The 57,671-nt window shown below is 44.7% G+C and carries 51 protein-coding genes and 1 pseudogene (2 of these 52 running past the window's edge); 12 read left to right on the plus strand and 40 right to left on the minus strand.

The features are described from left to right. From BLS49_RS03065 to BLS49_RS03085, 5 genes are all read right to left on the minus strand, one after another. Positions 1–1,846, minus strand: partial view of an AAA family ATPase gene (locus BLS49_RS03065; protein ID WP_091226641.1) — the 5' portion only. 1,607 nt of this gene lie to the left of the window's left edge; only the first 1,846 of its 3,453 coding nucleotides appear in the window; it begins with the start codon at positions 1,844–1,846; its stop codon lies off the left edge, out of view. Beyond that, positions 1,847–3,025, minus strand: a complete 1,179-nt coding sequence (locus BLS49_RS03070) for an exonuclease SbcCD subunit D (RefSeq protein ID WP_091226643.1) — start codon at positions 3,023–3,025, stop codon at positions 1,847–1,849. 87 nt (positions 3,026–3,112) lie between these two features. Further along, the gene (gene addA / locus BLS49_RS03075) at positions 3,113–7,105 is read right to left on the minus strand and encodes a helicase-exonuclease AddAB subunit AddA (protein WP_245742246.1); all 3,993 of its coding nucleotides are present in this window, start codon (positions 7,103–7,105) and stop codon (positions 3,113–3,115) included. Then, positions 7,106–10,630, minus strand: a complete 3,525-nt coding sequence (gene addB / locus BLS49_RS03080; RefSeq protein WP_091226644.1) for a helicase-exonuclease AddAB subunit AddB — start codon at positions 10,628–10,630, stop codon at positions 7,106–7,108. It abuts the gene before it with no gap. A gap of 459 nt (positions 10,631–11,089) precedes the next feature. Then, positions 11,090–12,463 (minus strand): class I SAM-dependent rRNA methyltransferase, encoded by a 1,374-nt coding sequence (locus BLS49_RS03085; protein ID WP_091226646.1) that lies wholly within the window; start codon positions 12,461–12,463, stop codon positions 11,090–11,092. A 134-nt stretch (positions 12,464–12,597) separates the two neighbouring features. On the opposite strand from BLS49_RS03085, the gene BLS49_RS03090 reads away from it, so the two are divergent. Continuing rightward, complete coding sequence (locus tag BLS49_RS03090) at positions 12,598–13,584, plus strand: Na/Pi cotransporter family protein (protein ID WP_091226647.1); 987 nt, start codon at positions 12,598–12,600, stop codon at positions 13,582–13,584. A 172-nt stretch (positions 13,585–13,756) separates the two neighbouring features. On the opposite strand, the gene BLS49_RS03095 is transcribed toward BLS49_RS03090, so the two are convergent. The 7 genes from BLS49_RS03095 to BLS49_RS03125 form a co-directional block, all read right to left on the minus strand. Continuing rightward, on the minus strand, positions 13,757–14,191 hold the full coding sequence (locus BLS49_RS03095; RefSeq protein WP_091226649.1) for an NUDIX hydrolase: 435 nt from the start codon (positions 14,189–14,191) through the stop codon (positions 13,757–13,759). A 129-nt stretch (positions 14,192–14,320) separates the two neighbouring features. Then, the gene (gene mtaB, locus BLS49_RS03100; protein WP_091226650.1) at positions 14,321–15,670 is read right to left on the minus strand and encodes a tRNA (N(6)-L-threonylcarbamoyladenosine(37)-C(2))-methylthiotransferase MtaB; all 1,350 of its coding nucleotides are present in this window, start codon (positions 15,668–15,670) and stop codon (positions 14,321–14,323) included. 3 nt (positions 15,671–15,673) lie between these two features. Beyond that, the gene (locus tag BLS49_RS03105) at positions 15,674–16,438 is read right to left on the minus strand and encodes an RsmE family RNA methyltransferase (protein WP_091226652.1); all 765 of its coding nucleotides are present in this window, start codon (positions 16,436–16,438) and stop codon (positions 15,674–15,676) included. A gap of 49 nt (positions 16,439–16,487) precedes the next feature. After that, positions 16,488–17,174, minus strand: a complete 687-nt coding sequence (locus BLS49_RS03110) for a site-2 protease family protein (protein ID WP_091226654.1) — start codon at positions 17,172–17,174, stop codon at positions 16,488–16,490. 6 nt (positions 17,175–17,180) lie between these two features. After that, entirely contained in the window at positions 17,181–18,149 is a 969-nt protein-coding gene (gene prmA / locus BLS49_RS03115) for a 50S ribosomal protein L11 methyltransferase (RefSeq protein WP_091226655.1), read from the minus strand. Positions 18,150–18,251: 102 nt separating this feature from the next. Continuing rightward, positions 18,252–18,419, minus strand: a complete 168-nt coding sequence (locus tag BLS49_RS03120; RefSeq protein WP_091226657.1) for a YfhD family protein — start codon at positions 18,417–18,419, stop codon at positions 18,252–18,254. A 23-nt stretch (positions 18,420–18,442) separates the two neighbouring features. After that, a complete protein-coding gene (locus BLS49_RS03125; protein WP_091226659.1) occupies positions 18,443–18,754 on the minus strand; it encodes a hypothetical protein in 312 nt (103 codons plus the stop codon). 160 nt (positions 18,755–18,914) lie between these two features. On the opposite strand from BLS49_RS03125, the gene BLS49_RS03130 reads away from it, so the two are divergent. Both BLS49_RS03130 and BLS49_RS03135 read left to right on the plus strand, forming a co-directional pair. Further along, positions 18,915–19,379, plus strand: coding sequence for a hypothetical protein (locus BLS49_RS03130; RefSeq protein ID WP_425432103.1), 465 nt, complete (start codon positions 18,915–18,917; stop codon positions 19,377–19,379). Between the two features lie 3 nt (positions 19,380–19,382). Further along, the gene (locus tag BLS49_RS03135; RefSeq protein WP_091226661.1) at positions 19,383–19,661 is read left to right on the plus strand and encodes a YxcD family protein; all 279 of its coding nucleotides are present in this window, start codon (positions 19,383–19,385) and stop codon (positions 19,659–19,661) included. A gap of 90 nt (positions 19,662–19,751) precedes the next feature. Here BLS49_RS03135 and BLS49_RS03140 read toward each other — a convergent pair whose 3' ends face one another. The 7 genes from BLS49_RS03140 to hemW form a co-directional block, all read right to left on the minus strand. Beyond that, positions 19,752–20,228, minus strand: a complete 477-nt coding sequence (locus tag BLS49_RS03140) for a hypothetical protein (protein ID WP_091226662.1) — start codon at positions 20,226–20,228, stop codon at positions 19,752–19,754. A 166-nt stretch (positions 20,229–20,394) separates the two neighbouring features. Then, positions 20,395–21,516, minus strand: a complete 1,122-nt coding sequence (dnaJ, locus tag BLS49_RS03145) for a molecular chaperone DnaJ (protein ID WP_091226664.1) — start codon at positions 21,514–21,516, stop codon at positions 20,395–20,397. Positions 21,517–21,668: 152 nt separating this feature from the next. After that, positions 21,669–23,516: a molecular chaperone DnaK gene (gene dnaK / locus BLS49_RS03150; RefSeq protein WP_091226665.1), complete on the minus strand. Its 1,848-nt coding sequence runs from the start codon at positions 23,514–23,516 to the stop codon at positions 21,669–21,671. 247 nt (positions 23,517–23,763) lie between these two features. Beyond that, a complete protein-coding gene (grpE, locus tag BLS49_RS03160; protein ID WP_091226905.1) occupies positions 23,764–24,348 on the minus strand; it encodes a nucleotide exchange factor GrpE in 585 nt (194 codons plus the stop codon). A gap of 75 nt (positions 24,349–24,423) precedes the next feature. Then, positions 24,424–25,461 (minus strand): heat-inducible transcriptional repressor HrcA, encoded by a 1,038-nt coding sequence (gene hrcA / locus BLS49_RS03165; RefSeq protein WP_091226669.1) that lies wholly within the window; start codon positions 25,459–25,461, stop codon positions 24,424–24,426. Between the two features lie 101 nt (positions 25,462–25,562). Beyond that, the gene (locus BLS49_RS03170; protein WP_091226671.1) at positions 25,563–26,030 is read right to left on the minus strand and encodes an N-acetyltransferase; all 468 of its coding nucleotides are present in this window, start codon (positions 26,028–26,030) and stop codon (positions 25,563–25,565) included. Positions 26,031–26,128: 98 nt separating this feature from the next. After that, positions 26,129–27,319 carry a radical SAM family heme chaperone HemW gene (gene hemW, locus BLS49_RS03175; protein ID WP_091226906.1) on the minus strand — a complete coding sequence of 397 codons (1,191 nt, stop codon included), beginning with the start codon at positions 27,317–27,319 and terminating at the stop codon, positions 26,129–26,131. A 670-nt stretch (positions 27,320–27,989) separates the two neighbouring features. Between hemW and BLS49_RS03180 the strand changes: the two are divergent. Beyond that, positions 27,990–29,144, plus strand: a pseudogene (locus tag BLS49_RS03180) (IS4 family transposase). 316 nt (positions 29,145–29,460) lie between these two features. Here BLS49_RS03180 and lepA read toward each other — a convergent pair. The 9 genes from lepA to BLS49_RS03230 all read right to left on the minus strand — a co-directional run bounded on the left by lepA (position 29,461) and on the right by BLS49_RS03230 (position 37,398). After that, a complete protein-coding gene (lepA, locus tag BLS49_RS03190) occupies positions 29,461–31,278 on the minus strand; it encodes a translation elongation factor 4 (protein WP_091226675.1) in 1,818 nt (605 codons plus the stop codon). Between the two features lie 360 nt (positions 31,279–31,638). Beyond that, the gene (locus BLS49_RS03195) at positions 31,639–32,223 is read right to left on the minus strand and encodes a TetR/AcrR family transcriptional regulator (protein ID WP_091226677.1); all 585 of its coding nucleotides are present in this window, start codon (positions 32,221–32,223) and stop codon (positions 31,639–31,641) included. A gap of 40 nt (positions 32,224–32,263) precedes the next feature. Then, positions 32,264–32,578 carry a DMT family transporter gene (locus BLS49_RS03200; RefSeq protein ID WP_091226679.1) on the minus strand — a complete coding sequence of 105 codons (315 nt, stop codon included), beginning with the start codon at positions 32,576–32,578 and terminating at the stop codon, positions 32,264–32,266. A 2-nt stretch (positions 32,579–32,580) separates the two neighbouring features. Further along, entirely contained in the window at positions 32,581–32,922 is a 342-nt protein-coding gene (locus BLS49_RS03205) for a DMT family transporter (RefSeq protein WP_091226681.1), read from the minus strand. A gap of 305 nt (positions 32,923–33,227) precedes the next feature. Next, a complete protein-coding gene (locus tag BLS49_RS25700) occupies positions 33,228–33,485 on the minus strand; it encodes a Beta-galactosidase C-terminal domain (RefSeq protein WP_091226682.1) in 258 nt (85 codons plus the stop codon). 46 nt (positions 33,486–33,531) lie between these two features. After that, complete coding sequence (locus tag BLS49_RS03215; RefSeq protein WP_091226684.1) at positions 33,532–33,840, minus strand: PTS sugar transporter subunit IIB; 309 nt, start codon at positions 33,838–33,840, stop codon at positions 33,532–33,534. A 24-nt stretch (positions 33,841–33,864) separates the two neighbouring features. Beyond that, positions 33,865–34,176, minus strand: a complete 312-nt coding sequence (locus BLS49_RS03220; protein ID WP_175471283.1) for a PTS sugar transporter subunit IIA — start codon at positions 34,174–34,176, stop codon at positions 33,865–33,867. Between the two features lie 112 nt (positions 34,177–34,288). Beyond that, positions 34,289–36,211 carry a BglG family transcription antiterminator gene (locus tag BLS49_RS03225; RefSeq protein ID WP_091226685.1) on the minus strand — a complete coding sequence of 641 codons (1,923 nt, stop codon included), beginning with the start codon at positions 36,209–36,211 and terminating at the stop codon, positions 34,289–34,291. 32 nt (positions 36,212–36,243) lie between these two features. Beyond that, positions 36,244–37,398, minus strand: coding sequence for a GntR family transcriptional regulator (locus BLS49_RS03230; RefSeq protein ID WP_091226687.1), 1,155 nt, complete (start codon positions 37,396–37,398; stop codon positions 36,244–36,246). A 193-nt stretch (positions 37,399–37,591) separates the two neighbouring features. Here BLS49_RS03230 and BLS49_RS03235 point away from each other — a divergent pair, with 193 nt between their 5' ends. The 3 genes from BLS49_RS03235 to BLS49_RS03245 are packed head-to-tail and all read left to right on the plus strand — an operon-like array spanning position 37,592 to position 41,057. Next, positions 37,592–38,827: a glycoside hydrolase family 125 protein gene (locus BLS49_RS03235; protein ID WP_245742247.1), complete on the plus strand. Its 1,236-nt coding sequence runs from the start codon at positions 37,592–37,594 to the stop codon at positions 38,825–38,827. Positions 38,828–38,844: 17 nt separating this feature from the next. Next, the gene (gene celB, locus BLS49_RS03240; RefSeq protein WP_091226688.1) at positions 38,845–40,134 is read left to right on the plus strand and encodes a PTS cellobiose transporter subunit IIC; all 1,290 of its coding nucleotides are present in this window, start codon (positions 38,845–38,847) and stop codon (positions 40,132–40,134) included. Then, positions 40,131–41,057 (plus strand): DUF7916 family protein, encoded by a 927-nt coding sequence (locus BLS49_RS03245; protein WP_091226690.1) that lies wholly within the window; start codon positions 40,131–40,133, stop codon positions 41,055–41,057. The genes celB and BLS49_RS03245 overlap by 4 nt, the downstream gene beginning before the upstream one ends. A gap of 162 nt (positions 41,058–41,219) precedes the next feature. On the opposite strand, the gene BLS49_RS03250 is transcribed toward BLS49_RS03245, so the two are convergent. The 5 genes from BLS49_RS03250 to BLS49_RS25155 all read right to left on the minus strand — a co-directional run bounded on the left by BLS49_RS03250 (position 41,220) and on the right by BLS49_RS25155 (position 45,393). Next, on the minus strand, positions 41,220–42,629 hold the full coding sequence (locus tag BLS49_RS03250) for a methyl-accepting chemotaxis protein (protein ID WP_217640023.1): 1,410 nt from the start codon (positions 42,627–42,629) through the stop codon (positions 41,220–41,222). After that, on the minus strand, positions 42,589–43,161 hold the full coding sequence (locus tag BLS49_RS03255; RefSeq protein ID WP_091226691.1) for a TetR/AcrR family transcriptional regulator: 573 nt from the start codon (positions 43,159–43,161) through the stop codon (positions 42,589–42,591). The genes BLS49_RS03250 and BLS49_RS03255 overlap by 41 nt, the downstream gene beginning before the upstream one ends. Positions 43,162–43,757: 596 nt before the next feature. Continuing rightward, positions 43,758–44,684, minus strand: a complete 927-nt coding sequence (locus tag BLS49_RS03260) for a glycoside hydrolase family 5 protein (RefSeq protein ID WP_091226693.1) — start codon at positions 44,682–44,684, stop codon at positions 43,758–43,760. A gap of 3 nt (positions 44,685–44,687) precedes the next feature. Next, the gene (locus BLS49_RS25150) at positions 44,688–44,939 is read right to left on the minus strand and encodes a hypothetical protein (protein ID WP_245742248.1); all 252 of its coding nucleotides are present in this window, start codon (positions 44,937–44,939) and stop codon (positions 44,688–44,690) included. 103 nt (positions 44,940–45,042) lie between these two features. After that, positions 45,043–45,393 carry a HipA domain-containing protein gene (locus BLS49_RS25155; RefSeq protein WP_245742249.1) on the minus strand — a complete coding sequence of 117 codons (351 nt, stop codon included), beginning with the start codon at positions 45,391–45,393 and terminating at the stop codon, positions 45,043–45,045. Positions 45,394–45,578: 185 nt separating this feature from the next. Here BLS49_RS25155 and BLS49_RS03270 point away from each other — a divergent pair, with 185 nt between their 5' ends. From BLS49_RS03270 to BLS49_RS03290, 5 genes are read left to right on the plus strand one after another with little or no spacing between them, the layout of a single operon-like run. Further along, positions 45,579–47,186, plus strand: a complete 1,608-nt coding sequence (locus BLS49_RS03270) for a spore germination protein (RefSeq protein WP_091226694.1) — start codon at positions 45,579–45,581, stop codon at positions 47,184–47,186. Beyond that, positions 47,183–48,286 carry a GerAB/ArcD/ProY family transporter gene (locus BLS49_RS03275; protein ID WP_091226696.1) on the plus strand — a complete coding sequence of 368 codons (1,104 nt, stop codon included), beginning with the start codon at positions 47,183–47,185 and terminating at the stop codon, positions 48,284–48,286. Before BLS49_RS03270 ends, BLS49_RS03275 begins: the two co-directional genes overlap by 4 nt. Further along, positions 48,283–49,530: a Ger(x)C family spore germination protein gene (locus BLS49_RS03280; RefSeq protein WP_091226697.1), complete on the plus strand. Its 1,248-nt coding sequence runs from the start codon at positions 48,283–48,285 to the stop codon at positions 49,528–49,530. The genes BLS49_RS03275 and BLS49_RS03280 overlap by 4 nt, the downstream gene beginning before the upstream one ends. A 10-nt stretch (positions 49,531–49,540) precedes the next feature. Beyond that, on the plus strand, positions 49,541–49,771 hold the full coding sequence (locus tag BLS49_RS03285; RefSeq protein ID WP_091226699.1) for a hypothetical protein: 231 nt from the start codon (positions 49,541–49,543) through the stop codon (positions 49,769–49,771). 4 nt (positions 49,772–49,775) lie between these two features. Then, entirely contained in the window at positions 49,776–50,885 is a 1,110-nt protein-coding gene (locus BLS49_RS03290) for a GerAB/ArcD/ProY family transporter (protein WP_245742250.1), read from the plus strand. A 57-nt stretch (positions 50,886–50,942) separates the two neighbouring features. On the opposite strand, the gene BLS49_RS03295 is transcribed toward BLS49_RS03290, so the two are convergent. The 7 genes in view from BLS49_RS03295 to mdcA are tightly spaced (at most 37 nt apart) and all read right to left on the minus strand, a layout consistent with a single transcriptional unit that may run on beyond the window. After that, positions 50,943–51,659 (minus strand): GDSL-type esterase/lipase family protein, encoded by a 717-nt coding sequence (locus BLS49_RS03295; RefSeq protein WP_217640024.1) that lies wholly within the window; start codon positions 51,657–51,659, stop codon positions 50,943–50,945. A gap of 32 nt (positions 51,660–51,691) precedes the next feature. Continuing rightward, on the minus strand, positions 51,692–52,576 hold the full coding sequence (gene citG / locus BLS49_RS03300) for a triphosphoribosyl-dephospho-CoA synthase CitG (RefSeq protein WP_091226701.1): 885 nt from the start codon (positions 52,574–52,576) through the stop codon (positions 51,692–51,694). Positions 52,577–52,599: 23 nt separating this feature from the next. Then, the gene (gene mdcH / locus BLS49_RS03305; RefSeq protein WP_091226703.1) at positions 52,600–53,541 is read right to left on the minus strand and encodes a malonate decarboxylase subunit epsilon; all 942 of its coding nucleotides are present in this window, start codon (positions 53,539–53,541) and stop codon (positions 52,600–52,602) included. Between the two features lie 21 nt (positions 53,542–53,562). Next, positions 53,563–54,183 (minus strand): malonate decarboxylase holo-ACP synthase, encoded by a 621-nt coding sequence (locus BLS49_RS03310; protein WP_091226704.1) that lies wholly within the window; start codon positions 54,181–54,183, stop codon positions 53,563–53,565. Then, positions 54,174–55,814: a biotin-independent malonate decarboxylase subunit beta gene (gene mdcD / locus BLS49_RS03315; RefSeq protein ID WP_425432109.1), complete on the minus strand. Its 1,641-nt coding sequence runs from the start codon at positions 55,812–55,814 to the stop codon at positions 54,174–54,176. The genes BLS49_RS03310 and mdcD overlap by 10 nt, the downstream gene beginning before the upstream one ends. Positions 55,815–55,851: 37 nt before the next feature. Further along, positions 55,852–56,160: a malonate decarboxylase subunit delta gene (locus BLS49_RS03320; RefSeq protein WP_091226707.1), complete on the minus strand. Its 309-nt coding sequence runs from the start codon at positions 56,158–56,160 to the stop codon at positions 55,852–55,854. A gap of 29 nt (positions 56,161–56,189) precedes the next feature. After that, positions 56,190–57,671, minus strand: the 3' portion of a protein-coding gene (gene mdcA, locus BLS49_RS03325; RefSeq protein WP_091226709.1) for a malonate decarboxylase subunit alpha. Its footprint extends 180 nt past the window's final position; only the last 1,482 of its 1,662 coding nucleotides appear in the window; its start codon lies beyond the right edge, outside the window; its stop codon occupies positions 56,190–56,192.

The raw sequence follows: 57,671 nt of genomic DNA on the forward strand, positions 1-57,671 counted from the left end.
TTTTATCCAAGCTATCGTTCTTACAATTCAAAGCATTCGAATCATTAAGCTGTTCTATAACAGAGCGTGAAATTTCCATATCACGAGATACTGAAAAGTTCAGTTCTTTAACTGTCGCAAGTAATGCAGATAATTGCTCTAATTGCTTGAAACGATCACCGACATTAAGTATCTCCTGTCCTTGACCATGTGCTTCATGTATTGGATGATGCTCCGAGCCGCACACAGGACAAGGCTGCCCTTTCTGCAATTGCTCTGCCAAACGCGAGAGCCAGACACTTTGTTCACTCTCTTTCACCCATGTGCGCAGCTGAGACTCTGCATTAGCAATCGTATTCATATGATTGGCGAGGATAAAATCAAGTTCGTTCAATTGCAGTGCATTATCAAGTGCGAGCTTAGCTAAATCAACACATCTATCCTTGACGGTATTCTCTTCCAACGCGATCCCATGCAAAAGCTTCACGGAGCTCTCCATTTTTCCGCGCAGTTCTATTTCCTCTGCTTCAGCTTTAGCCAGTTGCTCTTGTGCTCTGATCAATTCTTTTCCAAGCCCGGCAGCGGCTTGAATACTTTGGCGTTCAGAAGCTTTAACCTCACAATCTTTCAACAGCTTTTCAAGCTCCCGCTGGCGCCCCTGAGCTTTGGCTAGCAGTTGCTCTTCCTTCTGTATTTCATCAGCAACCGATTGCCGTTTCACCCCAGAGGATTCCTGTGATGCCCGAAGCTGATTCAGTTCCTCCAACAGGCTATTGCATTCCGATTGAAGCAGAACCGCCTGCTCTAATTGATTGATCCTTATGAGTAAGCCCGGTTCTTCCAAGCTCAGTGCAGAAGTAGCAGCAGCCAATGCCTCTGTAGCACTTACCGCTTCCTCTGTGGCAGCTTCTGACGCTTTACGGGCATACACAGCCGCCTCTTGTCGCTGCATCGAAAGTTGACGCGCTTCCTTCCAAGAGGTCAAGGCAGGCCGGATAGCCTCCGCTGCGGCTGAATGAACCAGTTTTGCTTCAAGCTGTGCGATCGTTCCGTCCTGTTCTTTAAGTTCAGTCAGTTGTACTGAGCGCTGTCCACGCTCCATCGCAAGCTCACGTACCTTTGCAAGCCCCTCGACCTTCTTCTCAGCTTCACCCAGCTCATCTCGACGTGAATTAGCTAGTACAGCCGCCGTCTTCATTGCATGTTCAGCAGCTTGCAATGCCTCTTCAGAGGCATTTCCCAAACCCTGCTGCTCAGCCGCCAATTCCTTCAGCTTCTGATCCGATTCTTTCACTCTGCGAGATAGTTTCTGAGCTAGTAAATCACCGTATTTTTCAAGGTGGAATAAGCGCTGAAGCATCTGTCTCCGTTCCGCCCCCTTAAGAGAAAGGAACTCTGCGAATTTTCCTTGCGGGAGCACAACTGCCCGTGTGAAATCATCCATCTTAAGCCCAATTTTCTCTTCAACGCATCGCGTTACATCCGCCAGCTTATCCGCTAATACGATTTCTCGCTCCGAAGTAATCTCTATAAACCTGCTGATTGTATTGCTCACGGATAGCTCATTTTGCCTCTTGAAACGCCGTTCGACCCGATACCGCTCAGACCCATTTGCCGACGATAATTCAAATGTGAAAGAGACGAATAACGCATCTTCCGAATGATTCATTATACCTTGTGTACCGCCAAAAGCGCGTCCTACTTTCCCGTACATAGCTAATGTTATAGCATCCAGGATAGTGGATTTTCCGCTTCCCGTCGGTCCAAAAATCCCGAATAGTCCTGTATCGCACAATGCCGTAAAATCAATTTCCTGCATCTCCCGATAACTCTGCAGACCTGATAATTTCAAGGATATCGGCTTCAACTATTCCACCTCCTCTCCGTGTCCTTCTTCCTCGGCAACAAGTGACATAAACAGCTCAACCAATTCCCCTTCCGGTTCAGCCCCACCGCTCTGCTGCTGATAAAACCTGCGAAACAACTCATGTACCGGCATTTGCGCACGTGAAGCTGCTACTTCTTCTCGGGATTCACGACCCGGATATATCGGTCTGATGTGAACGATTCCTTCATGCGCTTTGCGCAGACTCTGGATATCTCCAAGAGACATAGCCTCATTCAGGCTAAGCTCCAAATCAATAAATGCATTCCGATCTCTACCTTCGTCCAGCCACCGTCTCGCTTCCTCAAGTCCGCCCCGACAGCTCCAACGAACCAATGGCCTGCCGCTCGACAAATAGAGCTCCTGCGTAAAGGGCTCTTTCCCAGGGGCTATGTCCAGAAGCATAACGGATTTGGTCTGTCCTGCTTCTGAGAAGCTGTAGGCAAGCGGAGAACCGCTATAGCGCATTAACCCCTTTCCTTTGACTGCTTGGGGACGATGCAAATGTCCCAGCGCCGTGTATTGCGCTCCGATGTCAAGAGCTGATGGATCAACAGTATATGCGCCGCCCACTTGGATAGGGCGCTCGGAATCGCTTTCTACTCCGCCCAGCACATAGATATGGCTCATTGCCAAATTAATAGAATCGGGCCCGAACGCACTTCCAAGCTGTCTCATCAGCTTACCAACTTTAGCACTGTACGCGAGGCGAAGCTCACTTTCATCACCGTCTCCTGCCAGCAGTTCCGCAAGCCGCGCTTCTGACGGATACGGCAAAGCGGCGATGACTGCCCTCTCATTGGTCCGGGGAGCATGAAGCTGGACTGCCTCAGGCAAAGGCAATCCTACAAGCGTTATCCCGCGTCTAGCAACCAACGGCGATACTGCTGCGATTCGTTCCGGCTGATCATGATTGCCGGAAATAACGACAAGCTGGCGTCCGTTTTCAGCAAGTCTCGCTGCCGCCTCATAGAACATCGATTCTGCCGCAGCCGGAGGATTGACGCTGTCATATACGTCCCCAGCCATCATAATAACGTCAACCTTCTCAGCATCCGCCATGACAACCAGCTCGTCCAAAAACTGTTCCTGCTCCGCCAGTCGGCTTCTCCCTTCAAGCGTACGCCCTAAATGCCAGTCGCCCGTATGCAAAATACGCATTGACCTACTCCCCCTATATCGTTCACCTAGCCGTTAGCCGTTATTTTTATTAACCTTTTTTTGTTACGAGTCCATTTCCAAGTGTTTTTACAGCTTCACAGCATCCCCGCTATCAATGAAATACAGCCATTTCTCTTCAACAGGCACACCTGTTATATCTTCCACTGCTGTAGCGTATAATTCCAACTGAAAACGGTATGTTTCCGTCAGTGCAGAAATACCGCCCATATGCGGATGAACCCGGTCGCTCTTATAATCCAGCAAATATTGCTTACCGTCCACAAAGAACAGACAATCCACGATCCCCTGAATAAGTACGGTTTCCTGATCAAGCTGCTCTGATTGCACGAGTTGCGGGTATGCATTCGTAGCAGGCAAACCGTAAGAGAACGGCATTTCTCTTTTGATCCAATCCGCTCGTCGCAACAAATCCCCAATAGGTCCACGCAAAAAATCGGCGATTCGATTAGCATTAATAGCTGCGGTCTGCTCCTCAGTCATAATATGAAGTTCTCTTAAACGCTGAAGCGTAATGTGAACTATATCTTCATCCGTACTTTCATTCAGCGGCAAATGCTGCATCAAGGTGTGATAAGCTGTCCCCCGCTCAGTAGGCGTCAATTTGGACTGCTCCATAAACCGTGGACGGCGCAAATGCAGCTTGAATTCGATCTCATCATCCGCTATCTCTTTTTCATATCTCAGCTCCTGCACTTCGAACAAATCGGCAGCTTGCTCATCCATTTGAGCCAACACTGACTTCATCTCCGTAACAGACGTTTTTGCCGAAATGCTGGTTGCTTCAGAATGTGGATATGACCAGCCCAGCTTGTCGTTAACCTGCTTTTCCAGTTCAAGAGCTGCTCCATTTGCTCCTGAATCCGTTACAATAGCTCCCCCTGAGATCATCGCTTTCAGCTTGGCAGCATCCACCATAGAGGACTCATTCGTCGCAGCCGCTTCCGCGGCCCCTGTCCCAGCCTGCACAATATCTCTAGCACTCACATAACGGATGCCCCAATCAGATGCTCGATCTGAAAGGACAGGTGAGGAAGTATCCGGTAGTCCACCAAAACGTCGAAGCTCACTAGCAGCAGGATGTCGAATCAAGGAAGGACCAATCCAGTCCAGATAACACCGACCTCTAGCTAAAATATAATCCGGCAGCTGCTCTTCTTTGATTTCAAGCGCTCCGCTCCAAGCTTCAACCGATTTGGCCAAATCTTTTACCGATGATATTAATATCAGCTTGTCTTTGGGTCGTGTTAATGCCACATAGAGCACACGCATTTCCTCGGCCAGCAGCTCCATTTGCGCACGGCGTCGAATAGCCAAATTCGGCAGTGTAGGATAACTGACACGGAGATCACCGTCCACAAATTTTGGCCCAAATCCCATCTCCTTGTGCATCAGGAAAGCTGCATTGAGGTCCTGACGATTGAACATTTTAGAGAGGCCTGCCACAAATACTACAGGGAACTCCAGCCCTTTACTCTTATGAATCGTCATAATTTTGACGGCATCCCCTTGTTCTCCAGCAGCTGGAGCCGCACCCAAGTCACCGCCGTTTTCCCGCAATCTTCCGATATATCTTAAAAAGCGAAACAGTCCCCTGGATGAAGTCGTCATTTCATATTGTCTCGCCCGATCATGCAGTGCTCTTAGATTTCCTTGACGCTGAGGCCCGCCAGGCAATCCGCCAACCCAATCCAGATATCCGGTTTCACGGTAAATGCTCCAAATCAAACTGCTTAGCTCTCCATCCCTGGCCATATTACGCCACGTATTCAATTGGGCCAGGAAGTGCTCTAATTTGAGCTTCAGATTCTCAGCAAGGTTAACAGCGTTAGCTGCAGCTTCAGCACTTGGAGCATCGGATTTATTGGCTTCAATAGCAAGCGCAGCTAATAACGCCTCATAGTAGCTTCCTCCACCAATGGACAGTCTGATCTCCGCGAGTTCCTCTTCAGTGAGACCGTAGAGCGGAGAGCGCAAAACTGCTGCCAGTGGGATATCCTGAAGCGGATTATCGATAATTTGCAGAAGGGATAACATGGTCTCTACTTCAGAAGCCTGAAAATAGCCCTGACTTAGTTCACCGAATGCCGGAACACCCTCAAGACGAAGCTCTTCAATAAAAATGGGAGCCCATGACAACGTGGAACGCAGCAAAATGACCATATCCTTGTACTCAACAGCTCGCATCACCTTCTCATGCTTGTCATAGATCATCAACGGCGGCTGATCGCCTCCGCCAGTCAATTCATTGATTCGAGCGGCGATCGCTCTCGCCTCTAACCGAACTGCTTCAAGCTCTACAACCTCTTCATCCGAGTCGCCCTCTTCGCCATTCACTTCGGAAGCAGTTGTATTCGTAATGTCACCATCTTCTGCAAAGGATAAGTTATCACCATTACGATCAATAAGCAGCAGTTCAGGACGATAATCCTGATGGGTCGTATTTTCCGGAAAGCCTTCTCCGTACACTAGCTCAGCACGAAGATCATAAGAAATTTCAGCTACGCCTTCATTCATAATTTGACGAAACAGCAAATTCACAGCATCCACAACTTCTCTTCTGCTGCGGAAATTGCGAGCCAGATCAATTCGAAGACCTATTCCGTCAAAATCCTCTCCGTAACTCCGATATTTGTCCAGGAACAATCCCGGCTCAGCCAATCGAAATCGATATATACTTTGCTTCACATCCCCTACCATAAAGCGGTTGCCTATGCTATTGCTATTGCCTGACATAGGAGCTCCGCGTGAGATCAAGCGGACAATATCCTCTTGTACTGTGTTGGTATCCTGATATTCATCCAGCAGAACCTCATCATACTGAGCCTGATACTCCATCGCCGCATCCGAAGGAATAATATGATCAGGACTAGAATCAGGATGACGCAATATTTGCAAACAATAATGCTCTAGATCGGAAAAATCCAACCAGCCTTTATTCATCTTTTCCTGCTGATAACGCTGACTGAACGCAGTAATAAGCTTAGACAATTCCTCCATGACAGGAGCCGCTTTATGAAGCTCCTCAAGAAATTCTTCGGCTTTACGTCCATATAACTGTGTGCGAAGCTCTGTCACCATTTTTTTGGCTTCATCCCGCAGTCCTTTTACCCGTTCCTGCAGCGCAGGATCAGTTTGATCCTTTTTGCATGGCTTCAATTTACCGAATGACACATTTTGGAAAATATCATACAGACCCGACCATGCCCCTGACCCTACTGCTGACCGCAGCGTATCAACAAGGCTCAAATCTTCCTCCAGCGTTACGACATATGGTCCCGGGCCACCCGGTGATCCAGCAATATCAATTCCTTGGCGCAGTAAATCTGCAACACCGTCCAGCGCTATCTTCGTATCTTTCAAGATGCTGATAACCCACTGACTTTTCTCTAGAGCATCAATATCTGGTGACAAAAATGCGGAGGCAGCCTGACTCAGCCAATGCTCTGGCCATGAATGACTTCGCGAAAAATCATACAGCTTCTGTACCAGCACAAAAACCGCATCATCGTTCCTCTCACCACCAAACCAATCAACTAATGCAACAAATCTTTTGCCATCTTCTTTACCTTCGGATTCGTCAGCATATTTCTCCTCGAACAATTGCTCCAGCACTTCCTGACGCAGCAGAGCCGTTTCACTCTCTGAAGCGATCCGAAATCCAGGATCTAACGGAATCAGAGTGTAATACCGCTGTATCACTTCCATGCAAAAAGAGTGCAGCGTCGTAATCGAAGCACGGCCAAGCATAGCGAGCTGACGTGCGAGGTGTTCACTGCTGGGATCACGCTCCAGTTCCTTCTCCAGTGCTTCGCGAATACGCTGTCTCATTTCAGAAGCTGCAGCTTTCGTGAAGGTTGCAACAAGCAGTCTATCTACACTAAGCGGAGTATCAGCAGATGACAGCTTACGAATAATGCGTTCTACCAGAACCGCTGTTTTGCCTGAACCTGCGGCGGCCGCTACAAGAATATCTCCTCCGGTAAGACTGATCGCTTTCCATTGGTCATCGCTCCAATAACTCCCCGGAGGTTTGGGTATCGTCGCTATTTTGGCTGTCACTTATGCTTCACTCCTTTCTTCCATGCCTTGCAGCAGCTCCCATACCTTGTCCTTACCCGGCTTACTGAGCACATGATAGCTGCTTCCATCCAACGTCTCATCAAAACGACAGACCGGTCTATAAACGCAATGAGTACATGCGGTTTCTGTTCCGAGACGGTATGGCGCTATATCTACATCCCCATCAGTAATTCGTGTTCCAATCTCCGTTATGACATGACGAACCGAGGATAGCAGTGTATCCCATTGCTCTGATGTCGCCACTGATGCGCTGCTATAAAACCCGCCATCTGCCTTTACGGCTACCGGTAAAATGTCAGAGTATCCCCGTTCGAGCTGCCCATCCATTTTTGCAATCACATCACGATCCGCCAAGAGCAAACCTTTCATTTTGAAGCGTTTCAGCATCTCCAGCTGAGCTTGCTCCAAAGTCATTCCGTTACTGCTCTGAAGCAGTGGGTAATGCACATGAAAATATAGAGTACCCGCTGGTAGTGCAGGCTGACCCAGCCACTTCTCGGCAGACGAAATCAGCACATCCAGGTAAGTCAGCATTTGCAGCGATAATCCATAATACACTTCATGCAGCTTCAGATCGGTCTGGCTGGATTTGTAATCAATCACACGCAGCAATAGACCATCTTCACCCTGTGCCATATCCACTCTATCAATCCGTCCGACAATTTCCATGACGCAGCCGTTAGGCAGCTCAAAGGTAAGAGATGGCAGCAGACGACCGGGACCAAAATCCAGCTCTAATCCTACTGGTTCAAAGCTCCCCCGCCGTGACTGTTCCCCCAGAATTACGGAAGCTCGTCCAACGATATTTTTTAATTTACGAGAAATATATCCATAACGATGTGAACTAAGTAAAATTTCCCCCTGAAGCTTAGGAGCGAGCTTGTCTACCGCTTCGCTAGCTTCCAGAAGACATTCCTCTGTGGTCAGGCTGCCCCAGCTTCGATTCTGCTCTTTGAAGGTCATTGCCATCTGACTGAGTGCAGCATGGAATAGCTGTCCAATATCAGGTGCTTTCAGACGGTACATTTGACGCTCCTTCAACTTGAGACCATGTGAAGCAAAATGGGAGAACGGACATGCTGAGAATCGTTCCATTCTAGAGACGCTTGTCCGAAGTCTGGAGCCATATAGTTTCCGACTCGTTATCGGACTCAGTCCATGAACCCGATTGCGATAGTCCAGCGATCCGAGAAGCGATGATAGAATACCAGACCATTCCGGCTGATTTCTGTACCAATTCAACGCACTCCACCAGATCGGTGATATTTCTTGACCCGTTTTCCAGAGGCGAAGCTGAGAAATCAGACGGGACAGAGTCGGTACAGGACTGTTCACATAATCAAGCTGAACCTCAGTCCCTTCATCAATCCTGGGTTCATCGTTAATGCGAACCTCAGGCAAATGTCCGGTAAAAATAGTTCTCATATGTCGAATAACTTCTGAAGGGAGCAGAGTCTTCCCCTCATCATCAGCTACGGGATAACTTAGCCATAAGGAGTCGCTAGCAGCGGATAGCGCTCGGTATATTAAAAATCTCTCGTCAAGCAGCCTTCTAGTCATTCCCGGAGCCAGCTCCAGGCCAATTTCACTAAGACGCATGCGCTCCTGATCACTAAGCACACCTTCTTCCTGCAGGTTAGCCGGCATGATGCCTTCGTTAATTCCTAGCAGGAATAGATGTTTTACATCACGAATGCGTGTCCGATCAATACTTCCGACAAGCACCTGATCTATCGCGGGAGGAACAAGAGCTAGTTTTAAATCCTTGAGTCCGGTTTCCAATATACCTGTAAACACTTCTTTTGATAACATCTCTTCGCCCATCATTTCGACGATTTGATCCAGCAGACTTAGAATGGCGTTCCATAGCTGGCGATGCTCCATCGCTTGCTCCGGATCGCCTTGCTGTACTGCACGATGAGCCAACAGATCCAATTGCTGCGGCGCCTCAATATCTACAAGCAAATAATATACCGCTTCACACATCTCGCGTGCAGTCTTTGATTTTTTCAGACGATCCTCAAATGCACCAAGTGGCCCTGTCACAACGTCACGACACTTTTCTAAGGATTGGAGCACCTCGAGCCTTTTAGCCGGACGTTTGTCATCATCTACTTCAAGGGATAGGCTCGGAATATGGCTCCAAGCCCGTTCATCCCGCCAACGATAACCCTGTATCCCACACGCCAGCACATAATTTTCAAGCATGTCCATATCATCACGTGTCAAATTACCGTTCACCGGAAGCAAAAATCCACTCTTCACACAGCGAAATACATCGTCATATCTCCAAAACTTCGCAACGACATCCAATGCGCCACGAATCAGTTCAATCAATGGATGATGTAGAACATCCCTTTTTTGGTCCATGAAAAAAGGAATGCCGTAGTCTTGAAAAATCGGAGTAATTACATGTTCATAGTCATCTAAATTTCTTACAAACAAAGCCAAATCGCGCCATCGCGAACCATTATCGCGTACAAGCTTGACCATCTCGCGAGCGACACCTTCTACCTCAGTCCTCCTGCTTCCTGCAGCATGTAAGGATAATGACTGACTGATATCCGCCGGGGGTGTGCTTTGCTTCCACGGTGTACGGCGCTCATATGCAGACTCCAAATAGGACAGGGTCTCACTTCTTTGAAATCTGGGAAATGGGCGTTCATTAAGCCATTTGGATGGCTCCACTTCAATGCTAAGGGACTCTGCGAGTTCTTTAAGCTTGAGATAGGTCATTGCAGTAGGGTGGAACAGATTCAGCTCATGTGGAGCAATCCCGTCATCATAAGGACGATCCAGTGTAAGGGACACAGTTATTTTAGATACAGTCTGAAGAAGTGCACCGAGAGCGGAATACTCCTGAGGTGTAAAGGAATGAAATCCATCGATCCACATTTCGGCTCCCTGCAAATAATTACAATGAGGCGCTCCTTCAGCAAGCTTAATGACATGATCCTCAGCATCTATGTACAGCCTAGAAAGCTCATCATCAAATTCACGGTAAATTACATTCAAATCGTGCAGCTTGTCCTTCAGAAGAGGGGATTCACCAGAGGAGCTTTCCAGCAAACGAAGATGGCCGTCCAGCTCATTGAAATCAGCATTATATTTTTTCATTTCCGTATACAATGTGTTAATCCGGTCTATGAGTCCAAGTTGTTCACTGGCAGTCCCATACAGCTTCAATTCACCCTTGCGGCGTCTAATAATTTTGTACAGCAGCATTTTCTTGCCTTCTTCACTTATAGGCACAAGAGCTGAGCCTCCAGTCTCCTGCATAACCCGAAGCGCTAAACGCCGAAAACCCAGCACCTGAGCTCGAACAGTTCCACGAATCCCGGACGTCTGGACGATGCCCCTCTCAAGCTGGAAAGTTCCCTGTTCAGGCGCAAGTAAAATAAGCGGGGAGCCTGTAGGGTCCTCTTTTAATTTTGCCTTGATTTCTTCTAATATTAAGCTGCTCTTGCCGCTGCCAGAACGGCCAATGATGAACTGAAGTGACATTACAGCTGCCTCCTAACGCATATACGATGTGTCCTCTTGAACAAATTCATTATTACCCAGTATATCATATGCAATAAGAATACACGTTCCCAATATTTATTAGGTTGCTATAATCTACATAATAGAAAAAGTCTGCCCACAACACCCTCAGGTGACTATTAGGACAGACCTTCGAACCATGACCAAGTAAAACTGCAAAAGTGCAGTTTTTAACAGAAAAATTTGCTAATCTTAATGAAATCCTGCAAAAATACAGTTTTTCTGAGCTGATCGGTCCAACAGTGGAGCGAGGACAAGAAAAAGATGTACTTTTGCAGGTAATTTATTCAACGAACACACAAAAGCATAAAAAGATGTATTTTTGCAGCTATTTCCTACAAGAGATTAGTAATGTGCAAATACACTCATCACTACCACAGTCTTTTCAAACAAACAGAGTCATGTGTGTGCTTAGTGAATTTAGAAGTTTTTGCTTCGAACTTCAAACACTGCAAACTTCAAATAATGCCCCTCATCGACGCCAAGGATTTGCGGGTGATCCTTGCCCGCTGCTCTCCATTCCACCAGACGAAGCACTTTGCCTGCATCAGCGGCAGCATCTTGAATCGTCTCAAGAAACAGATCAGGACGCATATGGTAAGAGCAGCTCGCCGTAACTAGATATCCACCCTCATTAACGAGCTTCATCCCGTGTAAATTGATATCCTTATATCCGCGAACAGCGCCTTTTACAGCACCTTTCGTTTTCGCAAATGCTGGCGGATCAAGAATCACGACATCCCAGGTACGCCCTCCTCCCGCCGTCATCGGTACTGAAGTGTCCACAGGCTTCGCATCCTTTGCTCCTCTTGCATCGCGCTCCGACAGACCTTTAACTTGATTGCGAAGATACTCGAAAGCATCGGCAACGACAAACTCTACTCGCTCCTCAAATCTATTTAGGCCAACATTGATCTTAGCACTCTCAATCGCATGTTCAGAAATGTCGAGACAGGTTACCTTCTTTGCTCCATATTTACATGCATGCAAAGTAAAGCTGCCCGTATGAGAGAAGCATTCCAGCACGGTTGCTCCATTCCAATAAGGGAATGTCACTTCCTTACCTTTGCGATTTACCGGAACGATTCTACTGTTACCCTCGTCATCAGCAAGCTCCTGGAGTATGATCCCGCTTCGCTCTCCCCATCCGGTCATCAGCGGCTCAATCGAGGCACGATTCTCGCGCTGATCAAAGAAATAACCTGTTTTTTGACCCTGCTCGATATCAACCTGAATCTTCAAGCCATTTTCGGTAACAGTGACAAAGCGCGAAGGATTACCATAGAGTATCCCCTTCACCTGCTCCAAGCCTTCCATTTCACGTATCGACACATCACTGCGCTCATATATTCCCGTTGGCTGGAGAACTTCTACAAGTGCCTCAACGATAGACTTTCTGCACCGATCCATTCCAAGGGTGAGCAGTTGAACAACTATAACGTCATCAAACCGATCCACGATAAGACCTGGCAAAAAATCAGCTTCGCCATATACAAGGCGGTACGCATTCTCATGAACAAATCGTGCTCTATGCTTCAAACATTCACGGAATCTCTGAACAAAGAAAGGCGTGTCCATTTCCTCAAGAGGTAGAAAGGATACAAGACGTACAGTAATTTGAGATGCCGGATTATAATAACCAGTCCCTAAAAACCGACGGCGATGATCCATAATTTGGACTAAACTTCCTGCGGCCGGATCTCCTTCCACACCCTCGATTTCATTCTTAAACACCCAAGGATGACTTTGCTCCAGACGCTTTTTTCTACTACGTTGTAAAATAACGGATGCCACTACTTCTCACTCCTCATTTTTTTTATCGAATATGATCTTGGCTCAAGTTTCCGGTCATGTCTGCATGGACCTGGTTGATACAGCATATATGTAAATTAACTTGTACACTTCCCGATCAAGGAGGGGTTTGCTTCATGTTACGAGACATTATAATTCCTGTAATCTTCGGATTCGCCCTCTTTTTGTTTGGCATGAAAGTGATGGAAGCTGCTCTTCATGCCTGGGCCGGACCACGTTTGATCAAAATATTAGAGGCATCCACCCGCACCCCTTGGACTGGACTATTATCAAGTGCATTTGTAACAGCCATTCTGCAAAGCAGCACTGCTATCACGGTAATGTCCATTGGACTTGTTAACGCGGGACTGCTAAGCTATTCCCGCACGTTGGGCATTATTCTCGGAGGAAATATTGGTACCACGCTCACAACCGAGCTGATTGCACTAAATATTTTAAAGTACGGTGCACCTTTATTAACTGTCTCGCTGACTCTCTGGGCAGCTTCCATAATGACTGGAGAAATATCTCCTCGTCGCTACTCCATGCGATGGGTCACCATGCTAAAAACGATACAATACAGCAGCCTTGCCGTTGCCGGATTCAGCATGATTATGATTGCAATAACGTGGATGCAGTCGATCGGGCCTTCCTTAGAATCTCACGGAATGATTAAGTGGCTGTTAGATCATGCAGGGTACAGCCTTTTTTGGGGAGCAATTGCCGGGGCCATCTTGACTGCCCTTATTCATAGCAGCGCCGCTGTTATAGCCATGACTATGGGACTCGTCGGAACAGGCCTATTGCCGATTGAATTAGGGATTGCCATGGTCATCGGTTCTAATGTTGGAACCTGTGTTACTGCTCTCATTGCCTCCGTAGGCGGATCAAAATCGGGCAAGTTTGTCGCATTGTCTCACATTACACTTAATCTAGGTGGAGCTTTGTTGTTTCTGCCCATGATCTCCCAGCTTGCAGCAGTCGTTTCGTGGATAAGCTCTGATCCGGCAGCTCAAATCGCCCATTCTCAGACTCTGTTTAACGTTATATGCTCACTAATTGCACTACCAATATGTTATTTACCGTTATGGACACGAATCGAACCTAAAGATTCCAAACTTTAGAGGAAGTTCAAAAAATCATCTTCCCATGACGAAGCAAATCATGAAGCAGACTCGACATCGAATCTTGAATTCAGCCGGGCCTTCCGGTGCTCACGTACTCAAACGTACGCTCCTCACGCCCTAGCTTCATCCAACCTTCTCGGTCCTGATAACCTGACTTTTTGAACTTGCACTATAATTCAAAACCAAGCTTGATCAAAGCCTTCTCCAAAATAAAATCATTATTATCATAACCGGATTTCTGCTGCTTTTCCCATGCTTCAAGCGGTTCATACCAAGCAACACTGCGAATCTCCTCGACCTGCGGACTTAAACTGCCGCCTACACTTTCCACAAGATAATAATGGACCTCTTTATCTACTTTCCCGCGTTCGGGATGATAATATGTGTAAGCAATAATATCGATAAGACAATCCACTTTGCCGATGATTCCTGTTTCCTCTAATATTTCACGCAGAGCGGTTTGGTCTATCGTCTCATTTCCTTCTCTTTTGCCTTTTGCAAATGATATTTTACCGTAACGATCGGTAATAAGCTGTACTTGAATCCGACCATTTTCTTGCTTACGGTATACGACTCCCCCTGCGGATATTTCCTTCATCGACATGTACTCAGCCTCCTCAAAACTGCATCTTCATTAGCAACAATATCTATTTCCGGATGAATAATTCCCTATATTCAACAACAAGGACTTCATCCCCAAACGGGGTGAAATCCTTGTCACAATAAGCTATAGTTATGCCAATGCCTGGCTCGTCTCTTCAAGCTCCTCAAGAACTCGTACCAATTGACCTTCGTTTGTATTGACACCGGCTTTAGTCAATTTAACACGGCACATTTTACCTGTTAAATCCTTAGCACCCTCAAAGCAAATTTGCAGATAATTATCGCTAAAACCTGCAACTCGGCCATCACCTAACAAGCCTTTTTCATCACGTTCAGGAATGACATCCAGCACCTGCCCTTCAAACATCTCGGCATATTGCAACTGCATGGCCTCGGACAATTCGATCAATTCATGAACACGAGCGTGCTTTACCTCTTCATCGACTTGGTCCTCCATCCGGGCAGCAGGTGTGCCCGTACGCTTGGAGTAAGGGAAGACATGCATTTCTGAAAATCCAATTCGCTTAATAGCTTCATATCCTTCACGATACAGTTCTTCTGTCTCGCCCGGGAACCCAACAATTAAGTCCGTAGTAATCCCCACGTCTGGCATAAAGTCGCGAATTTTCTTAATCTTTTCTTCGAACTCTTCAATCGTATATTTCCGTCTCATCCGTTTCAGCACTTCATTGCTGCCTGCCTGGAGAGGAATATGGAAGTGTCTGCACATCTTAGATGATGCTTTGAGCACTTCGAGCACACGATCATCAATTTGACTTGCTTCAATTGAACTAATACGGATTCTTCCCAATCCTTCAATCTTATCCAGATCCCATAGCAAATCAGCCAGATGATAATTATCGAGATCATCGCCATAGCCGCCGGTATGAATACCTGTTAGTACGATTTCCTTGTAACCAGCTGCAACGAGCTGTCTAGCCTGATTCACTACATTTTTAGGATCACGGCTGCGTGACAGTCCACGAGACCATGGAATAATACAGAAGGTACAGAAGTTGTTGCAGCCCTCTTGAATTTTTAGAAAAGCTCTTGTATGATCCGCAAAATCGGGAACGTCCAATTCCTCAAATTCGCGGGTTTTCATAATATTCCGAACCGCATTGATCGGCTCACGCTCACTTTGGAGTTGTTTCACGTAAGGAATAATTTTCTCACGATCCTGTGTACCAACAACAAGATCGACACCAGGAATATCCAAAATCTCCGCAGGAGATGTCTGGGCATAGCAGCCGGTAACCGCAATAATTGCATTTGGATTGCGGCGCACTGCCCGGCGAATAATTTGACGACTCTTCTTGTCTCCTGTATTCGTAACTGTACAAGTATTAATCAAATAAACGTCGGCTGTTTGTTCAAAATCAACCTGCTCATAGCCGTCGTTTTTAAACAGCTGCCAAATCGCTTCTGTGTCATAAAAATTCACTTTACAACCAACAGTATAAAATGCAACGGATGGCATACTCTAAATCCTCCCCATTTCTCCTGATTCATACATGATGCAAGTCAGGGCGGCCATCGCGGCCGTCTCCGTCCGTAAAATACGCCGTCCCAATCCAATAGAGACAGCTCTGGCAGCCTCAGCCTCAGTAACCTCCGCTTCGGCAAAACCGCCTTCCGGACCTACAACGACGAGTACCTTGTATTTTTGCCCGGAATTTAGCCCCGTGACAAAAGGCTGCAACACGTCCCGCAATTGCTGGCCGTGCTCCTTCTCATAACATAAGCAAACAAGATCATATTCTGGCAATGAACGAAGAAGCTGCTTCCATGATAATGGAAGCTCAACCGTTGGAACCCTGCTGCGGTGCGCCTGTTCAGCAGCTTCCTTGGCGATTTTGCGCCAACGTGCCGCTCGCTTCTCTTCTTTTTTGGGATCATACTGTACCACTGTTCGCTCAGATAAAAAGGGTACAAATCGAATGGCTCCAATCTCCGTACACTTCTGAATGACCGTTTCCATCTTATCGCCCTTGGGCAAGCTTTGAGCCACTATAACATCAAGCCAAGGCTCACCTTCCGGCTGTAGCATTTCAATGATCACTGCAGTCACTTCCTGCGGCTCAATTGTACGAATCTCTACAAGCGCCTCACGGGAAACACCGTCACTAACAATCAGCTTGTCACCCGTTTTGGATCTCATAACTCTGCCAATATGTCTAGCGTCTTCACCGCTAATAGTCACTATTGTTTCGCCGAACTGTTCAGGTTCAATAAAATAACGCTGCATCGCTTACCATCCTCGACCTAAAAAATCATCAAAATACATCATACAACTTTTAAGCTCCGAACAGCAAATGGAAAAAATACAAAAAATGAAGCATCATTGAATTTGCCATACTGTATAGTGGAGCTATCGTATAATTTCGAAGCACAGGCAGCATCAGAATCAACAGAAAAATCAACAATGACCACTGCTCGAATTTTTGCAACGTCCCCAGCATGGAGCGAGGAGCAAGATCCTCTACAATCCGGTATCCGTCAAGCGGAGGAAGCGGAATTAGATTAAATAAAAACAAGAAAAAGTTCATTAGAATAAACATAGTGAAGAAAATTCGGAGCGCCTCAGACAATTTATCCTCTGTAATGAGCGGAGTAGTCACTCCCATATGAATCAGCACTACAAAAATGATTGCCCCAAGTACCCCCAGCAGTAAGTTGCTTAGAGGTCCGGCGGCAGATACGATGATTCCCATTAAGCGCGGTTTGCTGAAATTGTCCCGATTCACAGGTACTGGACGCGCCCAGCCGAAGCCGGCGATGAGCAGCAGAATGATTCCAAGGAAATCAAAATGCACCGTAGGATTCAAGGTGACCCTACCAAGCAGCTTGGCGGTAGGATCTCCGAATTTATTAGCAAAATAAGCATGCGAAAACTCATGTACTGTAAACGCAATAATCAGTGTAATCAAATAGAAAGGAAGCTCCCTTAAAGGAACTCGCAATATTTGTTCCAAAAAATCCATCCAACGTTACCTCTTTCTGGCCACGAAAGCTACCCAATCTTCCTCACGGGCCGTATTCACAATCTCAAATCCCGCAGCAAGCAGCGCTTCTTTAACGGCTTGTTCTTTATTCTTATAAATACCAGAGGCAATGTAGTAGCCTCCTGCTTGTAATGCTTGGTACACATCCTCAATGAAGAGCAAAATAATTTCAGCTAGAATGTTAGCAACCACAACTCGAACCGGCAAAGTAACACTTACGCTTGAATCCCCGTTATTTTTCAGTACAGACAGCAGATCGCTTTCTACAACTTCAATCCGGTCTTCCAATCGATTCAGTTTTGTATTCTCTTTTGCACTGGATACTGCTACTGGATCAAGATCCAGGGCAAGTACGCGCGAAGCGCCAAGCTGACAGGCTCCAATCGCAAGAATACCCGAACCTGTCCCTACATCAATTACTTCGTCTCCCTCTTGAATAACGCCTTCAAGCGTTCGAAGGCATAAAGAAGTCGTTGGGTGTGTTCCTGTTCCAAACGCCATGCCTGGGTCCAATTCTATAATTTTTTCCTCTGCTGTTTCAGGAGTATACTCTTCCCAAGTTGGTTTGATGGTCAGACGCTTGGACACACGCAAAGGTTTAAAATATTGCTTCCAGTTATTTGCCCAGTCATCTTCATGTACATCTCTTACTGAAATAGTGGCATCCCCTGGATTAATATTAAATTCTTTTAGCTCCTCTGTACGTTCCTTTATTTCAGCGATGACAGCTTCTATATCTGTACCCTCAGGGAAATATCCACTAATCTTGGCTTCGCCCTCAGGAATATCATTTGGCGGGATTTCAAACCATTGCCCAAGTGAAGTATCTCTTGGCTTGCTATTGTCTACATGCTCTTCAATTGTAACTCCTCCGGCTCCTGCTTCGTGTAAAAAGTTCGAGATCATCTCCACGGCTTCTTCAGTCGTATGTATAGTAATTTCTTTCCATATCATAGTAAGTTTTCCTCCTTGGCCTTCATGAATAAGCTATATTGTACTATAGATTGTTTAGAGAGACAAAAAAAGCCGCATTACGCGACTTTTTATAATTTCAGTTTACAATTTGTATTGTCCTTGCTGGCGAGCATCTGCACGTTCGCTGCGCTCAAGTGCCTCCCAATCCTCCTGATCTGCTAGGTCCTCAGAAAACTCCACATCCTCAGCATGTCCTACCTGATATCGATCTGACTTCAACTGCTTCTTGTTTTTATTATCTTTGCTCATTCTAATTCTCCTTTAATAAAAAATTATATCTTTCCACCCGTTTCTTCCACTATACGCAATGCCTGATGATGGATACTCTCGTCAACAACAGCCGTAAGCAATATATCATGTCCCGTGGGTCCCCCTTGACCACCATGACTCATACCGCTGGCGGTTGGATCACTGGCAGCCAAAATGCCGATCGAGTTAGAAAAATCAAGTAGGCTGCTATTATCAATGCTGCCACTAAATCGTTCAATCGACACATCTATTGCTCGCAACGAATTCAATTTCCTCGCTACACCTTCCGCCTCTTCCGGGGTTTTAAAGTATGCGAGTATATTTTTCTCACCCATAATAGACCTGCCTTTCGCTTGAGTGTACAGTTCTAGGTTGCAATTTTAGATAGCACATTATTCAAATAAAAAAATTTGAAACTTTTTTTGATTTGTCCCGTATTACAAACAAGTCACAAAATAAAACGATATATAATCAAACAGGAGGGCTCCAGCTTAGATGAAGATGCTCAAAAAAATGACAATGATTGTGATGGCGTTTACACTGATTTTTGCCTTCACTTCTCCGGATTTGGCAGATGCCAAACGTAGCGGTGGATTCAAATCCGGTACTCGTTCGTATACGACAACGCCGAAAAAGTCGACAACGACCGATAGCAATGTTCAAAAATCAACAACGACTTCAAATAATAAATCCTCAGCTACTTCAACAGGATCAAATACAAAACGCGGCTTTTTTAGCGGTGGCGGCTTCATGAAGGGACTTATGATCGGTGGTCTTGCAGGCATGTTGTTCGGCGGATTGTTTAGTGGTATGGGTGCTTTCGGCAATTTACTCGGCCTTGCTGTAAACCTGCTCGCAATCTATATTGTTATCGTAGCAGTTATGGCACTGTACCGTCGCTTTAAAAATAAACCCGGTCAGCCGCGGAATGATAATTATGGGCGCGGAGGAAGATACTAAGCTATGGTTCTAAGCATGGATGAAATCATCAATGCTATCTGTCTCCATACAGCCGACCGCACAGGATTCCGTCCTACTGATGTTCAAGTTGAGCTTAGCTGGGATGAGGAAACTGGCTACACTGGGGAAGTCTGGGTTAACGGCAGAAGCAGGTATATTGTTGAATCGAACATTTTAGAAGCTATTATGCAGTATCTTTACAAGGAATATAACATTCGCGCTTTTCGTGACGATATTACACTCGATCTGGAGGATGAGATCATCGCAATCGTCTCAACCTAAACACATCTAGCGAAAACGATAGTTTTAAACAAATAAACAGGGTATCCCAAAAGTGATGTGCACTAACGGGATACCCTGTTTTTATCATTATCATTCTTTATACTTAATTCCTCCACCGCTGAATACAGTAGTATTGTCAGAATTATTATTAAGGTCACTGAACCTGTTCGTTTGAGCATCGAGACTAATTGCATTTAATTTACCAACTAGCATAGCTACACCAATCAAGAAAGGTAGTAGCAGAAGGAGTGAAAATTCTTCTATATTAAAAATTTTAAAAACAATAAACACAAGCAATGGATATCCAAGCAATAGGGAAGCTAAGACAATAAAATATTTTGAAGCAAACAACGATTCGTTGCTTTTCTTTATTAATTTGTTAATCTTCTTTTTACCGCCTAGTTTATCAAGGGTTATGGCAATAGCGTCTGAATATGATATTCCTTGTTTTGAGAGCTGCTTAATCGAAGACTGGAAATGATTCTCCAAATTCTTTTTGAGTCTAAGTGTTTTGCTATTTATATTTTCTGGAAAAAACTCCTGTAGTAATCTCTCGAGTTCATTCATTATGATGCCCTCCATTTCTTACAGATCAAAGTATCGGTCCGTTATGTTAAACGTTTTACCTAATTATAAACTACAGTTCCTTCATTTGGAAGTTGATCAAACAAAAAAACAGGCCGTTATATACGCCCTGTTTTCTCCTCATGCCTTTAATCTATTTAATGACTTATCAGTCCCCGCGAAATGCCCGCTTCATTCGATCAAAGAAGGATTGCTCATTCTCATGAGTCTGTTCACCATCAAGTGCAGCAAATTGCCGCAGCAAATCCTTCTGTTCGTCACTAAGCTTACTTGGAGTTACAACTACTACTTTGATATGTTGATCCCCTTGACCAATACCGCGAAGTTTAGGCACCCCTTTGCCCTTCAGACGGAAATAGGTTCCTGTCTGTGTGCCGGCTGGTATTTTCAGCTTCACTTTTTCTGTGAGCGTAGGAATCTCAATTTCATCACCAAGAGCTACTTGTGCAAATGTGAGCGGTATTTCACAGTAAATATCGTCACCTTCACGTTCAAAGAAATCATGCGGCTTCACACGAATCACAATGTATAAATCACCGGATGGTCCTCCGCGTAATCCACCTTCACCTTCACCAGTCATGCGCAGTTGTGCACCATCATCAACACCTGCAGGAATTTTCACATGAATTTTACGCTGCTTCTTTACTTTACCGCTACCGCTACAAGTTGAACATTTTTCCTTGATAATTTGTCCTTTACCACCGCATTGACTACATGCACGGCGGTTCACCATACGACCGAACGGCGTATTCTGAACAACTTCCTGCTGACCTGAACCATGGCACACGGAACAAGTTTCAGGCTTGGTTCCTGGCTTAGCACCTGATCCAAAGCAGGTATCGCAGTTTTCTGTTCTTGGAATTGTAATATCAGCCTCTTTACCAAAAACGGCTTCCTTGAATTCTACGGTCATTGTGTATTGTAAATCGTTCCCTCGTTGCGGTGCATTCGGGTCGCGACGTCCGCCGCCACCGCCGAAAAACATATCAAAAATGTCACCAAACCCGCCGAAATCACCGCCAGAAAATCCGCCGCCCATTCCTTGGTTCGGATCCACATGTCCATACTGATCATAACGGGCTCTCTGGCCCGAATCACTTAGAACATCGTATGCTTCCTTGACTTCCTTGAACTTAGCTTCCGCATCATCTGCTTTATTGACATCAGGGTGATATTGACGAGCCAGCTTGCGGTATGCCTTTTTGATTTCATCATCGGAAGCGTTCTTACCGAGGCCTAGCACCTCATAATAATCTCGTTTCTCAGCCATTCTCCCACCTCCGTAATCGATTATAGCATGCCGCTAAGGTGTTATTTCCTTATTATTCGGCAAAAGGAAAGTCAAAGGGCGGAAATAGCCCGCACTTTGACCTTCCCCGTTAATCAAATCTATTCACCTTATCCTAATCTGAAATCAGGTGATTAGTTCTGTTTCTTGTCTTCGTCTACAACTTCATAATCAGCGTCAACCACATTGTCCTTACCAGCAGTGCCAGCCGCTCCATCAGTAGCACCTTCAGCAGCTTGCTGAGCCTGTGCAGCCTGTTCATACAGCTTCACGGACAATTGTTGTACGATTTCAGTCAATTTTTCAGAAGCGGCGTTGATTTCTTCAAGATTTTCGCCTTCAAGCACTTTCTTCAGTTCTTCCTTAGCAGCATTTGCTTTTTCTGTTTCGGAAGCATCGACCTTATCGCCAAGTTCTTTAATCGTTTTATCAACGCTATAGATCAATTGGTCGCCGTTGTTCTTGGCTTCAACAAGTTCTTTACGCTTCTTGTCTTCTTCCGCATGAAGCTCGGCGTCCTTCATCATACGTTCTACTTCGTCATCGCTCAAGCCGCTTGAGGAAGTGATCGTAATTTTTTGGCTCTTGCCGGTTCCTTTATCGGTAGCCGATACGTTAACAATACCATTAGCATCGATATCAAAGGAAACTTCGATTTGTGGCACACCACGCGGAGCCAAAGGAATGTCACCAAGCATAAAGCGGCCAAGTGTCTTGTTACCTGCTGCCATTTCACGTTCACCTTGCAGAACATGAATTTCTACACTTGGTTGATTATCCGCATAGGTAGAGAATACTTGTGATTTACTTGTAGGAATCGTTGTGTTACGTTCAATCATCTTCGTGAATACGCCGCCCGCAGTTTCAATACCTAAGGAAAGAGGTGTTACGTCAAGCAATACTACGTCTTTAACGTCACCAGTCAATACACCAGCTTGAACTGCTGCACCCAGTGCAACAACTTCATCCGGGTTAACGCCTTTATGAGGCTCTTTACCAGTCAATTTCTTAATAGCTTCTTGTACTGCTGGAATACGAGTTGAACCACCAACAAGTACAATTTTATGAATATCGGCTGGAGTCATACCAGCATCGCTAAGCGCACGACGAGTTGGTCCCAAAGTACGTTCAACGAGATCGGCAGACAATTCTTCGAACTTCGCACGAGTCAGGTTAAGCTCCAAGTGCTGCGGTACTCCGTCAACTACTGTAATAAACGGCAGTGAGATTGTAGTTGTGAGAACACCGGATAGTTCTTTTTTCGCTTTTTCAGCAGCATCTTTCAAACGTTGTACAGCAGCTTTATCCTTACTGAGATCAATCCCTTGATCCTTCTTGAATTCTGCTACTAGATAATCGATGATTACTTGGTCAAAGTCGTCACCACCAAGACGATTGTCACCACTAGTAGCTTTAACTTCGAAGAAGCCATCGCCGAGTTCAAGAATGGATACGTCAAATGTACCACCACCAAGGTCATACACTAGGATCGTTTGATCCTCAGCTTTTTCCATACCATATGCAAGGGCTGCAGCCGTTGGTTCGTTAACGATACGCAAAACTTCAAGACCAGCAATTTTACCGGCATCTTTAGTAGCTTGACGTTGGCTGTCATTGAAATAAGCTGGAACAGTAATAACCGCTTGTGTTACAGTCTGACCCAGGTATGCTTCTGCGTCGGATTTCAGTTTTTGCAAAATGATTGCGGAAATTTCTTGAGCTGTGTATTCCTTGCCATCAATGTTTTCTTTATGGTTAGTACCCATATGTCTCTTGATCGACATAATCGTACGATCTGGATTCGTGATGGCTTGACGTTTTGCAGTTTCACCTACAATACGCTCGCCGTCTTTCTTAAAGCCTACAACAGAAGGGGTTGTACGAGCGCCTTCAGGGTTAGGAATAACGACTGCTTCGCCGCCCTCCATAACTGCAACGCAGGAGTTTGTTGTACCAAGGTCAATACCAATTACTTTACTCATGTGAATATATCCTCCTCAAAAATTAAGTATGTTTGAATTGCTTTCAAAATTAGAAGCCGAATATGCTTCTTTGAAAATACTACGTGATCAAAAGTCAGCTTTTCAGCACCGAGAAGTTTGGATGAAGCAGAGACTGAGGAGCAGAGCGTAGTGATAGCTACGTGAGCACCGGAAGTCGCTGCTGAATTCAAAATTCGATGTCGATTATGCTTCTTTGAAAATACTACGTGATCAAAAGCTGACTAGCTTAGCCGCTAACTTTGACCATTGCTGGGCGTAACACTTTATCCTTAAGCAGATAGCCCTTTTGAAGCTCCTCTACAATGATTCCTTCTTCATGGTCTTCAGATTCAACCTGCATTATAGCTTGATGGTATTCAGGATTAAATGGTTGTCCCACTGTTTCCATCGCAGTCAAACCCTCAGCTTGCAAAATTCCTTCAAATTGACGCAGTATCATTTCTACGCCCTTCGCATATGATGCCGCTTCAGTGGTATCGCTGGTAGTACTAAGAGCTCTCTCGAAATTATCAACTACTGGCAGCAATTCGGTAATAAGTTTGGCAGATGCATACTTTCCGAGTTCTTCCTTTTCTTTCTGTGTACGACGGCGGAAATTATCAAAATCAGCTTGTGTACGAAGTAAACGTTGTTTATGTTCCTCCACTTCCGCAAGAAGCTTCCCGGTCTCAGATGATGCATCTTCCGATACAACAACATCCTCATTAACTTGCCCTGTTTCCCCGGCTGAAAATGAAGCCTCCTCCTGCTGACTTTGATCTTGATTCACGTTATCGTTCAATGTGGATTCTTCCTCTTGATTCGTATTCATATAATCTTCTTGAACAGACTGTTTCTTCAAGATGTCACCTCCTTAACATGTTTACCATTCAAATGTTGGATTAAATCATTCATGCAATCTGGATAAAAAATTGGTCATATTTTTAGATAATATATCCAAAATCCGGATGACCCGGGCATATTCCATTCTAGTTGGTCCTAATATGCCGATTGTTCCTACAGCTTCGCCTTCAATTGCATAGGTCGCTGTAATAAGGCTGCAGTTCGCAAATGCCTCATGATCATTTTCGGTACCGATACGCACTTGTATGCCCAAGTTAGCAGAAGCCGAGGTCATCATTTTCATCAATGTCGGTGTCTCTTCCAAAAGGTCCAAAATACTCTTCACCTTATCGACATCGCGAAATTCTGGCTGTGTCAGCATATTTGTCGCTCCACTAAGAAACAACCGCTGTGCATCTTGCCCACCACCATCAAGCACATCATCAAGCACTTGAATCAGCTCTTCAAAATGATTAATGTGACGCTGCATTTCCTGTCCGATCTCACTATACAGTGCAGATTTCAGCTTATAAATCGGTACTCCTGCCAGCTTCCGATTAAGCAAATTAACTACTTTCTCCAAATCTGCTACAGAGACGCCCGCCGGAATGGCCACCGTCTTGTTCTCAACCTGTCCTGTGTTAGTAACGACAATGGCAACCGCCGTAGTATCATTCAACGGGAGCAGTTGAAAATGACGCAGAGATGTATGAAAAACTTCCGGCCCAAGTAGGATGGAAGTGTAGTTTGTCATATGGGACAAAATCGTTCCGGCATGCTGCACAACCTGTTCGATTGCATTTAATTTTTCAGCAAAAAAAGTTTTCAGTGTAGAAAGCTCTTCTGAAGGAAGTAGATTTAATGGAGACAAGTGATCCACATAGTATCGGTATCCTTTATGGGAAGGTATACGTCCCGCCGAAGTATGCGGCTGTTCCAAAAATCCCAGCTCTTCAAGATCTGCCATCTCATTGCGAATCGTTGCCGGGCTGTACCCGACATCTCCACGCTTGGAGATACTTCGGGACCCCACCGGCTCCGCCGAACGAATATAGTCATCTACAATAGCTGTCAAAATCATTCTCTGGCGCTCCGTCAACAATGGAAATCCCTCCTGATCACTGTTTTTTGTCGTTAGCACTCTAACTCGATGAGTGCTAAACTATAATACAAAAATACCAAACCAACCTGACAATTGTCAAGTCAGTCCAGTATCTTAAGTACAGCTATTTCATCACAGCAGTGTTGTTTCGAGCAATTTACGCAATCTGTCCATACTTTTTCAGGGAAAATCTCTTTTTCAACAACTGCAAAGCCATTTTTCAGAAAAAAAGAGACTTCGTAAGTTAAAGCCATTATTTTAGGAATCGAGAGGCGTCTTGCTTCCTTAACGAGTTGTTCCACCAGCATTGAGCCTAATCCTCGCCCTTTAAATCCTTCAGCTATGCCAAGTGACCGGACTTCAACCAACTCTTCACCTAATCTGCAGAGTGATCCGCAGCCTACAACGACTCCGTCCACTTCAGCCACTACGAAATCGCCAATTTGCCGTTGCAGCACAGCGCGGGAGCGTGGAAGCATAATCCCTTGACGGGCATAATTCTCTATCATTAAATACAATGGCTCAACATCTTCAAGCTGCGCTTGTCTGCATACCGCTACGGCCGGCATTCTCTCTCCTCCTTAAACAAAACCGAAACTAATACGAATAAATATACATTAATACGTATAAAAGTTCAAGAGAGAATGTGATATAAATCATTACTTGATTATGGCTTCGATGTGAGCTCTCCGATAAATTCTCCGAATACATCGTTTCCGAACAATATTCCTTTATCGCTCAGTCGATAACCTCCGCCGTCAGCGTGTCTTTCCAGCAAACCACTGTTCACCATTTTACTCAACGGTCTTTTGAAAATAATTTCCAAATCAGCCCCGAACTGTGTGGTAAAGTCCTGGTCACGAATTCCATCCAGCATGCGCAGACCCACCATCACAAAGTCCTCCATAGCTTCAGCTTGGCCCACTGTGTACTGTTCAAGTCGAGGAAGTTTCTCTTTAGCAACTTCTACATAAGGATTAACTCCCTTAATATTCATATGGCGCTGATGTCCAACATAACCGTGTGCGCCCGCACCCAATCCATAATAATCCTCATTACGCCAATACGTTATATTATGAAGGCTTTCAAATCCCGGCTTCGCAAAATTACTGATTTCATACTGCTTGTATCCTGATTTCTTCATCCGTTCCATCAATAGAAGATACATCTTCAATTCGTCCTCTTCATTTGGCAGTGGAAGCTGATTTCGTTGAAACAGCGTATGAAAAAGAGTATTCTCCTCAACCTTCAAGCTATAGATAGAGTAATGTGGGAGTCCCAGTTCAAGAGCCCGCGTAACACTCTGATCCAGCATCTCAACCGTCTGGTTAGGCAAACCAAACATTAAGTCGATTGACAGGTTATGCAGACCCGCTTTATGAGCATTGTCCAAACTACGATACACATCATCTGTATTATGGATTCGTCCGATACCAGAGAGCAGTTCATTTTGGAATGCCTGAACACCGAAGCTAACCCGATTCACTCCTCCAGCTTTCATAACGGATAGCTTTTCAAGATCGGTTGTACCCGGATTCGCCTCCATTGTGAACTCGATATTGGAATCCCAGTTTGGGAAATGTCTGCGAATGGAACCCAGAAAATACTCCATCTCTTGTGGATTTAATACCGTTGGTGTTCCTCCACCTACAAATATCGTTTTAATGACTCCGGGCGGAGTAGCTTGAACGGTTAGCTCCATCTCATGATCCAACGCACGAAGGTAGTCCATCACGGGCTGGTCCTTGAGCACATAGGAATTGAAATCACAATAGAAGCATTTATTCGTACAAAAAGGAATGTGTATATAGATAGCTTGTGGTGGATTCTGTATTTGGGTTGATGTTAAATCTGGCATTCCCAGATGTGAATTATTCAATTTGCTGTTCATGGCAATGCCTCCTTAATTGTTAGTTGCATTTCTTACATTTAAATTGCAAGATTTAACTCTTCAAACTGGATTAATTGCATATTGTGCACTTATTTCACTGAAAGAGAGGGGTATCTGAATCTATATTCGAAATTATGTGTACTTTATACACTAACCTTACATTCAATTTGACATCAAAGAGCTTGAATATTTAAAAGGGGCTTTCCCAAAAGTAGGGTTGCTGTTAAAACTAGAATTAGCGGTGCTAGGAAGATGATCCCTGCACCGCTTGATCCTACCACACATTCTATGGCCGTATCTCAAGTGTAATAGTGTCATGATGCGGAATTCCTGAAATTCCTGCAAATGTGCAGTTTTTGGTCATGTAAATCCTCTAAATGACCTAAATTGCTGCAAATGTACAGGCTTTCTCTAAGGATTCTCTTCGAACTAGCACTAGCGTTGCATTAACTTTTCAAGAAATGTTTTAAATCACTAATTTACTAATTCTTCAAATTATAGGCTGGTTTACATGTGCAAAAATAAAGAAATCTCCTATTGTTGAGTTATCCAAAAACGTTATCCATCAACGTCTCAACAAAAGGAGATTTCCATGGATAACAATACAAATTTAAGTGTCATATGTCAATGTCTACAAATGTTAAATATCAGTCCTTCCCGGGATGGCGATTTGGATTATCGTGCTCGCAAGCTTTTTGTCGGTTCTTCCCTACTGCTGTTCATTGAAGCCCAGTTACAGCAACGCGAATCCTACGCTGAAATGTCTGAGCATCTTGGAGCTAATGAAGATTTTCAAGCGATGCTTGGTGGGCTTGAAAGCATAAGCCCATCACAACTTTCGCGGAAAATGAAGAAGCTTCCCATAGAGAACCTTCACCTGGTATTCATGCAAGTAACGAGGCAAATCCAACAATTAGCAGCGAGCAAGCCAGGAATCACGACTAAAATCGGAAAGCTCAAGATCCTTGATTCTACTCAAATCACCTTGCCAGCGATTCTTTCCAAATGGGCTTACTGCTCTGCATCCAATCACGGCGTGAAAATGCACACTTCACTTCTAGTTGTTGATGCGAAGACGATGTATCCAGATCAAATCATCGCTTCGACCAAAGATGTCGCAGACCACGAAGTTGTGCAGAACTTTACTGTCGATAAAGAAGTAACCTATGTGATGGATCGAGGCTATCAGGTGCACAAGCATTTTCAAACCTGGGTCAAACAAGGGATTAAGTTTGTTGCTCGGGTTAAAGATAATACCCGACTTACGATCATCAAGGAACGAAATCTTCCTAAGCGAGGAGGTTTCATTCGGGATGCGGATGTGACTCTGCCCGGGCAACAGATTAAGTTGCGACTCATCGAGTTTCAAGATCAGCAAGGCCGTTTGTATCGCCTTGTCACAAGTCGCCTGGATTTATCCGCACACTAAATTGCAGATGTATACCGGCACCGGTGGCAGATTGAATTATTCTTTAAATGGATCAAGCAACACATCCGTTTAGTGAAGCCACATGGGTATACCGCAGAAGCCATCTGGAACCAGATGTATATCGCGTTGATATCCTATGCTCTGTGCCTGTTGCTACGATTAAAGCTGGAGTGCAAGCAAACCGTTTGGCAGTTACTTCGATTGATTCGGCTCTATGCAGATCGGTCATGGACAAGGCTATATGAAGCCCTATTCAAAAAGCCAACACGGAGCTCAAAAGGACGAACGAAGCGAAACGGTCGGCCACCCAAGCAGGCGAACAAATCGATGAAGCCGCGAATCATTGTAGACGTATCAAACTAAATACTTAAATTTCAAAAAAATGGATAATGTTTGGGTTTAATCTCCTCTGTACTTTTTTAAATTAAAACAAAATGCTCCCTGCTAAATATATACTAATCTAGATGTTTGTTACATCTCGTAGCTATCTGCATTTGCTTAAATCCAGCATAAGAAGATTAATGCAACGCTAGTGTCGAACTAGTCTATTCTGAACCATATTCCTGCATTTTTGCATGCTTTTCCTGATATTTTGCCTTTCCACTTCTAAACAAGAAGCGTCCCTCAAAATTATCTTAGATAACTTTTGGGACAGCCTCTTCACATTAAGATCATTCTTCTAATTATCGTCAATCTTAAGAACCGCCATAAACGCTTCCTGCGGAACCTCTACGTTTCCGACCTGCTTCATGCGCTTCTTACCTTCCTTCTGCTTCTCAAGAAGTTTACGTTTCCGTGAGATGTCACCGCCGTAACATTTAGCAAGTACGTTTTTACGCATCGCTTTAACAGTCTCCCGGGCAACAACCTTCGTACCAACCGACGCTTGAATAGGTACCTCAAACATTTGTCGTGGGATCAGCTCACGAAGCTTCTCACAAATAATCCGTCCACGTTGATAAGCACGTTCACGGTGAACGATAAAGGACAATGCATCCACCTGTTCTCCGTTAAGCAAAATATCCATTTTTACCAGATTAGACTTACGGTAACCAGACACTTCATAGTCAAAGGAAGCGTAACCCTTCGTACCTGATTTTAACTGATCAAAGAAGTCATATACAATTTCCGATAACGGAACCTGATAAATAATCGTAACCCGTGTCGTATCCAGATACTCCATATTGACGAATTCGCCACGTTTGCTCTGACACAGTTCCATTACCGTACCTACGTAATCGTTAGGCACTATAATGGAAGCTTTAACAAATGGTTCTTCAACATAATCGATCTTGCCAACCTCTGGATAATTAGACGGGTTGTCAATCGAAATGGTATCTCCATTCGTCAATGTGACATGATAAATTACGCTTGGAGCGGTAGTAATGAGTGGAATATTAAATTCGCGCTCGATACGTTCCTGAATAACATCCATATGCAAAAGACCCAAGAAACCACAGCGGAAGCCGAATCCTAGTGCACTCGATGTTTCTGGCTCAAAGCTGAGTGAAGCGTCATTAAGCTGCAGCTTCTCAAGAGCTTCGCGCAAATCGTTGTAGTCCGAGGTTTCGATAGGGTACAGACCGCAGAATACCATCGGGTTGATTTTACGATAGCCTGGAAGAGGTTCAACAGTAGGTGTCTTGGTATACGTGATCGTATCACCAACACGAGTGTCTCCCACATGCTTGATTCCGGCAACGATAAATCCAACATCACCGACATTTAATTCATCCACAATCGTCATACGAGGCATAAACGCACCAACCTCGATGACCTCAAAATCCTTGTTCGTAGCCATCATTTTGATTTTCGAGCCGGCTTTAATGCTGCCATTCACAACCCGTACATAAACAATAACACCTTTGTAAGGGTCATAATGAGAATCGAAAATAAGCGCTTTTAATGGTTCATCAGGATCTCCGGTAGGCGCAGGTACTTTCTGGACAACTTGCTCCAGGATTTCCTTGATACCGATACCCGCCTTGGCTGAAGCCAGCACTGCCTCGCTCGCATCAAGACCGATAACATCCTCGACCTCTTGCTTGACACGCTCAGGGTCAGCACTTGGCAAGTCAATTTTATTAATAACAGGCAAAATCTCCAGATTATTATCAAGTGCCAAATATACGTTAGCTAACGTCTGCGCTTCAATCCCTTGAGCAGCATCTACAACGAGCAGTGCGCCTTCACAAGCTGCAAGACTCCGCGATACTTCATACGTGAAATCGACGTGTCCCGGTGTATCTATAAGATTAAGGATATACTCCTCACCATCATCAGCACGATAGGTCAACCGCACGGCCTGTAGCTTGATCGTAATTCCACGTTCACGTTCCAGATCCATCGAATCAAGCACCTGCTCCTGCATTTCACGCGAGGATAATGCTCCTGTAAACTCCAGAATCCGGTCGGCTAAAGTCGATTTGCCATGGTCAATATGTGCAATAATACTGAAGTTACGAATCATTTTTTGTCTAGCTCTAATATCAGTCATTCTTACCCCCACCAAAATTCGTCGGTATAATCAATTTATTATATCAGTCAAAAGTGTTCAGAGCAATAAAAGTCAGCGATAGAGATGAATATGGTGAATGTAACAAAAAACTGTCCAACAGGTCGAAAAAACCTGTTGGACAGCTGTTGCTGCTATTTTTTTCAGAATAGTTACGGTAAGAATCAAACAAAAACTCAATCGGCTTAACCACAGGTGCAGTCAGAGTGACATCCATTACAACAATTGGGACTGCTGTCGCCTTGGATTTCTATACCAACGACCACCACCTCTTTGAGATTCACAGCAGCGGTTTACCTTTCCTAAGCATATTCATTCAATTCTCCAAGGCTCTTTCCAACTTTAATGTTTCTTGTTAATTCCGCGTGAGAATACTTCCCACGTTGCCTTTAACCTTATTTCACATTCTTCCCTCGATGAGTTCCCTATAGATAGTAATATTCCATCTAAAATGCAAAAGAATGATGAAATAATAGTATCTTCATTAATATATTTATCAAGTTCAGGCTTAATAATATCACGAATCAGCTTTTTAATTTCTTCATCAACTTCATTAAATCGCTGCAAGATAGCATCTTTAAATTGGTCAGGAGGATCCACGGAATATCTTATTACAAAATAAGCAAGATCTTTTTCATAAAGATATTCAATGATTTGCTCCGTAAATGTGTATAGTTTATCCACTTTAGAGAGACCTATTATGTCAGTGGCTTTTTGGCGTACAAAATTCAAATAATCACTCATCACATCATCCGCTACACTTTCGAACAATTCTTCCTTACTGGAGAAATAAGCATAAATAGAAGGAGCTTTAATTTTTACTTTTAATGCTATATCTCGAATAGAAGTCTGTGCGTAGCCCTGTTTAGAGAATAGAACAAGTGCATTTTGTAATATTTTTTGTTTTGTTTCTTCTCCCTTACTCATCTTAGCCACCTCGTAATAATTTTTTTAAGTGTTAATACTCTCAAGAGACTAACTTCAATCCAACGATACTCAATATAATTCCACTAACAAGAGCTAATTTTTTGGAGTCTTTAGGCTCCTTGAAAACATACATTCCTAATAAAACACTACCAGCCGCACCAATACCTGTCCATGCTCCATAACCTATGCTAATTGGGATTTCTTTTAAAGACAAGGAAAGTAGAAAAAAGCTTGCCCCTATGAGCAAAGTATAAATTAATGTATACTTTAATTTTGAAAATCCCTCGGATAATTTCAAAAATATTACGCCTCCAACTTCCAATAATCCTGCGATGATAAGTAAGAACCAGCTCATTTTTAAGCCCCCTTCACTTTCTCAGGTTGATTAGAAACGAATTTCAACCCAATAATACAGCTAATAAGAATGATTACCAGTACAATTTTCAATACACTCACTTGATCACCTAAAAACATCATTCCAACAAGAGCCGTGCCAAAAGAACCGATTCCAGTGAAAACTGCATAAGCCGTTGATACTGGAAGATATTTTGTCGCTTTAGCAAATAAATAGAAGCTAGCTACCATTAAAATGATAGTTGGTACCACGATTGCGATCTTTGTGAAGCCATCTGAATATGACAAGCCGATAGCCCACCCTACCTCCAAACCCCCTCCAAGAACAAGAAATAACCACGCCATATCAAATACCACCTTTCAAAATTTTCTGATGATAAATTCTAACTATCGTTAGTTAGAATTTATCATGAATTTAATTATTTTGCAAATACCGACAACTTGATCAGGACGTAACCTGGTTTGGACGTTCGGGTAACGGAATGCGCTTCCCATTCCAACAAAAAAATGCCATCCTTTCCTGTTCATTTACAGAAAGAATGGCATTTTTAACCCGTTAGAACCATTGTTATAAAATCAACCTGTAATGCATGCTTGCAACTTTTATGCTCAGACTCTACAAAATAGACCCGTTCATCAATACGACTTCCTTAGGCTAACTTTTGAAGCAAACTTACTCCGTAGGGCTGAAGTGTCATGAAATGACTTTCCCTTGTTTCCGAAAGTAAATCGTACACTGGCTGTTTTAATGAAATTGTGAACGACTCGCTTGAGTAATTGAGCAGAAACAAATAATTGTTAGCTCCATCGGTGCGGTAAACTGTTTCAACTGTAGAGGGAATCTCCCCCCATTCGCTGGAAGGGTGTACATAAATAGGGCGACCTCTTCCGGATAAAATTTCGGGAATCGATCGCCGCTACATTTAAAGTCTTTATTCATTTCTGCTATGAAAATTAATCTCTCGCTAGTTCAAGTGCTCTTGCCAGCACTTTCTCTCCGTTCATTCTACCGTAATCGACTGTATTGATTACATCTACTTTTATGCCTTTGGGAACATACGTCTTTTCATAATCTTTTCTCATATATGCAACTTGCGGGCCAAGCATCAGAACATCAATGTCATCAGCGATGTTCGACAAAGCCTCGCTGGCGGTTGCCTGAATGCTTACTTCCTGGCCGCTGGCTTGAGCCGCTTCCTGCATTTTTTTTACCATAAGGCTAGTGGACATGCCCGCGGAACATACAAGTACGATTCTGATCATCTGTGGAAATCCCCTTTCAGCTCGTTAATTTTTCTGAGTGTGCTCGTAAAGCTCGACAAATTCCTTGGCCATATCCTTGACCGTCATTGCATTCATCAGGTGGTCCTGGGCGTGAATCATCAGCAGCGTGATTTCCTGCTTGGTTCCTCCAGCCTCCTCCTGAATTAGACGAGTTTGCACTTTATGTGCATCCTTTAGTTCCTTCGATGCGGTTTCAAGCAATTCGGCAGCACCTTTAAAATCCTTTTGTTTAGACAGCATGATTGCTTCCATAGCTTTGCTTCGTGCAGCGCCGGACATTGCGATCAGTGCCATAACTTTCTCCAGATAGTCCACTTCTGTAACCCTCCAATTGCATTATTTTACACAGTATGATGATTAACAATTACATTCTTTTCAAACAAGTATATTTCACGTTTGACTTTAACTAAACCGATTCTTTTTCCGTTTACTTTAGGAAAAAAATATTAGATATATCCAGATAGGATTCCGCCTTGATCAATTGCTCCACAAGTTCAGGGCTCTCCGTTACATGAACCAGCACATCGTACATATGTGTCAGATTCTCCTTCTCCGTCTCCGAAACACAAAGCAGGCAAACAAACTGAACCTGCTTGTCCCCCCACATTACTGGCTTCGTCAGCGTACAAATCGCCCAGAAGGTCTCCTTCGTCTGCGGGACGATCGGATGTGGAATCGCCGTCAAATTGCCGAAGGAGGTAGGGGAGACGGCTTCCCTTTGCTTGACTGATTCCAGAAAGGCCTCCGTTACCAAATGCTTCGACCGCAGCTCCTTACAAAGAAATTCCAGAATTTCTTCCCTTGTGTCAAATCTTTGCCTTAGGAAGGTCAACTCCTCGCGAATGAATCTGAACGGTATGACGTCGAGGTCGGTCATCATGTTGTGAATCTGCTGCAAATCCTTTTCCTTCAAAAGGGTCGGCACTTTAATGACTGGAACAGGAAAATCCTGAGTAAGCGCTACAGTACTGATAATAAAATTAATTTGCTCAAGCGGCGCTTTGTCCAGATTGTAATAACCGAAGGTACCGACGACATCCAAACGAGGGCCGAAATGTTTGTTGATCATTTGATTTAGCAACCGTGCGCTGCCGAGGCCTGAACTGCAAATAATAATGCATTTTTTGGGAGCAGGCTTCCCCTTTAGACGTTCCATTGCGGCTCCGATATGAAGCGCAATATAGCCAATTTCGTTTTCGGATATGGGCAGCCTTGTTTGCTTCTGAATTACTGCCGCACCGATAATACCCGCCTGAAAAGCAAGCGGATAAGCGGATTTGACCGATTCCAGCATAGGGTTTGTCAGACTCATGCCGAAACGTATCCGATTCAGCGCGGGTTTAAGATGCAAGCCCAATCCCCATACAAGCTCGGAATCGTTGTGGATACCCAGCTTCAGCTTGATCTCAATTTCATCGACCATGGCGCGGGCATACATGTAATATTCCTCGTCCATCCAATCATTGGATTGCCTCAAGACTTCTTTCATTTCCGGAAGCAGTTCTGTCCCCAGCAAATGCATCGTCAAGTAAGCAATCTCTGCTTCTGGAGCCGAAATTCCGGTCGCTTCCACCGCCGCCGCGATTTCCCGCGCAGCGGCGGCTTCATTTGAGTTACGGGCCGGGGCAGATTCGCCTGGCAGGGATGAAATCTGATGCCCTTCCCGAATGCGCTTCATGGCAATCAGAATATGGATAACGAGATTGTCCAGCCCTGTGTCGGAAAAAAAGAGGTTATGCTTCCGCATACTCACGATAACAATATCCCGAACCAGCTTTAACTCGTTTTCAGTAAAAATTCCGGAAGGCTTCTCCCATAAAGTCAAACCTTTGCCGCTATTATGGTTCTGAAAATATTCCGACATACAGAAACGGACCTGAAACTCTGTACCACTGATTTTCATGCCATGATTTGGTCTTTTTAGTACCTGGATTCCGTATTTGCCCAGTTTCTCCTTGACTGCTTTCAAGTCGTTCTGAACGGTTGATTTGCTAACATATAAAATGTTCGCAATATCTTCGATCTTGACATAGTCTTCCGCCAACAGCAGCTTTCTGATCATGAAATCAGCCCGGTCTGCGGGAAGGATAAACGGACCAAGCATGGAATTCGAGAATTGCTCTTCCAGCCAGATTTGAAAGGAGGAAGGGTCCTTGATGCGCAGTTCATAACCTGCTCCCCGTACGGCATGAATCTCGGCGCCATGCCCGGATATAAGGTCATTCAGAAGCTTTATATCGCTCCGCACCGTTCTTGAGGTAACTTCGATTTCTCTGGCCAAAAATTCCCCCTTCACCGGAGCATCCACTTGGAGCAAGTAACGCAGGATTGTTGCAATTCTGGGATACATACGCTCTCCTCCTTAATCCTCCCCGCCAGTTCTTATTCAATGCTGTTCTGCATTGACGGCAGAATCATTTCTCTATTGATGGATCGAATCGATTGATTGTCCAAAAACCGTGTATCAACGATAACTTCCTTAGCGTCAAATTGCTTGGAATCTATCAACTGGATCAGCAAATCGGTTGCATTTGTTCCAATTTCCTTTTCGTTTTGAATCACCCGGGAGAATGAAGGGGAAAGAAAGTCTTGAAACGGGCCATCGAAGCCTAGCAGGCTGTAGTCCTCCGGAATTTTTTTGCCTAATTTGTTCAACGCATGCCATAGAATCTGTGCGCTAAGATAGTCCAGCGCGAAGAAACAAGTGATTCCTTCTTTCTCCGCAAGCTTCCTGTATATCTTCTGAAAATCTTTTTCCAGTATCTCCGTATCAGTAAGATTCCAGTAGGAAGTTTCCAAATCAAGCAACCAAAAATTTGCATCCAATAAAACCTGATTATCCATATAGGCCTCTTTAATTCCATCAATTCTGTCGTTTATTGATGAGTTATTGAGATCTTTATGAGAAACCACGCAGATTTTGCTGTGGCCTGACGATAAAAGCCTGCTGGTTATTTGGCTCGAGACATCTTTATTATTGCTGCCGACGTAAGGGACTGACAAACCGGCCAATTTCCGGTCCATTAATACAATCGGGAAATTGCTGAGGGTTATTTTCAGCAGAGCCGGATTATGGAACTCGGCCTGAACGGGTAAAATTAAAATTCCTCGAACACCCAACGAGACCAACTCGTTGAGATATTCGGTTTCCAACTCCTGAGATTCATTGGAAATCTTAAGAATGGTATGATACCCCCGTTGGTTCAACTCATTAACAATGGTTCGTAACAGTTCAGTGCCATAGCTATCTGAAAAGCCGGCAAGGATCAGTCCGATCAGCTTTGAATTTCCAGTATCGTCCCGGATGGTTTGATCGGCGGCAAGTTCGCTGACAAAACTCCCTTTGCCGGAAACACGGTTGATCCACCCTTCCTCGGCTATTAGATTCATGGCATTTTTGGCTGTTAGTCGGCTGACCTCAAAGATCTCCATCAATTCTTTTTCAGTTGGGATCTGTTCTCCTGGTTTATACTTTCCGTTTTGGATATCTTCTTTAATTTGTTGATAAATCTTCTGATATAACGGTTTTTTCTTCAAATCAAGTTTGGCTCCTTCCTTTAAATGATATATATATTATACCATTTTAATTTAGCATTGACAAAGATACTTTTGCAAATATATTATAAATGGCATAAAGATATTAAAAAAGGATATAAGAATGGGAAGGAGTGGAAAGGTTATTAAAGATCAAGCTATGAATGGAATTTCCGGGCTATTGGAGTTAGTTGACATGAAAACCCGCCAAATGAACAAAGAAGCCTGGGGTAATCAGTTTCGCAATTGTTTTTCAGACACTCTATTGAGAACGCTTAACATTTTGGAGGACGGGTCGGTATATCTTGTCACGGGGGACATTCCGGCAATGTGGCTTAGAGATTCTACCGCCCAGATTCAACCGTATCTGGTGCTAGCCAAAACGAATAAAGTGTTCCAGACGCTGATCGCCAAACTTGTGCAAAAGCAATGTGAGTACATTTTGATTGATCCTTATGCAAATGCTTTCAACGAGAGCCCCAACAGTCATGGACACCAAACAGATAAAACGAGGATGTCGCCATGGGTCTGGGAACGCAAGTATGAGGTTGATTCTTTATGTTATCCCGTAAGACTTGCCTATCTGTTATTTGAGCAATCCGGATATACAGAACATTTTAACGAAACCTTTTTGAAAGCGGTAAAAGAGATTGTAGCTGTCTTCAGAAAAGAACAGCGACATGAAACGTCAGACTATTCGTTTGAACGGTTCGATGAGCGCCCGGAAGATTCGCTGGTCAACGACGGCAGAGGGACGCCTGTAGGGTATACGGGAATGACCTGGTCGGGCTTCCGCCCAAGCGATGATGCGTGCCGGTATGGATATTTGATTCCAGCGAATATGTTTGCAGTGGTTATTCTTACTCATTTGACGGAGATTGTTTCAAGATTCTATCAAGAGGAAGCGCTTGTTGAAGACATCCGCCGATTACGTGATGAGATTCAGGCTGGTATTGAAAAATACGGGATTGTCGAAGATGATCAAAACGGTAAAAAAATGTTTGCTTATGAGGTGGACGGGCTGGGCAACTATTCACTGATGGATGATGCCAATGTTCCCAGCTTGCTGTCTGCACCTTACCTGGGATACTGCGATACACAAGAAGAGATTTATCTGAACACCCGGGCATTTTTGCTTAGCGACCGAAATCCTTACTATTTCTCCGGGGCTGTGGCGTCGGGAATCGGGAGTTCGCACACACCGGATCAGTATATCTGGCCAATTGCCCTGTCCATTCAAGGATTGACTACAACTTCAAAGGAGGAAAAGGCGCGGCTTCTGGACATTTTGGTTGGAACAACAGCCGGGACAATGCAATGCCATGAGAGCTTCGATGTAAACGATGAGAGCCTGTATACCCGTGAGTGGTTCTCATGGTCCAATATGATGTACTGCCAATTGTTGTTGGACTATCTGGAACTGGATAATTAAAATATGGGGGTTATGGAATGAGCAAAGTTCAAACATTTATGGAAGAAAAGATCGCTCCTTTCGCTGGAAGAATCGGACAAATCAAACAATTGGTGGCCATTCGTGACGGGATTTCCTTCATCATGCCGCTTATTATTATCGGGTCGGTCGCCCTTATTCTGAACAGCTTGCCTATTGAGGCTTCATGGTATCTAAATTTGATGAATGAGGGAGGCTGGGCGGAACGACTTGGACTGATCGTAAACGGGACATTTGGTCTAATTGGCTTGTTAGCTTCATTTACCATTGCTTATTCCCTGGCGAATCAATATTCATTAGACGGAATGTCCGTCGGGGTCCTGTCCTTATCCGCATATTTGCTCAGTACACCCAATATCATGTCAGCCGACAATGCCGCCGGGCTCCCTCTTGCTCTAATGGGGAGCAAAGGGTTGTTCGTCGCGATTGTCATCGGGATTGTCGCAACCGAAATTTTCCGGTTTGTCATCAAGAGGAATCTTGTCATCAAATTGCCGGACGGCGTTCCGCCAGCGGTCGGGAAATCCTTCACAGCCTTGATTCCCGGTTTTTTCATCATCGTCTTCTTTGCAGCCATCAGTTGGATACTGGATGCAACAGGTATCGGCAGTCTGCACGATCTGGTTCAGACCATTCTGGGCAAACCGCTGAGCTTGCTGGGGGGAACCATATTCGGTGCCATTATCTATGACCTGCTGATTAGTGTGTTCTGGTTGACCGGTATACATGGCGGGAATATTATGGGCGGAATCATGAACCCGATCTGGATGCAAAAAATGGATGAAAACCGATTGGCCCTTCAGGCGGGGCAGGAGCTGCCCAACATTTTCACGCAGCCGTTCTTCGATATCTTCGTGCATATGGGCGGCGCAGGTACAGTTTTCGCACTTGCGATCTGTCTTATCCTGTTCAGCAAGAGCCAGCAAAACAAATCCATCGGCCGTTTAAGCATAATGCCCTCGGCGTTCAACATCGGTGAGCCGCTTATGTTCGGGGTTCCGGTTGTCCTTAATCCGATCATGTTCATTCCGTTTATTCTGGCGCCGATTGCGATGGTTATCTTGACGTATTTTGCGATGGCGACTGGTCTGGTTCCGAAAACAAACGGTGTATCGGTACCATGGACGATGCCGCCATTAATCAGCGGCTACCTGGCAACGGGAAGCATAAGAGGCTCAATTATGCAGGTGGTCAATCTCGCAGTGTCAGTGCTTATTTATTATCCGTTCTTTAGAGCCATGGATAAACAATTTATTCGGGAAGAAAACAAAGGTGAGGTAGACCAATGACCAAACGCTTATTGAACTGCGATGCCAGTGACCTGCTCGCCATGAGCAGAGACGAGCTGAAATTGTCGATTTATGCCAGTGAGGGCAGAACGGTACTCGCTGAAACCGCCGTTGTAAAGGAACCGATTATCGATGGTTTGACCAACGGGGAGATCGCGAAGTTTGCGGGCGCAGATCTGCTGCTGCTTAATGCATTTGATGTAGAGAAGCCGGCGATTTCAGGTATTGATTCCGCCGACGAGCAGCCTGTCCGGACATTGAGAAAGCTGACCGGGCGCCCGGTCGGCGCTAATCTGGAGCCAGTGGACGATACCCGAAAGACCATGGATGAGAAAGAAGAAATCGGTGCGGGAAGGAAGGCTAACACTGCAACATTTGCCAAGGCCAATGAGTTGGGTCTCGACTTTATTTGCCTGACGGGCAATCCAGGCACCGGTGTAACGAATGAAGCGATCTGCCATTCGATCATTCAAGCCAGGAAGCACTTCAACGGTTTGATCATTGCCGGCAAAATGCACAGTTCGGGTATAGACGAACCGATTATCGATGAGGAGACCGTGCAGGCTTTCATAAAAGCAGGAGCCGACATTATCCTTTTTCCGGCCGTTTACACCGTACCCAAGTTCAGGGAAGAAGATTTGATGAAGCTGGTGGAAATTGTCCATGTGCACAACCGGTCCGTGGATGACCCGGCCAGGAAAGTGCTGACATTGTCAGCGATTGGCACTAGTCAGGAAAGCTCCAGCAAGGAAGTTGTGCAGAAGATTGCGCTGGCATGCAAAGCCTGTGGAGTGGATATCCAGCATATCGGCGACGCCGGTTTCTCCGGTCTCGCCTTGTATCAGAACATTGACGCGCTTGGAAACGCGATCCGCGGAGAGCGGCATCAACTTCGGATGAGAGCTAAGTCGATTCTAAGATAGTTTTTGCGAAAAAAACTATCTTATGACCTTCATCTTGATTTTCTGCAGGGTTGATGGTAGAAAACAACGTTATTCCATTTAAAACACAAAGCAAGCCTTGCGTAGAAGATTCTAGCTTGGCTTGCTTTCTGTTTTATCCGCCATGATGATTTTGCTATTTGATTAAATTTCGAACTTTTCCACTGACTTTTTCAAATGTTCTACCAAGTTTACTTGCCCTTCCACAGAATTTTTGGAACCATCCATAATCACATTAATTTCAGACAAGCTTGTATTGATTTTTTCTGTAGAATTTGACGTTTTTCCTGATACATCAACAACCTGATTTATTACTTTACTTATTGCTTCAATAGAATTACTAACTAGCTCGGCAGAATATGTAACCTCTTCCGTAACGCGAGAGATGATTTTAGCATCCTTCTGGTATTGATCGCCATTCTGAAGGAGTAGCTCGTAATCTTCCTTCACGATATGTTTAATATAATGCAGGAGATCCTGCGAACTCATAGTCAACTTATTAAATACTTCTCTCACCTGATTCACAAGATTGTCCACATTTGCTATGGTATCAGCTGATTGTCCAGCCAATTTTTTCACTTCTGATGCCACAACTGCAAAACCTTTGCCATGTTCTCCCGCCCTTGCGGCTTCAATCGAGGCATTTAATGAGAGCAGGTTTATTTGTTCTGAGATATTTTTTATTGAATCAGACATCAGTATTATTTCGTCTACAATTTCGCCTGCTTTTATTGCATTTTGAATTTTCTCCTGTATTTCACTGTTTGTTGCCTTCGCTTTTTCAAGAGAATTTGTAACTTTTAGTTTCATCTGGTAAGCACTGCTTTCCATCTCATTTGCGGACTCTGCACCTACCTTTACTCTTTGCAAAAGCTCATCCATTGCTTTCTTTATACTATTAATGGAAGAATCAGCTTGGTGCGCGGTATCAATTAACTGGAAAGCATCATGAGAAAGTATTGAGGAGGTTTCATTAATCGTACTAATACTCTCATGAGAGCTGCTCACTAATGCCAGGATATCTCCGCTTGATAAATTAATCTTATTGGAAGCCCCCATTATTTCCGATACTAATAATTTTATATTGGAAGCAGCCTTATCCAGACTGTTTCCCAATCTGCTAATATCATCATTTCCCTTAAAGTTCAGTTTTTCACTTAGAACCCCATTTCCCAGTTCTTTCGTAAACCTCAAAACTTTTCTCAGCCTTTTCAAAACTAAACGATCATATATGTATACAATAATAAAAATCGATATACAAATGCTGATTACAGTTGATATAAATATTCCTACGCTACCATCAAACAGGTAAGTGCTTATGCCTATGTCTTCAAATGTATGGCGTGCCCGCAGCATAGCCATATTTACCCCTTGACCGATATAGGAACTGAGGCACTGTACAATCACGACAGCAATAATCAGTTTAAACTTAATAGAATATATTGTTTTGTTGAGTATTTTTTCTTTTAAGTCCATATATTCCCCACCTTTATTTGTCTCCATAATATGTTCATTATTCTTTCTTTTGACTGTCATTTCTTTTAAAAATTCCATATAAAACGATATCATACATAGCTTTACTTCCGGAATCAAAGCTAATCTGGTTTTTAGCAACAAATTCATAGTCTAAAAGTTTTCTTAACGTTTCAGTTAAAATTAATCTGAGGATAACCGTATTAACTTTCTTTGTTTTATCCTTCTCGCTCTCAATGAGCTGTATGACACCGTCCCAAAGGCTATTTAGATAAACGTTTAATTTCCTCCAAGACTCAGGGTAATACTTCTGAAGATCATCACTATGGCGGATGATTGCACTAATATTATAGGTGTCAGGAAGATTATGAAAGAACATCTCTAGCTTCTCCTGAAAACTATACTCATTGCTTTCAAGAATCGAATTGTCGTATTTCATGATTTCACCGAAAACAAAATCAATTGTTTTATCAATCATTTCATTTTTACTGGAAAAGTGAGTATAAATAGTACGCTTACTGGTACCAAGCTCTCTCGCTAAATCTTCTGTCGTAAAGTGACGGCCTTTATTTCCGAACAATTCCAAAATCTTAAAATAAATGTTGTCTTCCATTCGTAGCTTATCACCTTTCAAAGGGTACTATTTTGGTTTTTTGAGTACCATTATACAGAGCCACTAACTTCTTTGTCAATAAATCCAAATTGTAAGTGAATGTCGTAACAGTTAAAAGAGATCAAGGAGATTTTAATGAAAGCGATTATCATGCTTGCTTATTTGCATGAGCTGTGTCCTCAGCTTCATCTAATGGCGTGTTTTTCAAGAGCTAACGAAAGAAGCGTGCAAATACAAAGTTAGTGTCAAAACTAGAAATAGTGGTGTAAGGAAGATGATCCCTGCACCGCTTGATCCTGCCACACATTCTATGACCGTATCTCATATGTAATAGTGTCATGATGCGGAATTCCTGAAATTCCTGCAAATATACAGGCTTTGTTTATGTAAAGCCTCTAAATGCCCTAAATTGCTGCAATAGTGCAGGCATTCTCTAAGGATTCTCTTCAAACTAGTCTATTCTGAACCTTATTCCTGCAGTATTGCAGGCTTTTGTTCATCCTTTCATGGCTACTTTAAAAAAACTGTATTTTTGCATCCTTTTCCTGATATCTTGCCTTTACACTGCTAAACAAGAAGCGTCCCTCAAAGTTATCTTAGATAACTTTTGGGACGATTCTGCAAAAAATCAGATAAATGTGATTCCATATGCCAATCTCCGGATAAGTAACACACTGGACTCCACATGTGCCGTATGAGTAACTTAATTGGCAATCGAGTCGAACAATCCTAAAATCGCTGAGCCAACGGCACGCGCTGTCGACAGGCGCTGTATCGATTACACCGAACTCACCGCAATAAAGTGGTCTACCTGTATACTGATGGAAACGTTCGGCAGCCTGCAGCCGCTTCTCCATATAGTTCTTTGTATTATGCTCCCAGACGTACATATGGTTTTTGTCCGCATGCTCCGGATAGCTGTTCAGAAATTGCTGCAATTCGGGAAAGCTTCCGGGATAGTGGATTTCCTGATTGTAAATAGACAAATCCTCGCAAAAGTAAGCCTTCTGATGTGTGAAAACAACGGGCTCGTAATAGTGAAAATTGTACATGACATAAGGGTCTTCGAACAGTTCGATCTCCTTTAGCGAATCAATGCTATTGAACAAATTACCGCCTACAATCACCCATCTTTGCTTGTCGGATTCCCTGATGGCGGCCAGGCCGTCTCGTATGAGAGCCTTGTACAAATATTGCGATGGATCGACGATTTCGTTCAATAGCTCAAATATGACTTTCTCGCCATAGCTGGCAAAGCGCTTAGCCAGCATGCGCCATACGGCTACATACCTTAACCAGTGTTCCCGTTCATGGAGCAGCATGTTTGGCTTCTCGCGATCATAGCCTTGTCCCGGGGCGCGATGGAAATCCAAGACGACTGATAACCCTCTCGATAGACACCAATCTACAGCCTGATCCAGCCATTTCAATCCCTCTTCTTCGTATAGGTAAGGCTTGTCATCATGCTCGAACAAGTCATAGTCGAACGGAAGACGCACATGATCAAAGCCCCAATCGGCTATGTCTCAATCTTCTTCAGCTTCCAGTAATCTACTGTACTCAATATTCTCTTTCACATCGGTACTATGGTCATCCAACCACGCCTGTGGCTCACGAGTATGAATGATTTCCTGCAATCGCTCAATGCGCTCGCGCAGAGCCAGACAAATCGCATTCGAGCGAGCTTCATCCACAAAGAGCGAACCACAGAAAATTTCCTGCACCTCTTCTTCAATCCCGTCCAGTGCGGACAAGTCCAGCCAATCGAAGGAGGTCACTAGTTTGATCTGCTCATTGTGATCCTGCTTGAAAGGCTTACAGGTCAGCCTGCCGTCTGCACGAATCAAGCCAAGCGGCTTGGAAAACCAGAGCGACGAGCCACTATCGTAAATCGGCTGGCCCTATCCACTCCAGCGTCTGTGCATGGCGAATCACGCCAAAATTGTTCTGGTACCGATCTTCATTTGCAATCAAATAATCCACCACCATCATCCGGTCAAGTGCCCGGGCAATATCGGGAATGCCCAACGCCTCGCAGCAGTTCACGTAATGCTGATACACCGAAACATGATTTGGCTTTTGCTGGGTATGCATCACATACCAGGCAGTGATGAGTTCCGTCTGCGGGGTAATGAATTTTTCACACACACTATAGGGGAAATCTTCCCGCTCTATCAACGTGTACGGAACATGAGGGATGCCCAGCCGCTTCATGATCTTGCTGGCAATCACTTCATTATACGGTTCCTGTTGGGTTGCCCCGCTTCTGACTATCAAGCGGTTCCGACAATCAGTCAATTGCAGGTTGCGTTTGGATTATTTGCCGTCAGGACTATCATTCTTATCCAGATCAGGAGGAATAAGGAATACAAGTCGGGGAATAATACATCATCATGCGGGGAGGTGACCGACGCACCATGAAACCTCTTTTTACCTTCAACAATAGTAAAAAAGCTCCGAAAAACGATCAACCCGATCGTGCCGTTCCTGTCTCGCGGCCATTATCCCATTCTCTGGAGGCCAACTTACTTGAATTGCAGCAAGGGGTAGGTAAAAGCTCCGACGTCGTCTTCCGGCGCATTGGTCAAATTACGGACAAGTTCCCCTTAGCTCTGGTGTACATCAATGGACTGGTGAATTCGGATAAGGTCAACCAGGCGATTCTGCAGCCGTTGACGGAAAGTACGGATTTAAAAGAAAAGGAAATGACGGCCGAGGCAGCCTTTAATCTGATTCAGGACCAGATCGTGAAGGTCAGCGATATGGCTGAACTTAAAACGTTTGAAACGCTGCAAGCTTCGTTGTTTGAAGGCAACACTGTCATTTTGACGGAGGGCATGAACCGCGCCCTTGCCGCAGATACCGCCGGCTGGGAAAAACGAAGCATCACCGAACCGAGTTCGCACGGAGTGATCCGTGGGCCCAAAGAATCCTTTACCGAGGATTTGCGGACCGGAACCGCCTTGCTGCGCAGAAGAATCAAATCTCCGGATCTGCGGGTGGAGGAATACAAAATCGGCCAGCGCACGCAAACTTCGATCGCTATTGTCTATTTGAAAGGGATCGCCGACGAAGAAGTGCTGGCGGAACTTCGCCGCAGGCTGAACGGGATCAATACGGACCGAGTTCTGGGAAGCAATTACATCGAAGAGTTGATTGGAGATGGCGGTCTCACTCCGTTTCCCACTATTCAGAATACAGAGCGGCCCGATGCTATCGCCGGAGGGGTCCTCGAAGGCCAGATAGGCATTTTAATCGACGGTACTCCGTTTTCATTGCTGGCACCCTCCGTCTTTTTCAATTTTTTTCAATCCGTCGAGGATTATAATCAGCGGTTTGATATTTCGTCGTTCCTGCGGATTATCCGCTACCTCTCGTTTTTTGTTTCTATGATGTTGCCGGCGCTTTACATCGCCATTACCACATTTCACCAGGAAATGGTACCTACCACGCTATTGGTCAGTTTGGCCGCCCAGCGGGAAGGCGTGCCTTTTCCCGCCCTGATCGAAGCGCTCATGATGGAGCTCACGTTTGACGTGCTTCGTGAAGCGGGAGTGCGAATGCCGCGCGCCATCGGTCCGGCGATCTCCATCGTCGGCGCGCTTGTGCTTGGTCAAGCAGCGGTGCAAGCCGGGCTAGTCTCGGCGGCTATGGTCATTGTCGTATCCTTTACGGCCATCTGCAACTTCGTTATCCCTGCGCAGACGATGGCCAACGTCATCCGGCTGCTGCGTTTTCTCATGATGCTGATCGCCGGCATACTCGGTCTTTTCGGCATAATGTCCTTTCTGATCGTTCTGCTGATCCATATGGCCGGGCTTCATTCCTTTGGCGTTCCGTATTTGAAGCCAGTCGCCCCGATGACCCCACGTTATTTGAAGGATATTTTTATCCGGGCACCTCATTGGATGATGAAAACACGACCGAAAATCGCCGCCGCGCAGGAAACGCAAAAACAATCCTCCGTACCGGAGGTAAAACCAGCCGACAGGTCATCACAACATAAGGAGGATGATTCGCCTTGATTCAAAAGATCAGCACAGCGCAAGCCGCGATGCTTGTTTTTAACGCCATCGCTCCGACGGCAACGGTCGTCCTTCCCATCATTCTCGGAACGTACCTGGAGCAGGACTCGCCGATTGGTATTCTGTTTTCCGCTTGCGTTGGCATGGCCATCGCCGCGCTAATCGGTTCGATCATCAAATACAACCAGGGCGCACCTTTCCTGGAATGGATCGGCAAGAGAAGCTCGCGCTGGCTGGCTGTCGTGCTTGGGATATTCCTCCTGCAGTATTACCTGGACGCCTCGGCAGCCATTATGCGGGAATTTGTCAACTTCCTTAAGGATAACGTGCTGCTCCAAACCCCGGTTTTCGTTCTTGTGGGAACCAGCCTATTAATCATCATCTATGCGGCACACAAGGGGATTGAGGCCATAGCCAGGGTCAATAGCATCCTCGTTTTGCTTTACCTCCTTTTCCTGCCTTCGTTCATGTTCGGATTGGGCGATTATTTGAATGTCCATCGGCTGCTGCCCATGTTCCAGCATTCTTTTGCCAGCGTTACGCTAGCCAGCCTGACGCCCGTTGCCTGGATGTCCGAAGTATCCATCCTGCTGTTTCTGGCCCCCTATTTGAAATCTCCGGATAAAGCCCGGCGGATCGGATGGATCGGTCTGCTGTTCGTAACGGTCATAATGCAGATTATTATGCTTACGACGCTGATGACCTTTGGCCCCGAATATCTCAAATCTTCGACTTATCCGGGTTTTGTCACCTTCGACATCATCCACTTCGGCAACTTTTGGGAGAACTTGAACATTGTATTCATCTCATACTGGATCTTGTCCGTATACATGAAGCTTGCCATGTTTTTATTCGCCACCTTGGAATGCTTCAAACAAACGTTCCGCGTGAGGGAAAATGGGCCGTACCTGATTGGGCTTGCTCTGATCATCGCGGCGGAATGCCTGTTTACGTGGAAACAGCCTGCCAAGCTAAACGAGTTTAATGCCCAGGGACGTTTTCCTGTATATATGTTGATCAACGTGTTGATCCCTTTGAGCATCTACTTATGCTGCCTGGTTAAACGTACTGTGGCTAAACGAAAGGGGCAAGCAGCATGAATAAGGGATCCAGGAAGCGGAGCCGCAGAGGTTTGCTTGCGATCTTAAGCTTCTCTCTGGCAACGGCGGGAATGACTGCGTGCTGGGATAATCGGGAATTGAACGAATTGGGCATCGTGTCGGGAAGCGCTTATGACCGGGAGGACGGGCAGTGGGTAACCACTTACCAGATCATCAATCCCAGCGCCACTTCGTCCCAGGGGGGAGGCGGCGGGGGACAGGGAGGTCCGTCTCCTCCATTCCTGACCTTCACCGAACGGGGATCGACGATCATGGAGGCGGTAGCGCGCAGCAATTTGACGAGCACGCGGCAGCTGTATTTTGCCCATTCCCGCATCACCGTCATCAACGAGAAGGTCGCCCGGGAAGGCATCGCCCAGCTGCTGGACCTGTTTCTGCGCAAGCCCGACGCCAGCGAGACGGTGAACGTATTCCTAAGCGAAAGAAGAGCCGGGGATATTTTAAACCAGCTCATGCAGATAACTAAAAACCAGGGTACCGGGATTCAACTGATGATCCAGCAAGAAAGCGAGTTAACCTCCTATTACCAAGGGATCAAAATGTTCGAATTATCCATGGCGTTATCCTCCGAATCCCACTGCGCCGCCATTCCGGAAATTAAACTGACCAACCGGGAAATTATAAACAAAATCCAGGAGGCGGAAAGCACGGACCTGCCGACCCGGATTGCTTTAGGACGGCTTGGCATACTGAAGAAAGACCGATTCATAGGCTGGATGAGCGATCGTGAAGCGTTCGGCCTGTCGTTCATGACCGACAAAATCAACTCGGCCATCATCCCGTTCACTTCCGACCCGGAACATAATGAGAAATTGGATGCCTCGGCAAACCTTATGGATTCCAAAACCATCGTCCGGCCAGTCTGGGAGGGGGATCATTTCGTTATGGACATAGACGTCAAGGGCAATGCCATGCTGTTGGAGCTGAAAGGCAAAGCGGATTTGAGCAAACCTGCGGAAGTCTCTAAATTCGAGCGCAACATCGAGCAGAACATTCTGGAATACATCAATAGGTCATGGAGAACCGTTAAGAAGCTGGGCGCCGACGTTACGATGTTTGCCCCTTTGATTCACCGCGCATTCCCCAAACGTTGGGAGCACATTGAGAAGGAAGGCAATTGGGACACCGTATTTCAGGAAATCGAGATACGCCCTCGCGTCTCCATCAGCATCGATCGCTTCGGATTGAGCAGCAAATCCTACAAATCTGTGGAACAGGATTGATGGAAAACGTATGATCGCCTTGATTCTCGTTTGTTACGCTGCCGTTTTCATTTGGAGCTGCCGGAGTGTTCGCGGAAAAAAACAAGTGCGCCAGTGGCTGCTGCTGGCTGTTTTGCTCGGCTGGAGCGCCTATGTTCTGATAAGCGGAGTTACCGGGACTCCGTATCCTAGCATATCATCCCCGTACATCGTATTTTTTCAGCCCATAGGCAAGGCGATCATTCACTGGTTAGGAGGCTAGCACATTGCGTTCCGATAAAGCTCGGCTTACTTCGCTGCAGATTTCTTTTATGGTGATCCTGTTTGAAATCGGAAGCACGCCTTTGTTTTTACTGGGCAGCAAGGCCAAGCAGGATTCCTGGCTGGCCATGACAGCGGGCTCAATCGTCGGTTTCCTGCTGCTCCTTGTATTCCTGTGGATTCAAAGTCGATTTCCGGAGAGTGCCTGGATGGAAATTCTGACAAAAAGCTTTGGCACTATAGCAGGCAGTGGCTTTGGCGGCATCTATTGTTTGTATTTCGCCTACCAATCGATGCGCAATGTTCGCGATTTCGGGGAACTATCCAAGCTCACACTGCTGCCCAAAAGCCCGATGTTTCTAACGATGCTGATTTTCGTAGCCACCGGAGCTTACGCCGTCTGGAAAGGCGCCGGGGTGTTTTTCCGACTTCCGGAGTTGCTCCTGCCAATCATGTTTGTTGTTTATTGCTCGCTGATCGCCTTGCTCCTCATTATGGGATCGGCCGATATCAACAATTTGACTCCGGTGCTGGAACACGGCATCGTTCCTGTCATTTCCACCGTGATTCCGGATATCGTTTCCTTTCCTTTTGGGCAAATGCTCGTTTTTCTCATGGTTTGGTCTTTATGGGAAAAGCGGGGGGTTCCCGTAAAAAGCACACTGACAGGCTATATCATCGTCAGTTTGTTCCTTATCTTCATGAATATTTTAAATATGGCGATTTTGGGCCCCGTCATAGCGTCAACCAGCCAGCTTCCTTTTTTGAGATCAATTCGAACCTTGTCGCATTTCCTATTAATCGAGAAGCTGGATATCTTCGTCACCATTTTGCTGTACCTCGGCCTGCTCGTAAAAATGACTCTATTTTTTTTCTGCGCCGTTCAGGGAGTAGCCTATCTGGCAAAAAGCTCTCATAAAGGTTGGGTGATTCCCGTCGGGGGACTGATCTATGCTGCCTCCTTTATTGAAAAAGATTACACCCGGCATTTGGCGATTGGTCTGGGCCCCAGCCTGAAGGTCGACGTTTTTTTTCAAGTTGTCGTCCCGTTGTTGGCCCTGCTCCTGCTGCTCGTTCGCGGCCGCAAACGGAGCCCGAGTCGCGGAAAAAGTTAAAGCCCGGTCAACGACCGGGCAGCTTGCGAAGCGCAGCAGAAGCAGCAACTTAAGTTATTATAAATACTTTTTCATATTCTCAAGTACGACTGAATATGCGTTTGGCCACATATGAACGCCTTCCACCGTAAATTCTGCTTTCAAATGTCCTTCTTCATCTGTCAAGCCTTCATTAACGTTTATAAAGTTAAGCCCTTGTTTCATGGCTAATTCTTTTACTTCTTCATTTACCATCGTAATATTGGTATTATTGCGTGAAGCAAACATGCTTTTCTGTCTTTCCGGCTCTAACCCAAAATCCCCCTTTGAATTTACTGGATAATAAGCCATTACGTACACTTCAGATTCAGGCAATCTTTCTTTAATTTGACTCAAAATTTCATTATAGTTTTCTAGAAGTATTTCTTTTTTACCGTCATCCAGACCACCACCAATATCATTTGATCCAATATTTATAAATATTTTTGTTGGTTCCAAATCAAAAATACACTCGTTCATTATAGTTAGCAGTTCATCTGTAGTAATGCCGCCAACTCCACGATTATAGATGACACGGTCCAGGCCTAAAACAGACTGCATTTCATCAATAGGAAAATGCTCCATTAAAGAGGAACCAACAAATAAAATCTGGCCCTTTCTAATATACTGATTACGCATCTTGTATTTCTTTAATAAACCTTTCTTGTATTCAAGGAAATTATTGTGATCCCTTTGTTCTATCGCTTCTTTAATTTCCGGATCTTGTAAAAGTTCCATCATTCTATTTGTTGTCATAATAAATCACTCCGATTTTTAGTTTTAATTAACTAACTGATTCTCTTATTTCCATCCATATACTGCTCAACTAAATATAAAAATACAGTAACACCAAGTAAATCTGCACTTCCGCCAGGGCTAATATTTTTCGCAATAAATTCCTGGCACATTTTTTCTATTTGAATCCTGCCTTGGGTACTTCTCATACCACCAATTTCAATAATGCATCTCGCCTTTTCCTTAACGCTTTCCAGTGTTTCTACATTGTGTCTATGAATGATGGTAGTATCATTGCATGTTGCCATAATACCAATCAACGTGTGAACTAACCTGTCATTTAGACTTAAATCTGCATTTTGTTTAAATAGCTCTAAAGAGTACTGAAAAACCGTCGGAATTCCTCTTTCTACCTCGCCTCTTATACCTTCATTTTTAAATTTCAGGTATATTTTTTCCCCATGAGATAATTCCGGCTTATTCACTAATGTTAATAGCTCGTTCTCTACCAAACCTTCAGTCATTTTTGTTATGATATTTCTTACTTCACCAAAAGCCTTTTTTTCATAAACAGCTTTACCTGCTGCAGCACAAGCTACACCCATCAAGAATAACATCCCCTTGTGGGTATTTATCCCTTTCGTTTTCTTAAACATGTCTTTTTCTGCTTCTATCCCGATGGCTCTAATATTATTGAAAATGTCTTGATATGCCTGATTACTATATCCTTGCTGCACAAATAAGGCTAGATACTTACTCAAAACCGCGGTGCTGTCCATAAAGGTAAAATAATTCATATCCTTATGTGCTCCATTAGATACCGGAGAAACCAACCCTGGGGATGGAAAACAAGAAACTTCATAAAGTATGGCCTGCAATGCAAGGCTGCTGATCGTAAATGAAACTTCATTTAGAAAAACTGTTTTTTCTTTTTCCATGATACCCCCATTAAATTGCAAACTTATCGGTTATTAGACATCTCTCTTTCTCTATTTATTAGTAACCTGGCAGAATCAAATCCACTGCTCACGGCAGATATGCAGCGGGTATCGGGAAAAGCTTTTTTTGCAAGATTAGTAAGCGTGTCTCCTGGTCCAAGCTCAACAAATAGTCGGGCGCCCCGTTCAAACATTAATGTAGTGGCTTCATGCCAACGGACGGGATTTGCTACCCCCTCTGATAAATCCTCCCTTATTTCCTCTGCTTTTCTTAGTACCCTTGCCCTGCAATTTCCAATATAAAGGGTATTTGAATCCTTCAGTATAAAACTTTTCATTTTCCTGGTGATCTCATCAGAAACTGAACGAAGAAGCCTGCAATGAGATGGTACACTTATATCAAGCAGCTTTGTTTTGTGCGCTCCTGCAGAACGGGCCAAAGTAAAAACTTGCTCTATCGCAGAAATAGTGCCTGCAATCGTAATTTGATCCTGTGCATTCAGGTTTGCAATAAAAACCGGTGTGTTTTGTGTATTTATTCCATCTGTCAGCAAAGTTACACGGCTTTCATCCAGTCCAATAATAACACCCATCCCAAACCCTGATGGATAAGCCTCTTGCATAAGTCTGCCTCTTAACTCCACCACAGCTACAGCATCTGAAAAACGGAGCGAACCAGATACAACAGCTGCTGCAAAAGCCCCAATGGAGTGCCCCGCAACTATGTCCGCAGTTGCTCCCTCAGACATTAACAGGCTGGCTGCAGCTACTTCGTGAATAAGTAAGGAAAGCTGAACCGCTCTTGTAGAAGAAAGGGCTTCACTTGTATCCAGAGCAAGTACATCCTCTCCTAAAACCACGCTTGCTTCCTCAAATTTTTCAGTTATTATAGGGTGCTTAGGTAGATCATGAAGCATGCCAGGCTTTTGCGAACCTTGACCTGGAAATAAATAGGCTACGCTCACTCTGCACCTCCAAACATGATCCTATAACCATGGATTCTTAACGAGACGAGGCCCGTCAGTCGTTCGAAGCATAATCAAACTTTCCCCTCTTGCATACTCAGCCAGTATTATACAGCCTTTAATTGTTTCAAGTTGTACATCAACTTTAACAGGGGCCTGGAGAAGCTTAGCCATCAGCTCTTTTGCAGTGTCAACAGTCAAAAACTTCGTAACTCGAATGGTAATATCCAAATCGCTGTTTTCTGTAGCCGTAAATATTCCACTCGCAAGTTCAAACCCTACGCTTCCGGTTGGTCCCCAATTCATTCTTTCCTGAGTTAAAAGGCTGTCTACAAATTCAAGGGCGTAAGAAATTCCGATTTCTTGAAGATGCTTGTTTGTTCTCCAGCTTTTACTCAAAGCAAGTTCTTCAGGAGCAACACGCTGAATGATATGATCAAGCTCTATAGTTGCAGCCAACCTCTGATTTCGACTACCTCCTCGTATCCCCACCGGAACCGCGCTCCCCAACATTGGAGCCCGGCGTACCACTACGAATGGCGCCCTCATCAGAGATTCAATAGCCCACCCGGGTTTTGGTGAATCAAAGATTATACTATCAGGATTTCTAAATCGTATTAAATCATGCGGATTTAATTCCATACTTTAGCAAGTCTTTCCCTTACCTTTATAGAAGCAGCTCTTCCTGTTGCGGCATTATTAGAAGTAAGTCGATTGCTCAAATCCTTTGGAGATTTACGGGCAATTTTTATAGCAGCTGCGAGACTATTCAATACCTGATCAACATCCTCTTTGCCTGGTTCATCCGCATGGATACCGGTCATTAATTCATGCACAGCTCCAAGGGTCGAATAGGATCGAATATCATAGGCTATTGACGGTACTTTTTGGGAAGCTGATTCCAATTCCTCAACGCTTCGTTTTGTAATTCTGGCTGCAGACTGTTTGGACATGGCATGCACTAAAACACCCGGATCGTCAAAAGCTATGATCCTGTTAGCCTGATATCCGTGTGCCAGGAATGCTCCGGATATGGCTTGCCCAACAAGTAATGCGATAACCGGGTGACCGGCATATCTTGCAGTTGCGTATGCATCTACTGAAGCTGCGCAGGATAAAAATATTCCTAGTAATTCTTCCTTATAGCCATAAGCTTGACTTGGTACATCCACCACTGCAACGATTGCTCGACGTTTTTCTTTATTTGCATCTTCTTCGATTGCTTCACGTACATATTTTGCAATGCTCCACCCTTCCTCCAAACCAACTTCCCCATGACGTGCTCTTGGAAACCGACTGTTTGGATTTGGAACCACTGCAATATAGCGTACAAGCTCACCATCTAATTCGTGATCAGCACATAATACTGCCGGCACATTGCCGTTTTCAGGATTTGATATGCCTGTTAGAGCCTTAAACCAGATTTTTCCGCGACTTATCACCTCTTCAGCATCATTTTCAATGTGCTCCTTAACTGTATTTTCAACTGAACCCATACTAGCCTCTGCCCCCCACATTTTGCGCAATTCCAATGGAGTTAAAGTTTTAGTCGGGTCGATAGCGGTAAGTCTGGAAAGATAAAAATCTACTTGGGAACTTCTGAATTCATTGGATTTTTCACTTCTGAAAGCAGCTTGAACCGCTTCCTTTATGGCAGCTACGTCATCTTCAACGAGAATATCCACTAAACCTGTAGCCTGACGTTGTATACCTCCGATCGTATTCCATATCAGCCCCCTGTCTGTAGAATCCCATTCAGCTATACCAGCCTCCTGTTCAATAACCTCGGGACCGTTTAATGTAAGCCTGCCTTCAGGAGTCATAATCAGTGTGCTGAATAAGCCTGCTGTCATGGACATTCCGCCGAAACAGCCTATCTTTCCCGGTATAACACCGACTACCGGCACAAGCTTGCGTAAAGCAACAATGGCGGATTGAATTTCCGAAATGGAAAGCAATCCATAGTTAGCTTCCTGAAGTCTCACACCACCACTATCCAGCACAACTACTGCACGAGTCCTCATGCCCTTCTCGTTATCACGAATCGCAAGCTCCAGTGCTCCGGCGATTTTCGAACCGGAAACTTCGCCAATACCACCTCCCTGAAAAGCTCCTTCAATAGCTATAACTACTGCGGATTCTCCATCAATCAAACCACGAGCCACTACTACACCGTCATCACTTTGCGGTACTATACCTTGCTGTGACAAATGTGGAGATTCCAGTCTTTCAAATGGCCCAAGCAATTCCCTGAATGTTCCTTTATCGAGCATAGCCTTTGCCCTTTCGCGGGCATTTAGCTCTACCAAACTATCGTTCAGTTTTTTCACTGCTGCACACCTCCAATGCCTGTAATAATCTCATTGAAACCATTCCTGGAGTTGCGCCGAAGTCATTTATTTCGATATTTGCCGCAATATCATGTACTGCAAAAAATCTGTCCAGAAGGTTTTTCCATGTTTCTCCGAAACCATCAGATGCGGTTCTTACAACGACATATGCTTTCTCTTCTTTTGATGGCTCCAGCAATATTTCCAAATCTCCGGAAGCAACCACCCCAACATAGGCATGCTTAGGCACAGACTTTGTTGCATTAAATTTAAAGGTCAATGTCTCCATAATCCTTATACCTCCAAATGTTAGCCCTATTACCAGTTACGGAACTTGGCCGGTGGTTCATATAACCCATCGGACCATTTCACCAGATCATCTATACTCTTTGCAGCAAGCAAGGAACGTTTGGCATCCGTTCGCTTTACATGAAGATCTTCAGGCAAAGCTACAATTCCATCCTGTCTTAATTGCTCAGTCATCTCTACACTGCATTGTTGTCCTATGGGAGTTACACCAGCTACTGCGGCTAATGCCATGCGCCGCTCTTCAAGGCTCCTTGCTTTGTACAAATAAGCAATTCCTTCTTCTGTTACAACATGTGTAACGTCATCACCGTAAATCATTACCGGTGCTACAGGCAATTTAGCATCATGCCCAACTTTAATGGCATCCAGGGACTCCACAAATACAGGTGCATGACCGTTTTGATAGGTCTCAACCATTTGAACAACGAGTTTCTGCCCCCGAGCTATTTGACTTTCCCCGGTAATCATATTTAACCAGGCATCCGTTGCATGTCTTCTTCCATGAGGATCAGCTCCCATATTAGGCGCTCCTCCAAAGCCGGCAAGTCTGCCCGAGGTAACTGTTGACGAATTTCCATCAGCATCTATTTGAAAGGTAGATCCTATAAACAAATCCACTGCATATTGACCAGCAACCTGGGACATCGCCCGATTAGAGCGGAGGCTGCCATCACGGCCGGTAAAAAATACATCCGGTCGTGCTGCCACATATTTTTCCATGCCCACTTCCCCGCCAAAGCAGTGCACACTTTCCACCCAGCCACTTTCTATAGCAGGAATAAGTGTAGGGTGAGGATTAAGAGCCCAATTCTTGCATATCTTCCCCTTTAATCCGAGGGATTCACCGTAAGTTGGAAGAATCAGCTCAATGGCTGCTGTATTAAAGCCTACTCCATGATTAAGTGAAGTTACGTTGTGACGTTCATATATTCCGCGAATGGTCATCATAGCCATCAGAATATGCATCTCACTGATCAGTCTGGGATCTCTCGTAAATAAAGCTTCCAACTGATAGGGCCGGTCAGCTACAACGATAAAGTCTACCCATGAACCTGGAATATCCACCCTTGGCAATTCATCTACCAATTCATTAACCTGAACAATAACAATGCCATCACGAAATGCTGTTGCTTCAACTATAGTAGGTGTCTCTTCCGTGTTCGGTCCGGTATAAAGATTCCCCTCTGCATCTGCCTTGTCTGCAGCAACCAAAGCTATATTTGGCGTTAGATCAATAAATAACCTTCCATATAACTCAAGATAAGTATGAATTGAACCTACTTTCACCACACCATCCTCAATCATTTGTGCCATACGAAGACTTTGGGCTCCGGAATATGAAAAATCCAGCTTCCTTGCAATACCCTTTTCAAAGATATCAAGATGCTCCGGTCTTGATACACTGGACATAATCATATGCAAATCATTAACCTTATCCGGATCTACATTATTAAGTGCTTTAGAAAGGAAAGACGCCTGCTTTTGATTATT

Source organism: Fontibacillus panacisegetis, from assembly GCF_900102215.1.
Classification (GTDB): Bacteria; Bacillota; Bacilli; order Paenibacillales; family Paenibacillaceae; genus Fontibacillus; species Fontibacillus panacisegetis.

Coding starts and splice junctions, on each gene's coding strand:
- BLS49_RS03110 (WP_091226654.1), bottom strand. CDS start 17,174: ATGGATTTTTTGGAACAAATATTGCGAGTTCCTTTAAGGGAGCTTCCT.
- BLS49_RS03200 (WP_091226679.1), bottom strand. CDS start 32,578: ATGAGCTGGTTCTTACTTATCATCGCAGGATTATTGGAAGTTGGAGGC.
- dnaK (WP_091226665.1), bottom strand. CDS start 23,516: ATGAGTAAAGTAATTGGTATTGACCTTGGTACAACAAACTCCTGCGTT.
- BLS49_RS03280 (WP_091226697.1), top strand. CDS start 48,283: ATGAATAAGGGATCCAGGAAGCGGAGCCGCAGAGGTTTGCTTGCGATC.
- grpE (WP_091226905.1), bottom strand. CDS start 24,348: ATGAATACGAATCAAGAGGAAGAATCCACATTGAACGATAACGTGAAT.
- BLS49_RS03250 (WP_217640023.1), bottom strand. CDS start 42,629: ATGGAATTTTTAAAAGAAATGACAGTCAAAAGAAAGAATAATGAACAT.
- BLS49_RS03255 (WP_091226691.1), bottom strand. CDS start 43,161: ATGGAAGACAACATTTATTTTAAGATTTTGGAATTGTTCGGAAATAAA.
- BLS49_RS03120 (WP_091226657.1), bottom strand. CDS start 18,419: ATGAGCAAAGATAATAAAAACAAGAAGCAGTTGAAGTCAGATCGATAT.
- mtaB (WP_091226650.1), bottom strand. CDS start 15,670: ATGCCATCCGTTGCATTTTATACTGTTGGTTGTAAAGTGAATTTTTAT.
- BLS49_RS03170 (WP_091226671.1), bottom strand. CDS start 26,030: ATGCCGGCCGTAGCGGTATGCAGACAAGCGCAGCTTGAAGATGTTGAG.
- BLS49_RS03105 (WP_091226652.1), bottom strand. CDS start 16,438: ATGCAGCGTTATTTTATTGAACCTGAACAGTTCGGCGAAACAATAGTG.
- BLS49_RS03295 (WP_217640024.1), bottom strand. CDS start 51,659: ATGACAACAAATAGAATGATGGAACTTTTACAAGATCCGGAAATTAAA.
- BLS49_RS03310 (WP_091226704.1), bottom strand. CDS start 54,183: ATGGAATTAAATCCGCATGATTTAATACGATTTAGAAATCCTGATAGT.
- celB (WP_091226688.1), top strand. CDS start 38,845: ATGAGCAAAGTTCAAACATTTATGGAAGAAAAGATCGCTCCTTTCGCT.
- BLS49_RS03090 (WP_091226647.1), top strand. CDS start 12,598: ATGTTACGAGACATTATAATTCCTGTAATCTTCGGATTCGCCCTCTTT.
- BLS49_RS03270 (WP_091226694.1), top strand. CDS start 45,579: ATGAAACCTCTTTTTACCTTCAACAATAGTAAAAAAGCTCCGAAAAAC.
- BLS49_RS03225 (WP_091226685.1), bottom strand. CDS start 36,211: ATGTATCCCAGAATTGCAACAATCCTGCGTTACTTGCTCCAAGTGGAT.
- hemW (WP_091226906.1), bottom strand. CDS start 27,319: ATGCCAGATTTAACATCAACCCAAATACAGAATCCACCACAAGCTATC.
- BLS49_RS03070 (WP_091226643.1), bottom strand. CDS start 3,025: ATGCGTATTTTGCATACGGGCGACTGGCATTTAGGGCGTACGCTTGAA.
- prmA (WP_091226655.1), bottom strand. CDS start 18,149: ATGATATGGAAAGAAATTACTATACATACGACTGAAGAAGCCGTGGAG.
- BLS49_RS03095 (WP_091226649.1), bottom strand. CDS start 14,191: ATGTCGATGAAGGAAATATCCGCAGGGGGAGTCGTATACCGTAAGCAA.
- BLS49_RS03235 (WP_245742247.1), top strand. CDS start 37,592: ATGAAAACCCGCCAAATGAACAAAGAAGCCTGGGGTAATCAGTTTCGC.
- citG (WP_091226701.1), bottom strand. CDS start 52,576: ATGGAAAAAGAAAAAACAGTTTTTCTAAATGAAGTTTCATTTACGATC.
- BLS49_RS03130 (WP_425432103.1), top strand. CDS start 18,915: ATGAAGATGCTCAAAAAAATGACAATGATTGTGATGGCGTTTACACTG.
- BLS49_RS03195 (WP_091226677.1), bottom strand. CDS start 32,223: ATGAGTAAGGGAGAAGAAACAAAACAAAAAATATTACAAAATGCACTT.
- BLS49_RS03125 (WP_091226659.1), bottom strand. CDS start 18,754: ATGGGTGAGAAAAATATACTCGCATACTTTAAAACCCCGGAAGAGGCG.
- BLS49_RS03205 (WP_091226681.1), bottom strand. CDS start 32,922: ATGGCGTGGTTATTTCTTGTTCTTGGAGGGGGTTTGGAGGTAGGGTGG.
- mdcD (WP_425432109.1), bottom strand. CDS start 55,814: ATGCTCGATAAAGGAACATTCAGGGAATTGCTTGGGCCATTTGAAAGA.
- BLS49_RS03320 (WP_091226707.1), bottom strand. CDS start 56,160: ATGGAGACATTGACCTTTAAATTTAATGCAACAAAGTCTGTGCCTAAG.
- BLS49_RS03135 (WP_091226661.1), top strand. CDS start 19,383: ATGGTTCTAAGCATGGATGAAATCATCAATGCTATCTGTCTCCATACA.
- dnaJ (WP_091226664.1), bottom strand. CDS start 21,516: ATGGCTGAGAAACGAGATTATTATGAGGTGCTAGGCCTCGGTAAGAAC.
- BLS49_RS03245 (WP_091226690.1), top strand. CDS start 40,131: ATGACCAAACGCTTATTGAACTGCGATGCCAGTGACCTGCTCGCCATG.
- BLS49_RS03215 (WP_091226684.1), bottom strand. CDS start 33,840: ATGATCAGAATCGTACTTGTATGTTCCGCGGGCATGTCCACTAGCCTT.
- BLS49_RS03285 (WP_091226699.1), top strand. CDS start 49,541: ATGATCGCCTTGATTCTCGTTTGTTACGCTGCCGTTTTCATTTGGAGC.
- BLS49_RS03140 (WP_091226662.1), bottom strand. CDS start 20,228: ATGAATGAACTCGAGAGATTACTACAGGAGTTTTTTCCAGAAAATATA.
- addB (WP_091226644.1), bottom strand. CDS start 10,630: ATGTCACTTCAGTTCATCATTGGCCGTTCTGGCAGCGGCAAGAGCAGC.
- lepA (WP_091226675.1), bottom strand. CDS start 31,278: ATGACTGATATTAGAGCTAGACAAAAAATGATTCGTAACTTCAGTATT.